This window comes from Thioclava litoralis (genome assembly GCF_045278885.1).
GTDB classification, from domain to species: Bacteria; Pseudomonadota; Alphaproteobacteria; order Rhodobacterales; family Rhodobacteraceae; genus Thioclava; species Thioclava litoralis.
The window spans coordinates 338,445-395,957 of record NZ_CP135443.1 but is presented as its reverse complement, the minus strand read 5'-3'; the positions used below and the strand labels follow the sequence as shown (position 1 = coordinate 395,957).

The following is a 57,513-nucleotide window of genomic DNA, read 5'->3' as shown; positions in this document are numbered from 1 at the left end:
CAAAGCGGCAGGTCAGGCGAAGTTGAACGGAATGCGGATGGCGGGAATGCGTAAATATGTGGCGGCTGTCTCGGTGCTGGCCATGCTGGGCGGTTGTATGACGGGCGATCGCCAGATCGCGCCGCGCGATGATTCCGAAATCCCGCTGACACTGGCCAATGAATGGCGCGACACCCCGCCCGATCCGGCGGCGGCAGGGTGTTATGCGCGTCAGACCAGTCCGGCGGTGGTCGAAACGGTAACCGAACAGCGGCTGGTCTCGCCCGAGATCCGCGACCCCGAGACCGGCAAAATCACGCAGGCTGCCGCCTATCACACCGAAACCCGCCACCAGATCGTGACAGCGCGGGGCACGCGCTGGTTTGCCGCGCCCTGTCCGCCGGTCTTTACGCAGGATTTCGTGGTGATGCTGCAACGCGCTCTGGCGGCGCGGGGCTATTATCATGGGGGGCTGTCAGGCAGTCTGGACCGGTCCACGGGGCAGGCGATCCATGCCTATCAGAAAGCGCGCGGGCTTTATAGCGCGACCCTTTCGACACGGGCAGCACAGGAGCTGGGGCTGACGCTCTGGTCGGACAAGACCGCCCCGACGGCTTCGGCCACGCCCGGTGTTGCCGCGCCCTATCCCGGCCAGATGGGACCAACCTGACCTCTGGAGCCATACCCATTGCCAAGATCGGTTGAAGGGCGCCCCGTGGGGCGCCCTTCTCTCTACAGGTGGGGATGTGCGGTGATTATTTCACCGGCAGCGCGACAAAGCGCGGCTCACCCCCACGACGGATCAGCAGAAGAAGCGATTTTCGCCCCTCATCCTTGGCCTCTTTAACGCGGTCTTGCAGGTCGGTGACGCTGGTCACATCCTGCTGACCGGCTTCGGCAATCACATCTCCGGCGCGCAGGCCCTTGTCATAGGCATCGCTTTCCTCGTCGAGATCGCTGATGACCAGACCTTTGGCATCCGAGGGCAGATCCAGCTGGCCGCGCAGGTCGTCGTTCAGCGGTTCGATGGACATGCCTAGAACGGTATCGCTGTCTTGCGACTGGCTTTTTGCCGCCGCCGGAATGGGCTGGTCTTCCGAGGTCTCGCGGCGGCCCAGCGTGACGGTCAGGGTTTTCTCTTTGCCATCGCGCTGGACGATCACCTGAACCTTCTCGCCAATCGGGGCCTTGGCCACGCGGCGCACCAGATCGCGGGTGTCGGCGACATCGCCCCCGTCGAATTTCACGATCACGTCGCCCGCCTGCATGCCCGCATCCTTGGCCGGACCGTCGGGCACTTCCGAAACCAACGCGCCTTTGCTCGAGCTCAGACCCAGCGCTTCGGTCATATCATCGGTGACATCCTGAATTTTCACACCCAGCCAGCCGCGACGGGTTTCGCCATATTGCTGTAGCTGCGACACCACGTTTTTCACGACATTCGACGCCATCGAGAAGCCGATCCCGATCGAGCCGCCATTGGGCGACAGAATCGCGGTGTTCACGCCGATCACCTCGCCGTTCATGTCAAATAGCGGCCCGCCCGAGTTACCACGGTTGATGGCGGCATCGGTCTGGATATAGTCATCATAGGTGCCCGAAAGCTCGCGGTTGCGCGCCGAGACGATCCCCGCCGAGGCCGAGAAGTTCTGGCCTAGCGGGTTGCCCATCGCCATGACCCAGTCACCTACCCGCATCTTGTCGCTGTCACCGAAGGGGACGAAGGGCAGCGGCTTGTCGGTTTCGACCTTCAGAAGCGCGATATCGGTTTTGGGATCGGTGCCGATCAGCTTGGCTTTCTTGGTGGTGCCATCGAAGAAGGCCACCGTGATGTCATCGGCATTTTCGATCACATGGTTATTGGTCACGATATAGCCGTCTTCCGAGATCACGAAGCCCGATCCCAGCGCATTCGAGTGATGCGGGCGCGAGGGGCTTTGCTGGCCCTGATCGGGGAAGCCGAAATCGCGGAACAGATCATCGAAGGGGCTGCCTTCGGGGAACATCGGGTTCGACTGGGTCGGGGTCGAGACGGTCATCGAGGTGGTGATCATCACCACCGAAGGCGAAACCTTCTGCGCCAGATCTGCAAAACTGTCAGGCGCGGCTTTGGCAAATACCGGCGTGGCATGAAGCGGGGTCAGGGCGATTGCAGCCGCCACGGCCGCGGCCCCGAAGGCACCACGGACATTTTTTGCGGACAGGAAGGCGGGGGTCTGGATTGTCATGCTCTCTCTTGCTCCGAAGATGCGGTTGGCCGGCACCTTTAGGCTTCCGACCTCGGTATGCCAGTTTAAGAACGTCGTGACGGAAATCACAAATGAAAGCCCCGTCTCATTGGGACAATTGGCTGTGAAACGCCGGTGACCACCTGTCTGGCCGGATCGTGATTTGACACGGGCTCTGCTGTGAGGGGGCGGTTCTGTGTCGCCACGGTCGGTATCGCGGGCGATGATCCCTCTGATCCGGTCCGGTAACCGGCGCGGTCGTCCATGAGAAAGGCCGCAGCCTTGCGGCTGCGGCCTTTCTGTGATGCGGGGCCTATTGCGCGGCTGGCGGCTTTGCCGTCTGTGCTTGGCTGGGGGCTTCCCCAAGCGATTGCAGGAAGCGGTCATAGTCGAAGTAAAGACTATCGGGCTGCGCGATGATCCGCGAGCTATCCGACTTCAGCGTATTGGCGTAGAAATCCAGCTGGCGGGTGAAGGCGAAGAAGTTCGGGTCCTTATTATAGGCCTCGGCATAGATCTTGTTGGCCTGTGCCTGTGCCTCACCACGAACGATCTCGGCCTGACGTTGCGCATCCGAGGTCAGTTCGGTGCGGGTCCGGTCGGCGCTGGCGCGGATCCGCTGGGCGGCCTCGTTCCCGCGTGCGATCTCGTCAGCCGCCTCCCGCTCGCGCTCGGCGCGCATACGGGCATAGGTGGCCTCAAGGTTCTGGTCGGGCAGGTCGGTGCGGGTCAGACGCACGTCGATCACCTCGACCCCAAGGGCCTGTGCCTCGGCGCGGGCGGAATCGCGGATCTTCACCATCAGGCTGATCCGGTCATCCGACAGAACCGCAGTCGAGGGCACACCCCCCAGCACTTCGCGGATCTGGGCGGTGATGATATTGTCCAGCTGCTGCTGTGCCCAGGGTTCGCCGCGGCCACGGGTGGCTGTATGGAATTTTACCGCATCGGTGATGCGCCAGCGGGCAAAGGCATCCACCACCAGACGGCGGTCATCCAGAGGGGTCACCTCCAGCGGGCGCGTCGTCAGCGACAGGATGCGGTCCTCATAGGTTTTGACCGTCTGGATCAAGGGAAGTTTGAAACCCAGACCGGGGGTGGTCTTGACCTCTTTCACCTGCCCGAATTGCAGCACAAGCGCCTGTTCGCGCTCGTCGACCACATAGACAGAGCTCAGGCCGACAGCGGCCACAAGGGCGATCACAGGAATGGCGATTGCGAGTTTTTGCATCAGTTCGATCCCTCGCTCGACGTGTCGGTTTTGGCTGCAGGTTTCATGTCGGGCAGCGGCAGATAGGGCACGACCCCCTGAGCGCCCTCGGGCTCGTCGATAATCACCTTATCGACCCCGCCCAGAACGCTTTCCATCGTCTGCAGGAACATCCGGCGCTTGGTCACATCGGGCGCGTTGACATATTCATTATAGACCGAGGTAAAGCGCGCGGCCTGACCCTCGGCCTCGTTCACGGTGCGGGCACGATAGGCTTCGGCCTCTTCTTTCAGCTGGGCGGCCTGACCACGGGCCTGCGCGGTGACGCGGTTGGCATAGGCGTCGGCCTCATTGGTCAGACGGTCCCGCTCTTGCTGGGCCGCCTGCACCTGACGGAAGCTGTCGATCACCTCCTGCGGCGGATCGGCCTTATTGAAGTTCACACGGATCACATGGATCCCCGAGTTATAGCTGTCGAGCGTGCCCTGGATGGCGCCTTCCAGCTCGGCACGGATCGCGCCGCGATCACGGTTGAGCACCGGTGCCAGTTCCGAGCGCGCGATGATGTCGCGCATGGCCGATTCGGCCACCGCGCGGATCGATTCCTGCGGATCGGAGAGGTTGAAGAGATATTTCGCCGGATCCTTGATGTTCCAGACGACCTGGAACTGGATATCAACGATATTCTGGTCGCCGGTCAGCATCAGGCCGGTATCGTTCGAGCCTGCGCGCCCCATCCCGATATCCACCGTCTGTTCCAGATCGACAGGCAGGATTTCATGGGTCACCACAGGCCAAGGGGCGAAGTTGAGGCCTGCGGTCTTGGTGGCCGAATATTTGCCGAAGGTCATCTCGACGGCTTCTTCGCCCTGCTGCACGGTATAGAACGACGACCATGCCCAAAGCACGGCAGCCCCGACCACGACAATCGCGCCGATGGTCTTGACGCCGGGACCATTGCTTGGGCCGCGCGGTCCGGCCCCGCGACCGGACCCCGAACGCCCGCCCATCAGCACGCGCAGCTGTTCGGAGCCCTTTTTCATGAACTCTTCGATCTCGGGGACCTGCTCTTTGCCGGGGCCACGTTGTCCGGGGCGCTTGTCGGACCCTTTCGGCTTGTCGCCGTCATCTCCGCCGCCCGTTCCCCAGGGACCTGAATTGCTCATGAGACTCCTCACCTTTTCTTGATCTCCGCAGTGATTTGGGGAGGGAACCCGCAGGTTTCAACCCGCCCCATAGCAGTTCTAAGTATATGATTGTCGATATTTCCGGATTCCCGCAGGGCCGGTTTGCCTGCGGGGGCCGTGGCTCAGACGCTGCGCGTCGGGCTGCGCATGGTTACCAGTTCTTCGGCCATTGTCGGATGCACGGCGCAGGTCGCATCGAATTGCGCCTTGGTTGCGCCCATCTTCATGGCAATGGCCACCATCTGGATCATCTCGCCCGCATCGGGGCCAACGATATGGCAGCCGGTCACGACCTGTGTCTTCTGATCCACCACCAGCTTCAGGAAGACCTTCTCGTCATTGCCCGCAAAGAGGCTCTTCATCGGGCGGAAGCTAGAGGTGTAAATATCGGCGCCGGTGCCCGCGGCCTCCTCCTCGGTCACGCCACAGGTGCCGAATTCGGGCTGGGTGAAGACCGCCGAGGCCACCAGATCATGGTCCATCTTGCGCGGATTGGCCCCGAAGACGGTATCGGCAAAGGCGTGGCCTTCGCGGATTGCCACAGGGGTCAGCTGGATGCGGTCGGTCACATCGCCCACCGCAAAGATCGAGGGCACGTTGGTCTGCGACCATTCATCCACCAGCACCTCGCCCCGCTGGCCCAGTTTGACGCCGGCCTCCTCCAGCCCCAGCCCTTCGGTCAACGGTACACGGCCCGTGGCGTAGAGTACGGCGTCATAGGTCTCTTCGGTTTGTCCCGCGATATGCACGCTGAAGGCCGTGCCCTTGCAGGTGACGCGGTCGATGACATGGCCGGTGCGGATGCGGACCCCCGCGCGTTCCATCTGCCCCACGATCACATCGCGCGATTCCGCATCGAAGCCGCGCAGAAGGGCCGAGCGGTTGAGCAACGAGACCTCGACACCCAGACCGTTCAGGATGCAGGCGAATTCGCAGGCGATATAGCCCCCGCCCACGATCAGCATGGTCTTCGGCAGGGTCTTGAACTTGAACATGTCATTGGAGGTCAGCACATGTTCGCACCCCTCGAACTCCGGCACGAAGGGTTTGCCGCCCACCGCCACCAGAATATGCTTGGCCGAGACGATGCGCCCGTCGGCCAGTCTCACCTCATGCGGGCCCGCCACGGTCGCGCGGCAGTCGTGGAGGGTGACGCCCGCGCCTTCCTGTCCCTTGCGATAAAGCCCTTCCAGACGGTCAAGCTCGGCCTCCAGCTTCCTGTGAAAGACCTCCCAGTCGAAGGCACCGATCGTGGCGTCCCACCCATAGGCCTGCGCCTCGCGCACGGCTTCGGGATAGCCCGAGGCATAGACCATCAGCTTTTTCGGCACGCAGCCGCGAATGACACAGGTTCCGCCCATGCGGTATTCTTCGGCCAGTGCCACTTTCGCCCCGTGGCCTGCCGCGATCCGTGCGGCCCGGACCCCGCCAGAGCCGCCACCGATGACAAAAAGATCAAAGTCGAAATTGCTCATGGGAGATGTCCTTACGTTCCGCTCCGCCAGACGCGGGGCTGTCATGGGCAGCACATGGCCCTTCTGTTGCGCGAAGATAGACCACACATCGGCGGGCTTGGCCAGAGTTGCCGTCGTCCGGTCGCGTCTGCCCCGAATGCGCGACCAATATGGTCAATGCGGCGGGTAGCCCAAAGCCGTGCCGTGGGACCATGAGCGCTTGAAGTCGGCATGTGTTGACACAGCTTGCACGGTGCTGGCGGCATTTCGGGTCTGAGCGGGGCAGGGCGGGGCCTTGGGCGGGGCACCTCAATATGCGGAACGCCTCCCGCAGGCCCTGGAAAAGAAACGGGCCCGCAGCGGCAGCGCCGCCCGGACCCGGTCTAGTTTATTGGCCGTCGCAGCACGCCCGCAAGGCGGGTGGCTTGGCGGAGTGGCGGTTATTTCAGATCGCCAAAGATGTTGTCGTTCTCGGCGAAGTCGATCTTTTCATGCGCCACGGTGCCAGCATTGATATCGCGCACTTCGACGCGGCCATCGGCATCACCGATGATGACCATATCACAGATGTCTATGAACAGCCCGCTTTCCACCACACCGGCGATCTGGTTCAGCGCCAGTGCAAGTTGGCGCGGATTGCCGATCTTGTTCAGATGGCAGTCGATGATATGGTTGCCCTCATCGGTGACCAGAGGCTGGTCGCCCTCCATACGCACGGTGGTCTCGCGGCCCAGCACATCCATCGACGACAGCACTTCCTCGATCAAGGTGCGGGTCACCGGCCAGCCGAAGGGCGTGACCTCGACGGGCAGCGGGAAGGCCCCCAGATGCGCGACTTCCTTGGAGGCATCCGAAATCACGATCATCCGGTCCGAAGCGGTCGCCACGATCTTCTCTTGCAGAAGGGCTGCACCGCCGCCCTTGATCAGGTTCAGCTCGGGGTCGAATTCATCGGCACCGTCAATGGTCAGATCCAGCCATTTCGCCTCTTCCAGCGAGACGACCTTGATGCCCATCTGACGCGCGAGTTCTGCGGTGCGGGTCGAGGTCGGCACGCCGATGATGTTCAGCCCTTCCTCGCGCACACGCTCACCCAGACAGCGCACCATCCATGCAGCGGTCGAGCCGGTGCCAAGGCCGACACGCATGCCGTCCTCGATGAAATCCACCGCGCGGCGGGCGGCAGCGAATTTGGCCTTGTCCATGGGGGAAAGCTCGGCGGGCATGGTTTTGCTCCTCAAAGATCCGTTCGCGCGGCTTATAGCAGACCTGCGCGACCATGCACGCGCTATTCCTCAGGGTTTCGTATAAAATCATATGGGCCGCGTGATCAGGCGCGCTGGGGCAGGCGCAACATCCGCTGCGCTTTGCCCGTGGGCACGATCGGGCGCGCAGGCAGCATGCCGAACGGGTCGGCCTCGCGCGTGGCTTGCAGATAGCGGGCCGTTTCGGGGCCGACGCAACTCAGTGCGGCGGGGCCGGGCAGCAGGCTTTCGGTACGGGCATCTTCGGCAAAGACGACCTCGTGGCGTTCGAACAGCAGATGGACCCACTGGATGCGGTCGCATTCGGCGCGGGTGATGCCGGGTTGTCCCACAAGGGCGCGGGCCGCCACAAGAATTTCCTCGCCCTGCAACGGGCCCCGCTCCGGTCGCATAAGCACCCTGTGCCGGCCCGACAGAAACAGCGGGCGCGTATTGCCGATAACTCCGGTTTCAAACCGCACCGGCGCATTGGCCCCGCGTCCGTTAACCAGCCAGCGCCCCGCCCATTCCAGCGGGCGATAGCCGTTATCGACGGTCTGGATACGCATCCCCTCGCGCAGCTTTTCCACCGGCACCGGCCCCTGTTTGGTGGCCACCAGACTGCCTGCCGCAAAGCAGATCGCCATCGCACTATAGGCAATAACCGGATCATTGCTGTCGATGCCCACAATATCGTAGCTCTGTCCGGCAAAGAGCCGTTCGGTGGAGGCGATCCCGTGCACTTGCCCCTGATATTCCAGCACATAGATCGTGATATTGTCGGCAGGATCGCTCGAACCGCTGGGGCGGATGATATAGCTGTATTCGGTCTCGACCCCGTCGCCCGCATCCCACGCGACCCCGTCGAATGTGGTGGCGGCGGCCAGCGCCTGCCCGCCATCGGCATCCTCGAAGCTGGCATCGTCATCGACCAGATCGACAAGCTGCAGATCTGCGCTGGGGGAGATGACAAAGCTGGTGGCACCGGGCGCATCTGTCTCGGCCGTCGCATTCGATGCAAACGGGTCAGGCCCCGTGATCACGAGGTCGGAAATTTGCCAGGCGCCAAAGGTTGGCATGTCACCATCACGTCAGTTACAGAACCGGCCCCTATCTGACCGATTTTCGGTAAATGTTCAGCTAATGTTCTTAATCTTGTGGGGCAATTCGCGCGTTTGATGCGCCGAATGTCGTTTTCGCGCAGGTCCGCCGGTCGGGCTGTGACATTGTGCAAAGGCAGCCATCCCCGCCCGCGCGGGACCATCCAGGGAGTGCGAGATGTTTCTGAGTGTGTTCGATATCTTCAAGATCGGGGTCGGGCCGTCCTCTTCGCATACGATGGGGCCAATGGTCGCCAGTGGCATGTTTCTGGCGCTTCTGCGGGGCTCGCATTTCAAGGCGCACGGGCTGCGTGCGCGGCTGTACGGGTCGCTGGCTTTCACCGGCAAGGGCCATGCCACCGACCGTGCCACGATCCTTGGTCTCGCGGGGCTTCTGCCCGAGAGCTATGACCACGAGGCCGCCGAAGCGGTTCTGGCGCAGAACACCAAGGATCATCTGCTGAACCCCGAGGGGCTGGGGCCACTGGTTTTCAACCCCGAAACGGATCTGATCTTCGACTATGGCCCCGCACTGGAAGGCCATGCCAACGGGATGGTGTTGGAGGCGCTGGATAAGCAGGGCGACGTGCTGGCGCAGGAGACCTATTATTCCATCGGTGGTGGCTTTGTGCGCAGTGCCCGCGAGATGGCGGCCGCCGATGATGCCGCGGCCAAGGATGCGCCATCGCCCGTGCCTTTCGGGTTCCGTTCCTCGGATGAGATGCTGTCGATGGCCCATGCCTCGGGGCTGGGGATCGCGCAGATGAAGCTGCAGAACGAGGCCCGTTTCCGCAGCCGCCCCGAGATCGAGGCAGGGTTGTCGCGCATCTGGGAGGTGATGAACGGCTGCCTTTCGCGCGGGCTCGAGACCGATGGCATTCTGCCCGGAGGTCTGAAGGTCAAGCGCCGCGCCAAGGCGATCCATGACGCGCTGCACTCCGAACGCGGCCAGAACCTGCAGGCACCGCATATCGTCAACGACTGGATCTCGACCTATGCGATGGCGGTGAATGAGGAAAATGCCGCAGGCGGACAGGTGGTCACCGCGCCCACCAATGGGGCGGCAGGCGTGCTGCCTGCGGTGATCCGCTACTGGCTCGATCATGTGCCGGGGGCAAGCCGTGCCCGTGTGGGGGAATTCCTGCTGACGGCGGCGGCGATAGGCGGGCTGATCAAGACCAATGCCTCGATCTCGGGGGCGGAATGCGGCTGTCAGGCCGAAGTGGGGTCGGCTGCGGCTATGGCTGCGGCGGGGCTATGCGCCGTGATGGGCGGCACGCCCGAGCAGATCGAGAATGCCGCCGAAATCGCCCTGGAACATCATCTGGGGATGACCTGCGATCCGGTGCGCGGGCTGGTGCAGGTGCCCTGCATCGAGCGCAACGGTCTGGGGGCAATCAAGGCGGTCTCGGCGGCGTCGCTGTCGCTGCGCGGGGATGGCACGCATTTCGTGCCGCTTGACGCCGCAATCGAGACCATGCGTCAGACGGGCCGCGACATGCATGAACATTACAAGGAAACCAGCCTTGGCGGGCTGGCGGTGAATGTGCCCAATTGCTGAGCCCTGATCTTTCCTGCCCCCCGTCGAGATACTTTATCGGGAAACTTTTGGGGGTTTTGCGGCTTTTGCTAGGGAGATTGGCGAAAGGACAGGGGATGGCGCGCGAAATCAGGATCGAGGAACAGGCGCAGGTGCCTCTGGACGGGGCGGTTTTTGGCTGGCTGGCGATGGTGCCGATCTGGCTCTTGGCGCTGACGGTCTGTCTTCAGGGCGAGATGCAGGGGCTGGCGCTGCGCGGTCTGGTTCTATGGAGCGCGGGGATCGTGATGTTTCTGGCAGGTGTCCGGCGGGGGCTGAGTTTCCGCACGCCGGGCGGGCCTCGGGTCGGGCAGCTGGCGGCGATGCTGGGGATGTTCGGCGCTGGGCTTTTGGCGCTGATCCTGCCCGAAACTGTTGGGCTGATGCTGCTGGCTTTGTGTTATGCGATTTATGCGGTCTTGGACCCGAGGGCCGCACGGCGCCAAGAGGTGCCTTTGTATTTCATCCGGCTGCGGCCTTGGCAGATGGGCAGCGCCTGTCTGGCGCTTGGGGCGGCGTGGTTGGCGCTGGTGCAGTAAGGGGCTGACTTGCGGGCGGGGCACGGGCTGGTTAGACCGAGCGGGATTTATTTTGCGATTTCCTGCAGAGGTTTTTATGACCGAATTCGAGCGCGCCCCGAAAGGGGTCGAGTATCACGATCTGACGCAGATCCCCCGTTATCAGAAATATATCGAACTGGCCTTGCCGCTGCCGTGGTTTGTCGGGTCTTTGGTACTTTATGCGGGGCCGTATTGGCCTTTGGGGTTTCCCTGTAGCTTTATGTTTTTCCTGTGCTGCCTGCGGCTGAACCATGAGGCGATCCATGGCAATCTTGGTGCTCCTCGGGCGGTGGATCACGCCATCATGCATGGGCTAAGCGGTTTGATGCTGGGGTCGAACCATGCGGATGCCTTCTGCCATCTGGAGCATCACCGCGACATGATGGGCGAGGGCGATCACGAGGGCCATTGCGCGCGCATGAGCTTTTGGGAGGTGCTGCGCTATGGGCCGAGGTTTCCGGTCAAGCTGAACACAACGACATGGGCGCGGGGCGGTGCGCGCTGGCGGCGCAGGCTGTTGGTGGATTGGGCTTTGGTGGCGGCGCTGGTGCTGCTGGGAGTGCTGCTGCCTGCGGCTTGGGGAGGGGGGACGCTGCGGTTCCATCTTCTGGCGATGGCTTTGGGGCAGTGTTTGACGGCGTTTTTTGCCGTGTGGATCACCCATCAAGGGACGGAAGAGACGGGGCTTGCAGGGCGCAGCCAGCGCGGGCCACTGGCTTGGGTCGCCTATCTGATGTTCTACCACCGCGAACATCATCTGTTTCCCAAAGTGCCGGTCAGCCGCCTGCCGGAACTGGCGCGGCGGCTGGATGCGACGGTGCCGGGCTATGCCGAGGGGCGCCAGCCTGTGGTGCCTGTCTGGGATGATGTCCGGCGCTAGGAATAGCCCAGCAGGGTGGCCCCTTCCTCGGGGAGGGAGGTCCTCCCGCTCGGGCGGGGCCTCGGGGGCGCGTTACGCCCCCGACACGCGGCTCAGAGCGCGCGCCAGCCGATGTCTTTGCGGCAGAAGCCCTCGGGCCAGTCGATCTGGTCGACCAGCGCATAGGCGCGGTCGCGGGCTTCTTGTAGCGTAGCGCCTCGGGCAGTGACATTGAGCACGCGCCCGCCGGTGGCAAGGATTGCGCCGTCTTTTGCCGTGGTGCCCGCGTGGAAGACCGTTTCGCTTGAGGTCGAGGGCAGGGCGTCGAGGCCACGGATCTCGGTGCCTTTGGTATAGCTGCCCGGATAACCATTTGCTGCCAGTACCACGGTCAGCGCATGGTCATCGGCCCATTGCGGTTGCACCTGATCCAGACGCCCTTCGGCACAGGCCAGCAGCAGGTCCAGCGCCTGCGCGCCCAAGCGCATCATCAGCACCTGACATTCGGGATCGCCGAAGCGGACGTTATATTCCACCAGACGCGGCTGGCCATCCTTGATCATCAGGCCCGCATAGAGCACGCCCTGAAACGGGGTGCCGCGACGCGCCATCTCGGCCACGGTCGGTTTGACGATCTGGGTGATGGCCAGATCCTCGACCGCCTGCGTCAGGACGGGGGCGGGGGAATAGGCGCCCATGCCGCCGGTATTGGGGCCGGTATCGCCATCGCCCACGCGCTTGTGGTCCTGAGCGCCGCCCACGACCGCGATATTTTCGCCATCCGACAGGATGAAGAGCGAGGCTTCCTCGCCCTCCATGAATTCCTCGATCACGACCTCTGCGCCGGCCTCGCCAAAGGCGCCGCCGAAGATCTCGGTGATGCCGTCGAGCGCTTCTTGCAGCGTCATCGCGACGATCACGCCTTTGCCTGCGGCCAGACCATCGGCCTTGATGACGATGGGGGCGCCCTGTGCTTCCACATAGGCGCGGGCCGCATCGGCATTGTCAAAGCGCGCATAGGCGGCGGTGGGGGCGTTGCAGGCATCGCAGACGGCTTTGGTGAAGGCCTTGGAGGCCTCGAGTTTCGCGGCCTCGGCCGAGGGGCCGAAGGTCAGAAGGCCCGCCGCACGCAGCGCATCGGCCACACCTGCGGCCAGAGGGGCCTCGGGGCCGATCACCACGAAATCGATCGCCTGTTCCTGACACAGGTCCAGCACGGCTTGCGCATCGCAGGGGTCAATCGCGGCGCATTCGGCAATCGCGGCAATCCCCGCATTGCCCGGCGCGACGATCAGACGGTCGCATTTGGGGTTTTGCTTGATGGCCCATGCCAGCGCATGTTCGCGCCCGCCGCTTCCAAGAACCAGAATGTTCATATGTCGTCCCTTTGCCGCACTCGTGTGATCGCGCCCCGTTTACGGCGAAGGGGGCTTTCGGGCAAGTGGCATTGACGCCTTGAAGCGGCAGGGAGGATGGGCGAAACAGGGGCATGGATCTTTTTGAAGATGAATCAGGCCCGAGCGGCAATAACAACGCCCATGATTACACGGTCTCCGAGATTTCGGGGGCGGTCAAACGCGTGATCGAGGGCGAATTCGGCCGCGTGCGGGTGCGCGGCGAGGTGGGGCGTGCGACACGCCCGCGCTCGGGGCATCTGTATTTCGACCTGAAGGACGACCGCTCGGTGATCGCTGCGATCAGCTGGAAGGGGCAGGTGGACCGGATGGCCGTGATCCCCGAAGAGGGGATGGAGGTGATTGCCACCGGCAAGATGACCACCTTTCCGGGCCAGTCGAAATACCAGCTGATTGTCGATACCGTCGAGCCTGCAGGCGCGGGCGCGCTGATGGCGATGCTGGAGGCGCGCAAGAAGGCCTTGGCCGCCGAGGGTCTGTTTGATGCGGGGCGCAAGCGGCCCCTGCCGTGGCTGCCGAAGGTGATCGGGGTGGTGACCTCGCCCTCGGGGGCGGTGATCCGTGATATTCTGCACCGGCTGCGTGACCGTTTTCCGCGTCATGTGTTGATCTGGCCGGTGGCGGTGCAGGGGCAAAATTGTGCGGGCGAGGTGGCACGGGCGATCCGTGGCTTCAACCGGCTGGCCCCTGACGGGCCGATCCCGCGGCCCGATCTGCTGATCGTTGCGCGGGGGGGTGGCTCGATCGAGGACCTCTGGGGGTTCAACGAAGAGATTGTCGTACGGGCGGCGGCGGAAAGCCGTATTCCGCTGATTTCGGCGGTGGGCCATGAGACCGATACCACGCTGATCGACTATGCTTCGGACAAGCGGGCGCCCACGCCGACGGCTGCGGCCGAGATGGCGGTGCCTGTACGTGGCGAGCTGGCTGTCTGGCTGCAGGATGCGGGGGCGCGGATGGCACGCGCGGTGCGGGCGCGGGTGGATATCCAGCGCCAGCGCCATAGCGATCTGTCGCGTGCTTTGGGGCGGCCCGAGGCGGTTCTGGACCCTGTGCGCCAGCGTTATGACTGGTGGGCCGACAGGCTGGATCCGGCGCTGCGCGGGGTGACTTTGCGCAAGCGCTCCGAGTTTGGCCGGATCGAGGCGCGGCTGTCTCCGACCCTGTTGACGCGGGGGCTTTCGGAACAGGGGCGCAGGCTTGAGGGGCTGTCCGCGCGGCTGGTTTCGGCACGGGCGCGCAACCTTGATCTGGCGCGCTCGCGCAATGCGCAGTCGCGCGAAAGGCTGGAGGCTTTGGGCGAGCGGATGGCGCAGGCGCAGCAGCGCCGGATCCGTCAGCTGGGTGAGCGGCTGGAGCAGATGGACCGCATGCGCCAGACTTTGGGCTATCGCGAGACGCTCAAGCGCGGCTATGCGGTGGTGCGCGCGGGCGAGAGCGTGGTGACGACGGCTGTTGAGGCGGCTGGTCACGCGGCGCTGCAGGTCGAATTTGCCGATGGCGTTCTGCCGGTGGTCACTGGTGGGGAGGGCGGGCCGTTGCCTGAGGCGACCAAGGCCCCCGAGCCGAAATCACCCGTGGCGGAGACTGCTGCGCCGAAATCCGCCAAAAAGGCGCCCAAGAAGGCGGTGAAGACTCCACCGCCAGAGCAGGGCAGTCTGTTCTGATCGCGCCGATCTCCGGCGGGGCCGCGTCCTGTCGGGGCATTGAACCCCGCCAGTCCGCGCGATGCGTGCCGCATCGGGGCGCTTTACCTATAGGTCTTCGAGACTTGTCAGACGCCGATATCGGGGCCGGGGCAATTCAGCGGGGTCTCGCTTTCGCTGAGCGAGATTAGCGGTTCGGACATACCGCCATCGCCCATGAACTGGGCTTTCAGCCCTTTGTCGGTATCGTAGAACTTCCAGCATTGCTGGCCGTTCTCGTCCTGATAGTCGAAGCAGATCTCTTCGCCCTGCTGCTGCCATGTGCCCACTTTGCACGCGCTTTCGGTGAAGGCCCAGAGCACCTTGTGACCGGGCAGATATTGCTCGATTCCATAGGCTTGGCCATTGGCGGAATAGGTGATTGTCTTTCCGGTGGTGCGGGCGTCGAACCCCGCGGCATCCAGCGGGGGCGTGGCATCTTCGGCCTGCGACACAGTGGCAAGGAGGGCAAGCGGGAAGGCGAGGACGAGGGCGCGCATCAGGGGCTCCGGCTGGGCAAGATCGGGGCCATCTTGGCAAAAACCGTGCCAATGTGAAACCCACAGCCCCGTGAAACGCCTGCTATGCGCGCATTCTATCCGGGGGGCTGGAAGCCAGGGGCTTTTGCGGGGGCTGGACGCGAAGTTCACGGCGGTTTTGGTGGGTGGAACCGCCGCTGCGTTGCGTGGCCTTTCCCTGCGCCAAGGCCGCGCCAAGCCGCTTCTGGCCGCGGGACCTTGCCGACGGCCGCCTGCTAGCGCCTGTCTGTGTGCGTAGCGGGTCCAGCGAGCCGGTCGAGCCGCCGATCCATGACGCGCCGCCACATCGGCGGGCAGAGCGCCAGCGTCGCCATGACCGGCAGCGAGCGCGGCAGGATCGGGCGGGTTGCCGTGATCTCGCCGATCCGCAGGGCGGGATAGGCGCGTGCGGGATGGGCATGGTGGTCGCTGTGACGCGGAGCGTTGAGCATCCAGAGCGAAGAGGCGGGTGGGCAGGCATCCCAGCTGTGATCCGGTCCTGCCGGTTCGACCCGCCCGTTCCGGATCTGCCGCCTTAACCCGTAATGCTGCACGTAATCGGCCAGCAGGAGCTGGATCTGCGCATGGGCGCATAGGCCCAGATAGGCGCATAGCCCCCAAGGCCCCCAAGCCAGTGTCACCATGCAGATCATCAGCACAGCCCCCAGACCATAGGCGAGATAGACCCTGTGCCGGACCGGACGTCCCGCCTTGCGACGCAGCGCTTCTTCGGCCTGCAAGCCCGCTTTCCAAGACCCGATCCAAGCGCGTGGCAGGAAGGTCCAGAACCCCATGCCGCGCGGCGCGGAATTGGGGTCTTGCGGGGTGGCGACATGGATATGGTGCACCAGCCTATGGGCCGAGGCGTGATGGCCGAAGAGCAGTGTGATATAGAGACATTGTCCCAGCCGGAAGAACAGCCGATTGCGGCGATGGATCAGCTCATGGGCGGCGGGCACGCTCACCTGCCCCAGAACGAAACCACATGCAAGAAACAGGGCAAGTTTGGACAGGGCAAGCGTGAACGGGTTCTTGTGCAGGGGAGTGATGGGCAGCGGAGTGGCGCCCCATCCTGTGACCAGTGCGTTCAGGCACAGGGCGAGGATAACCAGATGGCCTGCGAAAATTGCCAGCAGAAGCCCGTCTGCGGCCGGAAATTCCACCCCTTCCGGCGCATCCGGCAGGGGGGCGGGGAAGAGCCTGTCGAGCAGGTGCAGAACCGTCGAACTGGCGCAGAAAGCCAGCAGGCACCACCAGCCGCCAAGCTCTGCCGCCAGCCCGACCAAGATCATGGGCACCAGTGTCGCACAGGCGAAAAGCGATGTTCCGGGCGGGCGCTTCATGGGGGTCCTTCAGTGGATCTGGGCAGGTTGCGACGGTGATACGGGATTTTCGGGGTGGAATCGACGGAAAACGGCGCAATTTCCCTGCGCTTGCGTGGAGAATGCTTTGGCAAGCCCTTCCATCGCTCGGCAGGATTGATTAGGTGAAAACGAAACCAATCTGGTCGGGGCCGTCAGGGCAGGGCCATTAGGCGTATAGGGGCAAGCTATGTCGTTTTTCAAAAAGTTGAAATCCCGTCTGACACGGTCCTCCTCGCGTCTTGAGGAAGGGATCGAGGATCTTGTGGCCGAAAAGCCGGCGCTGCCCGAACCCGAAGCAGTGCCTGACGTCGCACCCGATGCACAGGGTGTGGCGGCGCCCGAAGATACGAAGCCCGAGGCGGTAACGCCGGAAAAGGACAAGCCCGAGGCGGTAACGCCGGAAAAGGATAAGCCCGAGGCGGCAGGGTCGGGGGATGCGGGGGCGGGTATGTCGCGGCCCGATGCACAGCCGTCCGCTCAGCCGCAAACGCAGGACGCGGCTTCTGTTGTGCCGCCTGCGGTTCCGGTCCAGAAAATGCCCGCCGCAGCGGAGCCGCTTCGCCCTGCCGCGCCAGCCAGCAAGCCCGGTTTCTTCGGTCGGCTTCTGGGCGGGGCGCGCGATGACAGCCCGCGCCGTGTGCTGGATGACGAATTTCTGGAAAGCCTCGAAGAGTTGCTGATTGCCTCGGATATGGGGGTCGATACGTCCCTGCGCGTGACGGCAAACCTTGCCGAAGGCCGTATGGGGCGCAAGCTTTCGGTCAACGAGATCAAGGGGCTGTTGGCGCAGGAAGTCGCCCGCATCATGGAGCCCGTTGCCAAGCCGATGCCGATCTTCCCCAAGCGTCCTCAGGTGGTGCTGGTGGTGGGGGTCAATGGTTCGGGCAAGACCACGACCATCGGCAAGCTGGCCAGCCAGTTCAAGGCCGCCGGAAAATCGGTGGTGATTGCGGCAGGCGATACCTTCCGCGCAGCCGCGGTGGAGCAGCTGAAGGTCTGGGGCGAGCGCGCCGATGTGCCGGTGCTGACCGCGCCCGAGGGCTCAGACCCTGCAAGCCTTGCCTTTGACGCGATGTCCCGTGCCGAGGCCGAGGGCGCAGACCTTCTGATGATCGACACGGCAGGCCGCCTGCAGAACCGCGCCGATCTGATGGAAGAACTGGCCAAGATCGTCCGTGTGATCCGCAAGAAAGACCCGAGCGCGCCGCATAACACGCTTCTGGTGCTGGATGCGACGACGGGGCAGAACGCGCTGAACCAGGTGGAAACCTTCCGCAAGCTGGCCGATGTGTCGGGGCTGGTGATGACCAAGCTTGACGGCACCGCAAAGGGCGGGGTTCTGGTGGCGCTGGCAGACCGCTTCGGCCTGCCGATCCATGCGATCGGCGTAGGCGAGCAGATCGACGATCTGGCCCCCTTCGACCCGCAGGAATTCGCGCAGGCGCTGGTGGGGATCGAGGCGAAATGAGTATTAGAAGGACGTGAGTATTAGAAGATTTATTACACAGGGGCTTTCGCTAGGCGTCAGGGTGATGCCCCTTCTGGCGCTTCCGCTTATGGCGGGACCTGCATCCGCCGATGATGCCAAAAAGACAGCCTGTGCGCCGGTGGCAGAGCTGCTTGCGTTGGCAAAGGTCGATTATGGCACGCAGGAGCAGAACGGCGATCGCTGCATTTTCCGCGATCTGGTCGTTCCGCTTCCGCTTGATTTGGCGGCCCTTTATGCTGACGAGCTGGATGTCTCACTGCGCGGGATGGATGCGGGGCTGCGGCCCGATGCGCTGCCCTCGCATGTGGATCTGCGTGTATCCAACCTGTTCTATGGCATCCGCGGGATAGAAGGCTATCCGCCCAAGATGGCCTATCTACAGAATGAAATCGCGCGGATGGCGGCATATCAGGTTGCGCTGGATCTCGACTGGAACGAGGAAGATGCCGAGTTGCGGTTGAACCGGATGGAGGTGACCGATCCGCTGGGGCAGGTCTCGCAGCTGTCCTTCACGCTGGGGTCGGTCACTCCTGCGTTCTTCGCGGCCCCCGTCGAACAGGCGAGCTTCCCTTCGGTCGAAGCTTTCTCGCTGGATCTGGCCTTGCCGTGGCTGTTCGAGGCGGTTGCCCTGATGCCGATGGGTATGGCGCTTTTGCCTGAAGAGGGTGATCCTGCGGCAGCTCTTGCCGCATTGCAAACCCAATATGCGGCTTTGGCCGAGGCGCTGCCGGACGCCTATATCGATGCGCCGTCACGCGCGGCGCTTGTGCGGTTGATCGGGGACCTGCCGCATCCACAGCATGCGCTATCGGTGGATCTGCGGGGCAGGGTGCCATCGCTGTCGCTGACGCAGGAAGAACTGCAGGCGCAGGATAGGGCGATGGCCTATGGCACGAAGCTGCTGGCGCAGGGCGGTTTTGGTCTGCAGATCGGCTATGGCCCCAACCCGTGAAACAGGCCTGACGGCACCGTGAGCCGTGCGGGGCGTGACTTTGCGCCCCGAACGCGGCATATCGGAATAAAGGCCCAGCTAGGACAGGACGGAATATGTCGGAACGCAAGATCAGCCCCGTGGTGAAAGGCGCGCTTGAATGGGGTCCCATTCTGGCCTTTTTCGTGGTCTATATGAAACTCAAGGACCAGACGGTGATGTTCCACGGCACGGAATATCACGGCTTTATCGTCGCGACGGCGATGTTCATTCCGCTCTTGACCATCTGCACCCTGATCTTGTGGAAACTGACGGGCAAGCTGGCGCCGATGCAGATTGCGACGCTTGTCTTGGTGATTGTCTTCGGCGGGCTGTCGGTCTGGCTCAATGATCCGAAATTCTTCAAGATGAAAGTGACGCTGATCTACCTGCTCTTTGCGGGGATCCTTGGCGCGGGGCTGCTGCTGGGCAAACCGTGGTTGCAGCTTGTGCTCTCTGACAATCTGCCGATGAAACCCGAGGGCTGGACCATCCTGACCAAGCGGCTGGCGCTGTTCTTTCTGGGGCTTGCGGTGCTCAACGAAGTGATCTGGCGCACCCAGTCGGAAGAGATGTGGGTCAATTTCAAGACCTTCGGCCTGATGATCCTGATGTTCGTCTTCCTGATGGCGCAGGGGGGGCTGCTGAAACGCTATGCCCTTGAGGAGAGCGCCGAGGACAAGACCGACGACTGAGGCGTTCCGGGGCAGCCAATCCTTGACCGGCCCAGCCTATAGGCGTATCGCATCGGCAAGAAGCGCCGGGTGACGGTCCGGCCATTTAGGATGAGGACGACGATGACCAAGGATTGGAACACCCGCACGAAACTGGTTCATGAAGGCATCCGCCGCAGCCAGTATGGCGAGATGGCCGAGGCTCTGTTTCTGACCCAAGGCTTTGTCTACCCTTCGGCAGAAGTGGCCGAGGAACGTTTCCTGCATGCCGGTCCGGACGAATTCATCTATGCCCGCTACGGCAACCCCACCACCCGCATGTTCGAAGACCGGATCGCCGCGATCGAGGGCACCGAAGACGCCTTTGCCTGCGCGTCGGGCATGGCCGCCGTCAATGCCGCGCTGACCTCTCAGGTGAAAGCGGGCGACCATATCGTGGCCGCGCGCCAGATGTTCGGGTCGTGCCTTTATGTGCTGAAGGTGCTGCAGGGCTTTGGCGTCGAGGTCACGCTGGTCGATGGCACCCAGCTTGCCGAATGGGACGCCGCGATCAAGCCCAACACCAAGCTCTGCTTCTTCGAGTCGGTCTCGAACCCCGGGCTGGAAGTGATCGATATCACGGGCGTGGCGAAAATCGCCCATGCGCATGGCGCGAAACTGGTGGTCGATAACGTCTTCGCCTCGCCGGTTTTCTCGAATGCGGTGGCGCAGGGCGCGGATATCATCGTCTATTCGACGACCAAACATATCGACGGCGGCGGGCGCGCGCTTGGCGGCGTGGTCTGTGGCGACCGCGAGTTCATCCGTGGGCCGCTCGAAACCTATGCCAAACATACCGGCGGCGCGATGAGCCCCTATCACGCATGGCTGCACCTGTCGGGCATGCAGACGCTGGATCTGCGGGTGCGGGCTCAGGCCGAAAGCGCGGCCAAGGTCGCCAAGGCTGCCGAAGGCCATCCGGCGCTGAACCGCTCGATCTATCCGGGCCTGCCGAGCCATCCGCAGCATGATCTGGCGATGGCCCAGATGGGGTCGGGTGGCACGATGGTGGCGCTGGATCTGAAGGGGGGCAAGGAGGCCGCGTTCAAATTCCTCAATGCGCTGGAGATCGTGAAGATTTCCAACAATCTGGGGGATGCGAAATCCATCGCGACCCACCCCGCGACCACCACCCACAAGAACCTGACCGAAGACGAACGCGCCGAAATCAAGATCACCCCCGGCATGGTGCGCATCTCGATCGGGATCGAGGATGGCGATGATCTGGTGAAAGATATCGTCGGGGCACTTGACGCAGTTTGATAAGCTTTTGTCGTTAAAAGGGTGGCACGATCACATCTGCCACCCTATCTGTGCGATCTACGGAAAGGACAAATCCCATGAACGTCGATCGCCGTATTGATGCCCGTCAGGAACGTGCCCGCGCAGCTTTGAACGAGTTGCGGGATTGGGCGGCTTCCGTCACACCGGAAGAAGTAGCCGCACTGGATCCGGCGATTGCGCGGCTCCTGCCCGGGCGGGAAGTGGCCAACTATCCGGATCTCACGCGCCGCTACGATCACGATTTTACCGTGGATGAGGCCTATAAGGCCACAATGCCCGATCTGCAGAACGGGCCGTCCTCGTTGATTGTAGGGGCCAAGGCGCGCATCGGCCACGTGGGGATCTCGAACTTCCGGCTCCCGATCCGTTACCGCCGCCGCGACGGCGGCGAACGCGAGCTGGAAACCTCGGTCACCGGTACGGTCAGCCTTGAAGCCGAGAAAAAAGGCATCAATATGAGCCGCATCATGCGGTCCTTCTATGCCCATTCCGAGACGGATTTCTCGCTGGATGTGATGGCGGGAGTGCTGGACGATTATAAGGCCGACCTCGAAAGCTTCGATGCACGTCTGGCAATGGCGTTCTCTTACCCGATGCGGCGCGACAGCCTGCGCTCGGGGCTGTCGGGCTGGCAATATTACGATATCGCTCTGGAGTTGATCGAACATAGCGGCCAGCGTCGCAAGATCATGCATCTGGACTATGTCTATAGCTCGACCTGCCCCTGCTCGCTGGAACTGTCAGAGCACGCGCGTTCGCAACGCGGGCAACTGGCGACACCACACTCCCAGCGTTCTGTGGCGCGAATCTCGGTGGAGACGCTGCCGGGTGAGCGCCTGTGGTTCGAGGACCTGATCGCGATTGCCCGCCGCCAGATACCCACTGAAACGCAAGTCATGGTGAAGCGGGAAGACGAACAGGCCTTCGCCGAGTTGAATGCCGCTCATCCGATCTTCGTTGAAGATGCCGTAAGAGTCCTGGCCGAAGGTCTGAAAGCAGATCCGCGTATCGGCGACTTCCGTGTTGTTGCCAGCCATCAGGAAAGCCTGCACAGCCATGATGCAGTTGCGGTGCTGACAGAAGGGTCGGTCTTTGCATCCGAAAGCCTTGACCCTCGATTGTTTGCGAGCCTGATTCACGGGGGGTAAGAGGCTCTGCCTCTCTTGAGCCTGCGGCTCAATTCACTCCGGGATATTTTTAGCAGCTGGAATGTAGCGTTTGCGCTCTAGTTCCACCTGCCTGAAATATCCCGGGGGAGGCGCTCGGAACGAGCGACGGGGGCAGAGCCCCCTTTTGGTCGACGGGCATCTTTGCTATGACGGGAACAATGGTAGAACGCTTGGGGCCGGAACATGGCGCGATTTGACGAAGATGACGCATTTGAAGGCGCGGTCAGCCTGTCTGCGCGTGCAATGGCTGGGGCTGTGCCGCGTGCGCTGCCCTATCTTGACGGTTTGAACTCTGCGCAGCGCGAAGCGGTGGAGACACTGGACGGGCCTGTTTTGATGCTGGCAGGGGCGGGCACGGGGAAGACCAAGGCTTTGACCTGCCGGATTGCGCATCTGATGACCACCGGGCGGGCGCGTCCCAATGAGGTTCTGGCCGTGACCTTCACCAATAAGGCCGCGCGCGAGATGAAGGACCGGATCGGGGCGCTTCTGGGTGGCTCGATTGAGGGCATGCCGTGGCTTGGGACGTTCCACTCGGTTTGTGTGAAGCTCTTGCGGCGCCATGCAGAGCTTGTGGGGCTGAAGACAAATTTCACCATTCTGGACACTGACGACCAGATCCGTTTGCTCAAGCAGTTGATCATCGCGGCCAATATGGATGAGAAGCGCTGGCCTGCGCGGATGCTGGCGGGGCTGATTGACGGCTGGAAGAACAAGGCGCTTACGCCCGAGCGTGTGACAGGGGGCGAGACAGCGGCCTTTGATCACCGCGGGTCCGAGCTTTATGCGCAGTATCAGGAACGTCTGCGCACGCTGAATGCCGTGGATTTCGGTGATCTTCTTTTGCATATGGTCACGATTTTCCAGAAGTTTCCTGATGTGCTTGAACGCTATCAGCGCTGGTTCAAATATATTCTGGTGGATGAGTATCAGGATACCAACGTCGCTCAATATCTCTGGCTGAGGCTTCTGGCGCAGGGGCATAAGAATATCTGCTGTGTGGGCGATGATGACCAGTCGATCTATGGTTGGCGCGGGGCCGAGGTGGGTAATATCCTGCGGTTTGAACGCGATTTCGCGGGCGCCAAAGTGATCCGTCTGGAGCAGAATTACCGCTCGACCGAGCATATTCTGGCGGCGGCCTCGCAGTTGATTTCCGGCAATGAGGGACGTCTGGGGAAGACGCTCTGGACCGAGGAGCAGGGCGGCGAGAAAGTCCGGCTGATCGGTCATTGGGATGGCGAGGAAGAGGCGCGCTGGATCGGTGAGGAAATCGAGGCGCTCTCGCGGGGGACGCGGGGTATGGCGCCCTATAGCCTGGAGGATCAGGCGATTCTGGTTCGGGCCTCGCATCAGATGCGCGCCTTCGAGGACCGTTTTCTGACCATCGGCATGCCTTACCGCGTGATCGGCGGCCCGCGATTCTATGAGCGCATGGAGATTCGCGATGCGATGGCCTATTTCCGCCTCGCGATCAGCCCCGAGGATGATCTGGCCTTCGAGCGGGTGATCAATACGCCCAAACGGGGCTTGGGCGATAAGGCGCAGCAGAAGATCCAGATCGAGGCGCGGCAGAATGGTGTCAGCCTGCTGGAAGGGGCGCGGCTCTTGCTGGCTCAGGGCGGGATCAGCGGCAAGGGGGCAGGGCAGCTGCGGGCCTTTGTGGCCAATGTCGACCGCTGGAACGAGGTCGTGAGGGCGGCCTCGCCTGCCTCGGCGCGCAGCCCTGCCGATGACGATGATGACCTGTTCGAGGTGCTGGATGATGCGGTGCCGCCGGCCAATGATCATTCGCACTTGCGTCTGGCCGAGGAAATTCTGGAGGATTCGGGCTATGTCGCCATGTGGCAGAACGACAAGACCCCCGAGGCTCCGGGTCGTCTGGAAAACCTCAAGGAACTGATCAAGGCGCTGGAGCAATTCGAGAACCTTCAGGGGTTCTTGGAGCATGTCGCGCTGATCATGGATAACGAATCGAAAGATACCGAGGCCAAGGTCACCCTGATGACGCTGCATGGTGCCAAGGGTCTGGAGTTTCCGGTGGTCTTCCTGCCCGGTTGGGAGGATGGTCTTTTTCCCAGCCAGCGCAGTATGGACGAATCGGGGATGAAGGGGCTCGAGGAAGAGCGCCGTCTGGGCTATGTGGGCATCACCCGCGCCGAGGAGGTCTGTTACATTTCTTTTGCAGGCAACCGTCGGGTCTATGGCCAGTGGCAATCGCAGATGCCCTCGCGCTTTATCGACGAGCTGCCCTCGGATCATGTGGATGTCATGACGCCGCCCGGTCTGGGCGGGGGCGCGCCCTCGACGCTGGGCAGCCAGATCGATGCGCGCGCAGCCAGTGCCGATGTCTATAACTCCCCCGGTTGGAAGCGGCTGCAAAGCCGTGGGGTGCACAGCCAGACGCCTTCGCGCCCGCGTGCCGTCACCGTCGAGAATGATTTCGATATCGGCGACCGCGTGTTCCACAAGAAATTCGGCTATGGCGAGGTTATGGGCACCGAGGCCGACAAGCTGGTGGTCGAATTCGACATGGCGGGCACGAAGAAGCTGATCGCCTCTTTCGTGGTGCCCGCCGAGAGCGCCGATGATGTGACGTTTTAAAGCGTGTTGAACAGTTTGGTGAGGCGTTTTGCCTCGCCATCCAGCCCGAAGGGCGGGTTGATAATGAACATCCCCGAGCCGATCATCCCATGCCCCTCGCGGGCGGGCGGGAAGCGGACCTCATGGGACAGCGCCTCGGGGTATTGACCCACAAGCCGCGCCACCATTCCCGCCTGCGCGCGGTTTTCCAGAACCGGATACCACAGCGCGATAATGCCGACATTCCAGCGCGTCACCAGCTTGTCGATCAGCTTGGGGATGGCGGTATAGTCGGTTTTCACCTCCCATGAGGGGTCAATCATGATCAGCCCGCGCCGCGGCGTGGGGGGCGTCATGGCCACAGCCATCTCCAGCCCGTCCTTGTTATGCAGCCGCGCATGGCGCTTCATCACCGGAAACAGCGCCTGATATTCCTGCGGATGCAGCTCGCAGACCTGAAGGCTGTCGATCTCGCGCAGGAGCGTCGCTGCGATCAGCGGTGATCCGGGATAGGCATCGGGGCCGTGGGCTTCGCGGGTCTTAGTAATCGCGCGGGCATAGGGATGATCGGGTTTGAACCAGCCCGCGACCTCGGGGCGCTGGATGCCTTGGGCGGCCTCGCCTGTCTTTACCGCTGAGGCATCCGACAGGTCATACAGCCCGCGCCCGCCATGGGTTTCCAGATAGCTCAGCGGCTTATCCTTGCGGGTCAGATAGTCCAGCATCACCGACAGCAGCGCATGTTTATGCAGGTCTGCCAGATTTCCGGCGTGATAGGCGTGTTGATAGGACAGCATGGCAAAGGCTCCCGGTCGTTTGGGCGGTGATGCCGCGATACGGGCCGTGGCGCAAGGGGGCGCGTGAACAAGGGGCGGATTCGGGGGAATTAAAGAAAAACGGCGACGCCCGGGAGGAGAGGGGCATCGCCGTTCTTGTAGACCAGGGCACTCGGGAGGAGGAGTGAGGGCCCTTGGAAACGGAACGGTTCTCAGGGAGGAGGAGGAGAACCGGTCCTAACGCGCGCCTCGGGAGGAGGAGTGAGGCGCGGTATCTGATGCGGTGTCCTCAGGGAGGAGGAGGAGAACACCGCGAAACGATCAGCCCTAGGGAGGAGGAGCGGGCTGTCCGTATGCAAATGGGAAGAGGCTTCCCGTGTTTCAAGACCATCGGCGGCGTCTCTAGCCGAAAGAGAAGTCTGGCGGCTCCCCAAGGGAGGAGAAGAGGAACCGCCGACTTCACAAACGCGATCTTCAGGGAGGAGGAAGATCGGCGTATCCGGCTGTGGCGCAACAGGGCCTGTAAAGGGTGGCGGCGGTCTCAGGGAGGAGGAGGAGACAGCCGCCCATTCCTAAGGCTCAGGGAGGAGGAGAGAGCCTATGGAAGCTTATGTTCAGTGACGACCGTAGGCGGCTTCTGCAGCAACGCGGGTCAGCATTGCGCGGCTCATGCCCAGATCATCCAGTTCGCGGGTCGAGAGCGAGCGCAGCTCTGCCAGCGTTTCGTTATAGAGTTTGCGACGAGCGATCGCGTCCTTGAGGGCTTCGATCAGTCCAAAGCCACGGCGGTCTTGGCGGATTTCAGTTGCTACTGCCATTTGCGTATTCCTTTGGGTTCGTGCTTGCGTTCGTGGCGTTTTCGCCTTCTGTTGTCGCTAACATGGCGAAAATGCCGCGTTCGCACAATGGTGACGGCGGCAAGCCCGTCATGCGGAAAGTGCATAACACATTCTGACCTATTTCCCCCTGGATTCGGATATTTCATTGCGTGTGCCCCGTCATGGTTGCGGGAAAACGGCGGGCAGGGCGTTTCGGGGGCTTGAACAGCGCGTCCAAATGGCCACAGTCGGCGAAATTCGAGTTCTGGAGGCCCCGATGACACTCACCAAAGACACCGTTCTGGCAACCCTCGCGCAGGTCAGGCTGCCGCAAGGCGGCACCGTAACAGAGCGCAACCTGATTCACGCGCTGGCAGTCGAGGCGGGTGTGGTGCGATTCGTGCTGGAGGGGGCACCGCAGGCCGAGCTGGAGGCGATCCGGTCGCGGCTCGAGGTCGAGCTGAAGGCTCTGCCGGATCTCAAGAGCCTGTCGATTGTGATCCCCGCCGCCGGACCTGCAGGGGCGAAGGGGCCGACCATTGGCGGGCATCCCAAGAAGCAGTCCGGTCCGCTGCCGGTGGAGGGGGTGAAACATGTGATCGCCGTAGGGTCGGGGAAGGGAGGGGTCGGGAAATCGACCGTTTCCGCCAATCTTGCGGTTGCGCTGGCGCGTCAGGGGGTGAAGGTCGGGCTGCTGGATGCCGATATCTACGGCCCCTCCCAGCCGCGTATGATGGGGGTGTCCAAACGTCCGGCCTCGCCCGATGGCCATACGATCCTGCCGTTGCAGGCGCATGGGGTCACTCTGATGTCGATCGGGTTCATGTTGAAAGAGGACGAGGCGGTGATCTGGCGTGGTCCGATGCTGATGGGGGCGCTGCAGCAGCTTCTTGGGCAGGTGAAATGGGATCATTACGGGCCGCTGGATGTGCTGATCATCGATCTGCCGCCCGGAACGGGAGATATCCAGCTGTCCCTGTGTCAGAAGACCAAGCTTGACGGCGCGGTGATCGTGTCCACCCCGCAGGATATCGCGCTGTTGGATGCGCGCAAGGCGCTGGATATGTTCAAGCGTCTTGGCACGCCGGTGCTGGGCTTGGTCGAGAATATGTCCACCTATATCTGCCCGGAATGCGGCCATGAGGCGCATCTCTTCGGTCATGGCGGGGTGGCCGAGGAGGCCGCGCGGCTTGGTCTGCCGCTTTTGGGGTCTTTGCCGTTGAATATCGAGGTGCGTCTGGCCGCAGATGCGGGGACCCCTGTTGCGGCGGGCGAAACCGCTGTGGCGGCGCCTTATGCGGGGCTGGCCGCGACGCTTGCGCGGGTCGCGGATCTGGCGGGCTGAAGGGCCGGTCCGGCGCCCGAGAACGCCGATCCGTGTCGCCCGATCCGGCAAAGCCGTGGCGGGGGCAGGACGGGACCCCGCTGGGAATTCACGGGAACGGGCCACGGGAATTCGCGGGACGGGAAATGACGGGAAACGGTCGGCTTCTGGCGAGGCCGACCGATTCTGATTCTGACTGAGGAGATAATGGCCCTGCTTCCGATTCGGGGTACGGTTGGCCGGTTAATCTCCCGTGACGCAGCGGAACCGCTTCGCGCATATTCCCCTTCTCCCGCAGTTGCATCATAAAAAATGGCGCATTTTGTCTAATTTTTGGCGAATTCCGAGGGTGAGTTGGGCTTGACTCTGGTGGCCGATCACGAGAGATCACGCTCCGGTGATAGTGGTTAATAAATAGTTAATAAGTTCTGGACCCGTGGTTTTTGGGTGACATTGCGCTCCGCCATTTGGGATTTGGCGGGATTAAGCAAAAGTTTTTTTATCACTAGATTTGGTGTCTGAATCTCGCAAAACCACGATTTATTACTATGCCGTTCCCCTCATGTTCTCAGAAGGTTAACTTATCCACAGAGTTGTCCAAGGTCATTAACCAACTGTTAGCTAAAAACCTATTGCCTCCCGTAAATTCCCGTGGCATCCCTAACTCATCGCAAAGGCGGGAACATAGAGGCACAAAGACCTCACGGCGAAAAGAGCAGTTTCATACAGGCACCCCCTGACGCGAAAAAGAGAGATCCGGCGCGCGAGCGAGCAGACATCCCCCCAGGTGGCGCGCGCAGTCGGACAGCCCAGAGATGGGAACGAGGGCGGCGGATTGGGCAGTGGCAGCAGCTCAATCCGCCGTTTTCATTCTGACCCTTCGGGGTCGCCAATACACCCGACGGCCAGAGGCAGAAGGTGCGTCGAGAGGGGCAGGAGAGGGTTCGCAATTGGCGGGCATGTTCATAGGCGAATACACCTTCAAGGTGGACAGCAAGGGTCGCATGTCGATCCCGGCTGCGTATCGCCAAGAACTGGCCGACGGTGACCCGAGCCGCCCCAATCAGGACCGCCCCCGCATGGTGATCGTCTACGGGGCGGACAATCAGAAAATGCTTACGGTTTACACGCAAAGCGCCTTCGAGGCGCTTGCGGCCGATATCGCGGCCCTGCCGCGCGGCTCGAAAAACCGTACCATCCTGCAACGTATGGTATTGTCCAAATCGCAGCCGCTGGAGATCGATCCGGATGGCCGTATGGTCCTTCCGGCATTCCTGCGCGAAAAGATCGGTCTTGAGAACGAGGCCTATTTCGCCGGCGTCGGCGAGACCTTCGAGATATGGAAGCCCGAGACCTTCGAGGATGCCGATCAGGCCAATGTGGATCAATGGATCGACGAGATGGGCGATGATTTCGACCCGCTCTCGCTTTTGGGGGCCTAGACTATGAGCGCGCCTGGCCGTCCGCATATTCCGGTTCTTCTGCGTCCCTTGCTGAAGGCGGTGGCCCCTGTCGAGGGTATCTGGATTGATGGCACCTTCGGCGCGGGCGGCTATTCCCGCGGGCTTTTGGCGGAAGGTGCAGCAACGGTGATCGGTGTGGATCGTGACCCGATGGTCTTTGACATGGCCGAAAGCTGGCGCGGCGACTATGGCGACCGGCTGCAGCTGGTGCATGGCACCTTCTCCGAAATGGATGACTATGCCGCCGAGATCGCGCCCGAGGGGCGTGTGGATGGCGTGGTGCTGGATCTGGGCATCAGCTCGATGCAGATCGATCAGGCCGAGCGCGGCTTCTCCTTCATGCAGGACGGCCCTCTGGATATGCGTATGTCGCAGAGCGGGCCGTCGGCGGCCGATCTGGTCAATACGCTGGATGAGGAGGAGCTGGCCGATATCCTCTATCATTATGGCGAAGAACGCGCCTCGCGCCGGATTGCCCGCAATATTGTGAAAGCCCGCGAGATCGCGCCATTTGCTACGACCAAACAGCTGGTCGAGGTGATCGAGCGCTCGCTTCCGCGCCCCAAGCCCGGTCAGTCGCATCCGGCGACCCGCAGCTTTCAGGCGCTGCGCATTGCGGTGAATGATGAATTCGGTCAACTGATCGAGGGGCTTGAAGCCGCCGAGCGCGCGCTGAAACCGGGCGGGCTTCTGGCTGTGGTCAGTTTCCATTCGCTGGAAGACCGTGTTGTGAAGCGCTTCTTGCAGGCGCGCTCTGGCGGGGGCGGGCAGGGCTCGCGCTATGCACCAGTGCAGAAATCCGCCGTGCCGGGCTTTGATAAGCCCTCAAAGGCTATTCCTCCGGACGAAGAAGAGCTTATAGACAACCCGCGCGCCCGTTCGGCCAAATTGCGAGTCGCGCGTCGTCTTGATACCCCCGCCGCACCGGCGGACCGTAGCACGCTGGGGCTTCCTGCCCCTGTTCTGGAACCCGCTGGCAAAGCCACGCCGCATAAACGGAGAACTCGATGAGATCGTTGATCTATCTTGCAACGGCTCTGTGTGTGATGGGGCTGGCCTTCTGGGCGTATCGCGTCAATTACGATACTCAGGACAAGCGGGACGAGCTGCGCGCACTGGATCGCGAGATCGCGTCGCTGAACGAGGGTCTGGGCGTTCTGCATGCCGAATGGGCCTATCTCAACCGGCCCGATCGTCTGCGGGAACTGGTGAACCTGAATTTCACCGATCTCGAGCTTTTGCCGCTACAGGCCGACCAATTCGCCACCGTATCGGAAATTCCCTATCCGAATCCGGTCGAGATGGCGGATCCGGATGCCCCGCAGGAGCCGGATGTCTTGGCGCAGAACGGTCAGGCGGCGAAAAACGGGCAGGCACCAAAAGAGGGGTTGTAAGATGATCCGCATTCCGCTCCGGCCTTTGGCAAAGATCATTTCGGCCCGCAATCGCGGCGAGAACCCCGACGATATCGAACGCGAGAATACCCGCATCCGTGGCGAGGCCACCCGCGACCGTGCGCGGGTGCGTGCCGAGGGGCGGCTTCTGGTGATGGGGCTCGCCTTTGTGGCGGGCTTTACCGTTGTGGGCGTGCGTATGGGCTCGCTTGCGGCCTCCGAGCCGGTCGAGCCGCGCGCGGCCGCCCCTTCGGGCATCCATGCGCAGCGGGCCGATATCGTCGATCGCGAGGGCCGCGTGCTGGCCACCAATCTTGTGACCCACGCGCTTTATGCACAGCCGCCGATGATGGTGGACCCTGTGGGCACGGTTGACAAGCTGATCAAGATTTTCCCCGATCTTGACCATGACCGGCTGATGAAGGATTTCACCGGCAACCGCAAATTCGTCTGGATCAAAAAGAAGATCTCGCCCGAGCAGATGCAGGCCGTGCATGATATCGGCGAGCCGGGGCTGTTGTTCGGCCCGCGCGAGATGCGGCTTTATCCCAATGGTGCCGTGGCGGCCCATATTCTGGGCGGGTCGCGCTTCGGGGCCGAGGGGGTGAATTCTGCCGAGATCGTGGGGACGGCAGGTGTCGAGAAAGAATTCGATAGCTGGCTGCGCGATCCGGCCAATAAGGGCGCGCCGCTGAGGCTGTCGATCGACCTGACCGTGCAGGCGGCGCTGGAAGAAATTCTGGACGGCGGCATGAAGCTGATGAATGCCAAGGGCGCCACCGCGATCCTGATGCAGGTGCAGACCGGCCAGATCGTGGCGATGGCCAGCCTGCCCGATTTCGACCCCAACAAACGCCCGCGTCCGCTGACCACGGGCGATGCCTCCGACAGCCCGCTGTTCAACCGCGCGGTTCAGGGGCTTTACGAGCTGGGCTCGACCTTCAAGATTTTTGCGGTCTCGCAGGCGATGCAGATGGGGCTGGTGACCCCAACCACCGTCGTCGATAGCCAGTCGCCGATGAAAGTCGGGCGGTTCCGTATCCGCGATTTCCACAATTACGGTGCCCATCTGACGGTGACCGATGTTATCAAACACAGTTCGAACGTCGGCACGGCGCATATTGTCGAGATGTTCGGCCCCGATGCGCAGAAGAAGTTTCTTGCCAAGCTGGGCTTTCTCAAGCCGACCTCGGTCGAGCTGATCGAGGCCGAGACGGGCCAGCCGCAACTGCCGCCGAAATGGGGAGATGTTTCGGCGATGACCATCGGCTATGGGCATGGTCTGGCGGCCAGCCCGCTGCATCTGGCGGCGGCCTATGCCACCATTGCCAATCACGGTATCCGCGTCGAACCCACACTTCTGGCGGGGGTGGATAAAGGTCATGGCGAGCGGGTGATCAGCGATGATGTGTCGCGCAAGGCACTGGCGATGATGCGGATCGTTGTGACGCAGGGGACGGCCTCGTTCGGCAATGTGCCGGGCTATGAGGTGGGCGGCAAAACCGGCACCGCCGATAAGGTGAAGCCGACGGGCGGCTATTATGACGACAAGGTCATCGCCACCTTTGCCGGCGCGTTCCCGATTTCGGATCCGAAATATGTGCTGGTGCTGACGCTGGACGAGCCTTCGGACAATTCCGGCCCGATCCCGCGCCGCACCGCAGGCTGGACCGCTGTGCCCGTGGCCGCCGAGGTGATCCGCCGTTGTGCCCCGCTTCTGGGCCTGCGCCCGATGCCCGCGCATGACCAGATTGCCGGTATTCAGGTCACCAAGAAGCCGGGCGAGAAGACGGTCGCCGACGAGTGATCGGGGCAGGTCGCGGGGCCTGTCCGCACCGGTCGGAATTTGCCGATACGGTCGGGCGGCAGGCAGGCGATGCGTTGACCTTGTCCACTTGCCCGCGATAAATGAAGCCTATGGGGCAGGGGCCGCTTTTGACGGAAGGCGCGTCATCTCCGGCGCCCTTTTCGCCGCGCGCCGAAATTGAAACAGAGAGCCATAATCATGCCGACAGATGTGCCGCAATCGAGCCTGATCGCATTGGGGCTGACCCCGCATTCGGGGGGGGACCGCCAGATTACAGGGCTTTCGGTCGACAGTCGTCAGGTCCGGCCCGGTCATCTTTTTGCAGCCCTTCCGGGCACGAAGGTGCATGGGGCCGATTTCGTGCCTGCCGCGCTGGCCAAAGGTGCGGTGGCCGTTCTGACCGACCGCGCGGGGGCGGCGCTGGTGCAGGCGGCTCTCTCCGAGGCGGGGGCGACGCTGGTTGTGGCGGAAGATCCGCGGCAGGCGCTGGCCTATGCGGCGGCGCTGTTTTTCGGGCAGCAGCCTGCCACGATGATCGCGGTGACCGGCACCAACGGGAAAACAAGCGTGGCCACGTTCACCCGCCAGATCTGGCAGGTTCTTGGCTATGAGGCGGTCAATATCGGCACCACCGGCGTAGAGGGGGCCTATTCCGCCCCGTCCAATCACACGACCCCCGAGCCGATCACCCTGCACCGCCTTCTGGCCGAGATGGCCAAGACCGGCATCACCCATGCCGCGATGGAGGCTTCGTCGCATGGTCTGGCCCAGAAGCGGCTGGATGGTGTGACCCTGCGCGCGGCGGCGTTTACCAACTTCACGCAAGACCATCTCGATTATCACGCCACCTTCGAGGACTATTTCGCGGCCAAGGCGGGGCTGTTCGGCCGTGTCCTGCCGGAAGACGGGGTGGCCGTGATCAATATGGATGACCCCAAAGGCGAGGCAATGGCCGAGATCGCCCATGCCCGCGGGCAGCGGGTGATCCGTGTGGGGCATGGTGAAGAATGCGAGATGCGGCTTCTGGGCAAGCGTCCCGATGCCACAGGGCAGGATGTGCGCTTTGCATGGGAGGGCAAGCCGCAGATGGTGCGCCTGTCGCTGATCGGCGAGTTCCAGGCGATGAATGTGCTGACGGCTGCGGCGCTGGTGATCGGCTGCGGGGCCGACCCTCTGTCTGTGGTGCAGGCGCTGGGGCATCTGACGACCGTCAGGGGGCGGATGCAGCAAGTCGCGGTGCGCGAGAACGGTGCGACGGTGTTTGTCGATTATGCCCATACGCCCGATGCGGTGGCCACGGCGCTGAGCGCGCTGCGTCCGCATGTGCTGGGCAAGATCGTGGTGATCGTCGGGGCGGGCGGGGACCGTGACCGGACCAAGCGCCCGCTGATGGGCAGGGCCGCGACCGATCATGCCGATATGGTCTTTGTCACCGATGATAATCCGCGCACCGAAGATCCCGCCCTGATCCGCGCGGCGGTGATGGAGGGCGCGGGCCCGACCGCAATCGAGGTGGGCGACCGTGCCGAGGCCATCCTGCTGGCGGTCGACAAGCTGGAACCGGGCGATGCGCTGCTGATTGCGGGCAAGGGCCATGAGACGGGGCAGGTGATCGGTACGGATGTCTATCCGTTCGATGATGCCGAACAGGCATCGGTTGCGGTGGCTGCACTGGATGGGAAAATCTGATGACACTCTGGACCACAGCCGAGATTGCCCGTGCCACGCGGGGACGGGCCACCCTTGACGCACAGATCGGCGGGATCTCCATTGACACCCGCACGATTGCGCGGGGGGATCTTTTCGTGGCGCTGACCGCGGCGCGCGACGGCCATGATTTCGTGCGGCAGGCGCTGGATAAGGGGGCGGGGGCGGCGCTTGTGTCGCGTATTCCCGAAGGCTGTAGCGAGGCCGATCCGCTGGTGCTTGTGGCGGATGTTCTGGAGGGGCTGCAGGATCTGGGCCGTGCGGGGCGCGCGCGCTCTGGCGCGAAGGTCATCGCGGTGACGGGGTCGGTGGGGAAGACCTCGACCAAGGAGATGCTGCGCGAGGTGCTCAAGGGGCAGGGCAAGACCCATGCGGCCGAGGCCTCTTTCAACAATCACTGGGGGGTGCCGATCACGCTGGCGCGCCTGCCGGCCGATGCCGATTTCGCGGTGATCGAGATCGGGATGAACCATCCGGGCGAGATCGCGCCGCTGGCGCGGATGGCGCGTCCGCATGTGGCGATGATCACCACGGTGGCTGCGGCCCATCTGGCGGCATTCGACGACCTCTTCGGCATTGCCCGCGAAAAGGCGGCGATCTTCGAGGGGCTGGAGCCCGGGGGCACCTGTGTCGTGCCCTTGGGGCTTGAGGTGTCGGACGTGCTGGTGCAGGCGGCGAAAGCGGCGGGCGAGGTGGTGACGTTCGGGGCGGATGAGGCGGCAGATTACCGGCTGGTCAGGGTGGATATTCATGGCGATACCACCGTGGTGCAGGCCGATGCGCGCGGGCAGGATCTGCTTTTCAAGGTGCAAAGCCCGGGGCGGCATTTTGCTTCCAACGCTTTGGGCGCGATTGCCGCCTGCGCGGCGCTTGGCTGCGAGCAGGCGGTGGCGGCCATCGATCTGGGGCATTGGGTGCCACCGGCGGGGCGCGGCACGCGCGAGAGGGTGCTGTTTGACCCGATCAACCCCGAACAGGGGATCGATCTGTTTGATGATGCCTTCAACGCCAATCCGACCTCGATGGCGGTGGCGCTTGAAATGCTGGCCGCCCAGATGCCGCAAGATGGTGTGGGGCGGGTCAAGCATGGCCGCCGTGTGGCCATTCTGGGCGAGATGCTGGAGCTGGGGCCGAGCGAGGCGGAGATGCATGCGGGGTTGGCGCGTCTGGCGCCGATGGCGTCGATCGATGTGGTGCATATGGTCGGTCCGCGCATGGCGGCCTTGCGCGATGCGCTGCCTGCGGCCAAGCGCGGCGAGTGGTATGAAACGGCGCAGGACATGGTCAGCCGCGTGCGCCATCTGGTCGATGCGGGCGATGTGATTTTGGTGAAAGGCTCCAAGGGGTCGAAGGTGAGCCTTGTTGTCGAGGCGCTGCGTAAGCTTGGTCAGCCGGTTTCGACCGAGGTATAAAGGATAAGACGGAATGCTCTATTGGTTGACAAATCTTTCGGACGGGGGCGACCTCTTCAACCTGTTCCGTTACCTGACCTTCCGTGCGGGAGCGTCGTTTTTTACCGCGTTGATCTTCGGGTTCCTGTTCGGTCCGGCACTGATCAATTTCCTGCGTCGCACGCAAGGCAAAGGGCAGCCGATCCGCAGCGACGGGCCGGAAAGCCATCTGGCCAAAGCCGGTACGCCGACCATGGGGGGCTTGCTTATTCTGGCCTCCATTCTGGTGTCCACGCTGCTTTGGGCGCGGCTGGATAACGGCTATGTCTGGCTGGTTCTGATGGTGACGGTGGGCTATGCGCTGATCGGGTTCGCCGATGATTACGCAAAGGTCTCCAAGCAGAATACCAAAGGCGTCAGCGGGCGCGTGCGGATGGGGTTGGGGCTTTTGCTTGCGGCGGTTGCAGGGGTGTGGGCGGCATGGCTGCATCCGGCAGATCTGTCGGGGCAACTGGCGGTGCCGGTGTTCAAGAATGTGCTGATCAATCTGGGTGTGCTCTTCGTGCCTTTTGCGATGCTGGTGATTGTGGGGGCGGCCAATGCGGTCAACCTGACCGACGGTCTGGACGGTCTGGCGATCATGCCCGCCATGATCGCGGCAGGCACTTTGGGGGCGATTGCCTATATCGTGGGCCGGAGCGATTTCACCTCCTATCTGGATGTGCATTACGTGCCCGGCACCGGCGAGATTCTGGTGTTTACGGCGGCACTGATCGGCGCGGGGCTTGGGTTCTTGTGGTATAACGCGCCGCCTGCGGCGGTGTTCATGGGCGATACGGGGTCTTTGGCGCTTGGCGGCGCGATCGGGGCGATTGCGGTGTGCACCAAGCACGAGATCGTTCTGGCGATTGTCGGCGGGCTGTTTGTTGTGGAGGCCATGTCGGTGATCATTCAGGTGGCCTATTTCAAACGGACCGGCAAGCGGGTGTTCCTGATGGCGCCGATCCACCACCATTTCGAGAAGAAGGGGTGGGCGGAGAGCCAGATCGTGATCCGGTTCTGGATTATTTCGCTGATCCTTGCGCTGATCGGTCTTGCGACGTTGAAGCTGCGCTAAGAGAGGGGGCTGTCTGCCCCCTTTTGGGCCTTGCGGCCCAATTCACCCCCGAGGATATTTCGGGCAGCTGGAAACAGGCGACATGGGAAGGGTTTTGTCATGATTGCAGTACGCGGTGTCGAGGGGCAGAAGATTGCCGTTCTGGGCTTGGGCCGTTCTGGGCTGGCGACAGCGGCAGCGTTGCAGGCGGGCGGGGCCGAGGTGCTGGCGTGGGATGACAGTCCGGAGGGCCGCGCGCGGGCGGAGACGGCGGGGTTTGTCTGCCGCGATCTGTCGAAGGCGGGGGCTTTCGAGGATGTCGCCTTGCTGGTGGTCTCGCCGGGGATTCCGCATCTTTATCCGCATCCCAACCCGATTATCGCGCAGGCGATGCAGATGGGTGTGCCGGTGGATAACGATATCGGGCTGTTCTTCCGCTCTTGGGCGGGGCCGGACTGGGACAGCTTCGACGTGGCCCCGAAGACGATCTGTGTGACCGGATCGAATGGCAAATCCACCACCACCGCGCTGATCCATCATGTTCTGACCCATTGCGGGCGTCGGTCGCAGATGGCGGGCAATATCGGGCGCGGTGTGCTGGATCTGGAGCCTGCCGAGGATGGCGATGTGGTGGTGCTGGAATTGTCGAGCTATCAGACCGATCTGGCGCGGGCCTTGACGCCGGATGTGGCGGTGTTCACCAATCTGTCGCCGGACCATCTGGACCGCCATGCGGGAATGGGGGGCTATTTTGCGGCCAAGCGGCGGCTCTTTGCCGAGGGCGGGCCGGATCGGGCGGTGATTGGTGTGGACGAGCCCGAAGGGGTCTATCTGGCCAATCAGATCGCCACCAACCGCGAGGATGACCGGCTGATCCGTATTGCCGTGTCGCGCAAGCTGGGCGATTGGGGCTGGTCGGTTTTCGCGCGCAAGGGGTTTCTGGCCGAATGGCGCAAGGGGCGGCAGGTGGCCTCTATCGACCTGCGCGCGATCAAGGGGCTGCCGGGGGCGCATAACCACCAGAATGCCTGTGCGGCCTTTGCGGCACTGCGCGCCATCGGGCTTGCTCCGCGCGAGATCGAGGCCGCTTTCCACAGCTTTGCCGGTCTGCCCCATCGCAGCCAGACCGTGGCCGAGAAAGGCGGGGTGGCGTGGGTCAACGACTCCAAGGCGACCAATGTCGATAGTGCGTCCAAGGCGCTTCAGGCTTTCAAGAATATCCGCTGGATTGCGGGCGGGCTTGGGAAAGAGGGCGGGGTTGCCTCGCTGGCCAAGGATCTCGAACATGTGAAAAAGGCCTATTTCATCGGCCACTCGGCGCGGGATTTCGCCTTGCAGCTGACGGGGCTGGACCATGAGATCTGCGAAACGATGGACGCCGCTGTGGCGGCCTGTGCGCGTGATGCGGTGGCCGGAGATACCGTGCTGCTGGCACCGGCGGCGGCCAGCTTCGACCAGTATGGCAGCTTCGAAAAGCGCGGCGAGCATTTTGTCGCGCTGGTTGAGGCGCTGGCCGACTGAGAATCGCAGAGGTTTTCCGTTGTATAAATCAGGCTTTCCCTTTTATGGGATGGCCATGTATTTTCCTGAGTAGGAGCGGCGCGCGTTCTGGCGCACAGATCGCGGCAATCTCGTGGCGAAATCCTGCGAAATGCGCCGTAAATCGGACATAGTTTATCTGGCCATAAGGCATAAATTGCGCTAGCATCGAAGGCAGACCCGGAAAACGGGCATTTTTTCGAGGCAGTACGGCAGTAACAGCCCATGACAGATATGGTTTTCGGCACCGCGCCTTCGCGCGTCGGTGAACCTGTACTTCCACGCTGGTGGCGGACCCTTGACAAATGGGCGCTGTCTTGCGTGTTGATCCTGTTCGGGATCGGGATGCTTCTCGGGCTTGCGGCCTCGGTGCCGCTGGCCGAGAAGAACGGTCTTGAGGCGTTTTACTATGTGAAGCGTCAGGCCTTCTTTGGCGGTGCGGGCATCGTTGCCATGCTGCTGACCTCGATGATGAGCCCGCGTCAGGTGCGACGTGTGGGCGTGCTGGCCTTCTTTGCCTGCTTTGCCGCCATTCTGGCCTTGCCCTTCGTCGGCACGGATTTCGGCAAGGGGGCGATCCGCTGGTTCTCGTTCGGTTTTGCATCCGTGCAGCCTTCGGAATTTCTCAAGCCCGCCTTTATCGTGACCGCAGCATGGTTCATGGCGGCGGCCCATGAGATCGCAGGCCCGCCCGGTCGGCTATATTCCTTCATCCTGATGGTCATCATCGTGCTGATCCTTGCGATGCAGCCCGATTTCGGTCAGGCCTCGCTGATCCTCTTTTCGTGGATGGTGATGTATTTCGTCGGGGGCGCGCCGATCATGCTGCTTGTCTCGATCGGGGGGCTGACAGCCATCGGGGGCTTTACCGCCTATAACCTTTCCGACCACTTTGCCCGCCGTATCAATGGCTTCCTGTCCTCGGAGGTCGATCCGCGTACCCAGATCGGCTATGCCACCAACGCCATTCAGGAGGGCGGCTTCTTTGGCGTGGGCGTGGGCGAGGGCACAGTGAAATGGTCGCTGCCCGATGCGCATACCGATTTTATCATCGCGGTCGCGGCGGAAGAATACGGCCTGATCCTCGTGCTGATCATCATCGCGCTCTATGCCACGGTCGTCATGCGCTCGATGCTGCGTCTGATGCGCGAGCGTGATCCCTTCACCCGTCTGGCAGGCTGTGGTCTGGCCGCGGCGTTCGGGGTGCAGGCCTTTATCAATATGGGCGTGGCTGTGCGTCTTCTGCCTGCAAAGGGCATGACGCTTCCCTTTGTCAGTTATGGCGGTTCGTCGATGATCGCCTCGGGGATTGCCGTGGGCATGTTGCTCGCGCTGACCCGCTCGCGCCCGCAGGGGCAGATTTCGGATATTCTGGCGCGCAACAAACGCGGTTGAGAGGGGCTGGCATGACACAGGAGGCGGCACCTCTATTGCTGATCGCGGCAGGCGGCACGGGGGGGCATATGTTCCCCGCGCAGGCTCTGGCCGAAGAAATGGTGCGCCGTGGATGGCGTGTGAAGCTTTCCACCGACGATCGCGGCGCGCGCTATGCGGGCGGCTTTCCGCATGTGGTTCAGGTGGAACAGGTCAGCTCGGCGACGTTTTCGCGCGGGGGCCTGCTGGCGCGTCTGCTGGTGCCGCTGAAAATTCTGGGCGGTATCGCCTCGGCGGTGGGGCGCAACCTGCGGGACAAACCTGCCGCTGTGGTGGGCTTTGGCGGCTATCCGACGATTCCGGCATTGGCTTCGGCACAGTTGCTGGGGCTGCCGCGTGCGATCCATGAACAGAATGGCGTGATGGGCAAGGTCAACCGCAAATTCGCCCCCAAGGTGAATGCGGTGGCCTGCGGCACCTGGCCGACCGACCTACCTGCCGGTGTGCGGGCAATCCATACCGGAAATCCGGTGCGCGGGGCCGTGCTGGAGCGGGCAGGGGCCCCCTATATCGTGCCGGGAGACTATCCTATGTCGCTGCTGGTGATGGGCGGGTCACAGGGCGCGCGCATCCTGTCGGATGTGGTGCCTGCCGCACTGGCCCTGCTGCCGCCCGAGATCCGGCGCAATCTGCGGGTGGCACATCAGGCGCGGCCCGAAGATCTGGAGCGGGTGATTGCCGCCTATGAAGAGGCAGGGATCACCGCCGAGGTCCAGTCGTTTTTCAATGATGTGCCGCGCCGTCTGACCGAGGCGCAGCTTGTGATCTCGCGCTCGGGGGCGTCTTCGGTGGCCGATATCTCGGTGGTCGGGCGTCCGGCTATCCTGGTGCCTTTCGCCGCCGCTGCGGGCGACCATCAGAGCGCCAATGCCAAAGGGTTGACCGAGGCCGGTGGTGCGATTGTGATCCCCGAAAGCCGTATGACCCCGGAGACCTTGGCCGAACAGGTGGCCCTGGTGCTTGCAAACCCCGAGGGCGCCTTGCAGATGGCGCGCGCAAGCCAGAGCTATGGCATCACCGATGCCACGGCACGGCTTGTGGATATGGTGGAACAACTGACAGGAGACGCGCGATGAACGCGACGAAACTACCCGGTGAACTTGGCCCGATTCATTTCATCGGCATGGGTGGGATCGGCATGTCTGGCATCGCCGAAGTGCTTTTGACCCAAGGCTTTACGGTGCAGGGATCGGATGCGAAAGCCTCCAAGATCACCGACCGGCTGCAAGAGCTGGGCGCCACTTTCTATGAGGGCCAGCGCGCCGAGAATATCGGCAATGCGGGGGTCGTGGTGATTTCTTCCGCGATCAAGCGCGGCAATCCCGAGCTGGAAGAGGCGCGCAAGCGTGGCCTGCCGGTTGTGCGTCGCGCCGAGATGCTGGCCGAGCTGATGCGCTTGCGTTCGAATATCGCGATTGCGGGGACGCATGGCAAAACCACCACCACGACGATGGTGGCCACCCTGCTGGATAAGGGCAATTTCGACCCGACCGTGATCAATGGCGGGGTGATCCATGCCTATGGCTCGAATGCGCGGGCGGGCGAGGGCGAATGGATGGTGGTCGAGGCCGATGAATCCGACGGCTCGTTCAACCGGCTTCCGGCGACGATTGCGATTGTCACCAATATCGACCCCGAGCATATGGAGCATTGGGGCAATTTCGATGCCCTGCGCAAAGGGTTCTACGATTTCGTCTCGAATATCCCCTTCTACGGGCTGGCGGTCTGCTGCACCGACCACCCCGAGGTGCAGACGCTTGTGGGCAAGCTGACCGACCGTCGTGTGACGACCTTCGGATTTAACGCTCAGGCCGATGTGCGCGCGCTGAACCTGCGCTATGAACGCGGGATCGCGCATTTCGACATAGCCCTTCAGGGCGAGGAACATGACGAGGCCGGCCGCGCCAAGCTGATCGAGGGCTGCACCCTGCCGATGCCCGGCGACCATAACGTGTCCAATGCGCTGGCGGCTGTGGCCGTGGCCCGCCATCTGGGCATGAAGCGCGACGAGATCCGCGAGGCGCTGGCCAATTTCAAGGGCGTGAACCGCCGCTTCACCAAGGTGGGCGAGGTTCTGGGCGGCGTGGCGATCATTGATGATTACGGCCACCACCCCGTTGAAATCGCAGCCGTTCTGAAGGCGGCCCGTCAGGCTGTTTCGGGCACGCCCGGCGCGCGGGTGATTGCTGTGCATCAACCGCACCGCTATTCGCGCCTGCATTCGCTGTTTGATGATTTCTGCACCTGCTTCAACGAGGCCGATGTGGTGGCCATCGCCGAGGTCTATTCGGCGGGCGAGGACCCGATCGAGGGCGCGACCCGCGAGGGCCTTGTGGCGGGGTTGATCCAGCATGGTCACCGCCATGCCCGCGCGATCCTGTCCGAGGACGATCTGGCGCGGCTGGTGCGTGAACAGGCGCGCCCCGGCGATATCGTGGTCTGCCTCGGGGCAGGGACAATTTCGACTTGGGCCAACGGGCTTCCGGCAAAGCTGGGCGCCTGATCTGTTTCGTCGACCTTTGAAGGGGGTGGGCGTTTGACAAGTGTGGCGCATGCCGTCGGAAACCGGCGTATTGCGCGTTGAAAAACAGAGACATGATTTGTCTCTGGACGATGTCCGGGCTGTCCGCCGGTCAGGATGTCGCACTGGGCCGGTCTGTCATGGGCCGGCCATTTCTTGCCAGCAACCCGATTGCAGGGGGGCAGCATCTGTTTTCCGGCAGCCGGACCCGACGCGGGGTCCCGTCACCAGAGACCCGAAGTCCAAGGCCGATATCAGAGGAATGGAGCCGTCATAATGTCACTCTCGCTCACCCTTGCCTGCCTATGGGGCGTCTTTGCCTCGGTTCTGGCGATGGGGCCGCAACGTTGGCACTGGGTCGCGGCTTGGGTGCTGATTGTGACGGGGGTGCCGATCCTCGGGGCGGTGACCTATCAGCAGGGGCCGCTTTGGGGCTTGGTGGTGCTGGCGGCGGGGATGTCGGTCCTGCGTTGGCCGCTGCACCGGCTGATTGCCCGCCTGCATGCCGAGCCGCGTCCGGCGGACAACCGTCAGGACGCCTGATCGCGATCCGCCTTTCGCGATAAATCGGGATAAATAGCGCGAGGGCTTGCCGTGCTGACAGGGCTTCGCTAGGAACGCCTGTATGACCGATATGCTTTCTCCCTCTTCCTATCAGCCGCGCGGTGCCCTGACGCCGCAGCGCGCATTGTCCGAGCTGACATGGCTGCGTGTGGGTGGTCCGGCCGATTGGCTGTTCCAGCCTGCCGATACGGACGATCTTTGCGCGTTTCTGGCGGGGCTGCCGGAGACGGTTGCGGTGTTTCCGATGGGCGTCGGCTCGAACCTGATCGTGCGGGATGGCGGGCTGCGCGCCGTGGTGATCCGTCTGGGCCGTGGCTTCAACGGGATCGAGATCGAAGGCACGCGCATTCGGGCGGGCGCTGCGGCGCTGGATGCGCATGTGGCCCGTAAGGCGGCAGCAGGCGGCGTGGATCTGACCTTTTTGCGCACCATTCCTGGCTCTGTCGGCGGCGCGGTGCGGATGAATGCCGGGTGCTATGGCACCTATGTGGCCGACCATCTGGTGGAAATCGGTGTGGTCACGCGAGCGGGGGAGGCACGTCGCCTTCATGCGGCCGATCTGCATCTGGCCTATCGCCAGAGCGCGCTGCCGGAAGGCTGGGTGATCACCGATGCCGTGTTCGAGGGGCTCCCCGCCGAGCCCGCCGATCTCGAAGCCCGCATGGCCGAACAGATCGCCAAGCGTGACGCCTCCCAGCCCAGCAAGGAGCGCAGCGCAGGCTCGACCTTCCGCAATCCGTCGGGGTCCAGCTCTACGGGGCGGGCCGATGATGTGCATGATCTCAAAGCGTGGAAAGTCATCGACGATGCCGGAATGCGTGGGGCCCGTCTTGGCGGGGCGCAAATGTCTGAAATGCATTCCAACTTCCTGATCAACGTGGGCGGTGCCAGTGCCGCCGATCTGGAAGGTTTGGGGGAAGAGGTCCGCAAAAAGGTTTTGCTCAACAGCGGAATTGAGCTACAGTGGGAAATCATGCGCGTCGGAGAAAGATAAGGCCATAGAAGAAGGGCCGTCTTTTGGCAGTAACCGATGGGCTTAACCAAAAGCGCAAAACGGGGAAAACCCCGACGAGGCAAAGTATGGCGGGTAAGTCGAGCAGGACGACCCAGCTTGTGGCGGTATTGATGGGTGGCGCGTCCGCAGAGCGGGATGTGTCTCTTTCTTCTGGGCGCGAATGCGCCATCGCCTTGCGGGCTGCGGGATATGAGGTGATCGAGGTCGATGCTGGCCCCGATCTGGCGCAGCGTCTCACCGAAATCGAACCGGATGTCGTCTTCAACGCGCTGCATGGCCGCTGGGGCGAGGATGGCTGTGTGCAGGGGCTGCTGGAATGGCTGCGTCTTCCCTATACGCATTCGGGGGTGCTTGCCTCGGCCATCGCGATGGACAAGGACCGCTCGAAGCAGGTCTATGCACAGGCCGGTCTACCGGTGGTCGACAGTGTGATTGCCGCGCGCGACGAGGTGCGTAAGCGCCATGTCCTGCCGCCGCCTTATGTGGTCAAACCCAATAATGAAGGCTCCTCCGTCGGCGTCTATATCGTGCAGGAGGCGGCCAATAGCCCGCCGCAGCTTTCCGATGACATGCCCGAAAGCGTCATGGTGGAAACCTATGTGCCGGGGCGCGAACTGACCTGTGCCGTGATGGAAGACCGCGCCTTTTGCGTGACCGAGATCGTGACCACCGGCTGGTATGACTATCAGGCCAAATATTCGGCAGGTGGCTCGCGTCATGTCTGCCCCGCCGATATTCCCGAAGAGATCGCGACGGCCTGTCAGGATTTTGCGCTGCGGGCGCATAAGGCGCTTGGCTGCCGCGGTGTCTCGCGCACCGATTTCCGTTGGGATGACACGCGCGGATTGGCGGGGTTGTTCCTGCTGGAAACCAATAACCAGCCCGGTATGACGCCGACATCGCTGGTGCCGGAACAGGCGATGCAGGCGGGGATCGACTTTCCTGCGCTGTGCCGCTGGATGGTGGAGGATGCCTCATGCGGAAGGTAGGGGCGTCGCATGATCCGTCCAAGGCGGATGCGGGCAAATGGGCGGGCACACGCGCGGTTGGCGGTGCCTCGCGCAGCCAGCAGGGCCAGCTTTACGTGCGCCGCTCGTCGCGCCGCAAGGACCCTGCCCCCTCGCGTCTGGCCTTCCGGCTGAACCGGCTCTGGCTGACGCCCATCGTGCGGTCGCTGACCCGTATCGGGGTGCCTACTTTCGCCGTGGTGCTGGGGCTGGGGATCTATTTCGGGGATTCCGGTCGGCGCGCGGATATGCTGCAGACCTACGAGGATATCAAGGCCTCGATCCAGAACCGTCCCGAATTCATGGTTAATGAACTCAAGGTCGAGGGGGCAAGCCCCGAGGTCGAGCGGGCGGTCTATACGATGCTGCCGACCGGTTTGCCGGTCTCTTCCTTCAATATCGATCTGGACCAGTATCGCGAGACGATCATGCGGCTGGATGCGGTGGCGGATGCCTCGATCAGCATCAAATCCGGCGGGGTGCTGGATGTGGTGGTGACCGAACGCACGCCGGTGATTTTGTGGCGCACGGCGACGGGGCTGGAGATGCTGGACCACGGGGGGCATCGCGTTGCGACGCTGATCGACCGTGCCGCGCGCTCCGATCTGCCGTTGATTGCCGGTGTCGGTGCCAATCAGGCGGTGCCCGAGGCGTTGGCGATCCTGAAGGCAATGGGGCCGCTTCTGCCCAAAGCGCGCGGTCTGATCCGTGTGGGCCAGCGGCGTTGGGACATTGTTCTGGAGGGAGATCGCCGCGTGATGCTGCCGCAGGATACGCCGGTACAGGCGGTCGAGCGGCTTCTGGCGATGAATACCGCCGAAGATGTGCTTGCCCGTGATTTTACGCGGATCGATTTGCGTGACAAGGATCGCCCCACGATCCGGCTGACACCCCATGCGATGGAAAGTTATCGCGCCATCGCCCATAATTACTGAGCCATAGCTACCGAGATTGCATCCTATGCCCGATTTTTACCAAGCCCAGAGAGCGATGCGCAATATGCGCAAGGCCGCGATGCAGCGCGGTGTTGTTGCGCTTCTGGATATAGGCACATCGAAGATTGTGTGCTTGGTGCTGAAAATCGAAGGGCCGAGCGGTCTGGCAGAGATGGAGGGCGGCGGGCCTCTGGCGGGGCAGGCGGGCTTCAAGGTGATCGGTGCGGCCACCACACAATCGCGCGGGGTCCGCTTTGGCGAGATCGACACGATGGCGCAGACCGAGCGGGCGATCCGCACCGTGGTGCAGGCCGCGCAGAAGAAGGCCGCAATCCGTGTGGATCATGTGATTGCCTGCTTTGCGGGCGGCGAACCGCGCAGCTACGGGCTGACCGGCCAGATCGATATTGCCGGAGATCAGGTCACGGGGCAGGATGTGGGCCGCGTGCTGGCCGCCTGTGATGTGCCTGATTTCGGGGCAGGGCGCGAGGTTCTGCATGCCCAGCCCGTCAATTTCGCGCTTGATCACCGGTCGGGCCTGTCGGACCCGCGTGGCCATGCGGGGCGCAAGCTGGCAACCGATATGCACCTGCTGACGGTGGACGGGTTCGCGCTGCAGAACCTTGTGAATGCGATCCGACGCTGCGATCTGGAGCTGGCCGGTGTGGCAAGCTCTGCCTATGTGTCGGGCGTGGCCAGCCTTGTCGAGGATGAACAGGAACTGGGGGCCGCCTGCATCGATTTGGGCGGTGGCGCGTCGGGCCTGTCTATCTTTATGAAAAAACACATGATCTACTCCGATGCCGTGCGCATGGGCGGTGATCATATCACCTCCGATATTTCGGCGGGGCTTCAGGTTTCGGGCCAGTTGGCCGAGCGGCTGAAGACAATTCATGGCGGGGTCCATGCGACCTCGATGGATGACCGCGAGCTGATCGAGCTTTCCGCCAATTCCGGCGATTGGGAAAAGGACAGCCGCACCGCCACCCGCGCCGAGCTGATCGGCATCATCCGGCCCCGCGTCGAGGAGATCTTCGAGGAGATCAAGGCGCGGCTGGATGTGGCGGGCTTCTCGCATATGCCCAGCCAGCAGATTGTGCTGACGGGCGGCACCAGCCAGTTGCCCGGTATTGACGGTATGGCGGCGCGAATCCTCGGCCATAACGTGCGCTTGGGGCGGCCGCTTCGCGTGCAGGGGTTGCCGCAGCAGGCGACATCTGCCGGTTTTAGCGCCATTGTCGGTCTGGCGCTGCATGCGACCAACCCGCAGGACGAGTGGTGGGATTTCGAGATCCCCGTCGACCGGCTGGGCGGGCGCAGCTTCCGCAGGGCGTTCCGCTGGTTCAAGGATAACTGGTAAAGCCCAGAGGCTTGCGCGCCAATCTTAATGTTGACGTAACTGTATCTGCCGCGAAAGCTAGGTCTTCCGGGGTGTTTTTTGTCATTCTACCATATCCGGAGAACTGCGCGAAATACCGCTGAGTCGCGCTTCGATCTGCCCAGATTTTGTGTCTTAACCGTGTTTTTCGCGTGACGACGCGTCGTTTTCTGGTAAAATAAGGGTAATTTTTCAAACGGCCGGGACAGGGCCAATCACCAAAAAAACAGGCGGACCTCTATGACCTTGAACCTCATGATGACCGATCAACAGGATCTGAAGCCGCGGATTACCGTCTTCGGCGTTGGTGGCGCTGGGGGCAACGCCGTCAATAACATGATCGAACAGGCGCTGGAAGGCGTGGAGTTCGTTGTTGCCAATACCGACGCGCAGGCGCTCCAGCAATCCAAGAGCCAGGCGCGCATCCAGATGGGGATCAAGGCGACCGAAGGTCTGGGCGCGGGCGCGCGCCCGTCTGTGGGTGCGGCTGCGGCCGAGGAGACGATCGAAGAGATCGTCGACCACCTTGCAGGCGCGCATATGTGCTTCATCACCGCCGGTATGGGCGGCGGCACCGGCACCGGTGCGGCACCGATCATCGCGCAGGCCGCGCGTGAGCTGGGCGTGCTGACCGTTGGCGTCGTGACCAAGCCCTTCCAGTTCGAAGGCACCAAGCGCATGCGTCAGGCCGAAGAAGGTCTGGAAGCGCTGCAAAAGGTTGTGGATACGCTGATCATCATCCCCAACCAGAACCTGTTCCGCCTTGCCAACGAAAAGACCACCTTCACCGAAGCCTTCGAGATGGCCGATGATGTGCTCTATCAGGGCGTGAAGGGTGTGACCGACCTCATGGTCCGTCCGGGCCTGATCAACCTCGACTTCGCGGATGTTCGCGCCGTGATGGACGAGATGGGCAAGGCGATGATGGGCACCGGCGAGGCCTCGGGCGAAGATCGTGCGATCCAGGCGGCAGAGAAGGCGATTGCCAACCCGCTCTTGGACGAGATCTCGCTGAAAGGCGCGAAGGGTGTGCTGATCAACATCACCGGCGGTTACGACCTGACCCTGTTCGAACTGGACGAAGCGGCCAACCGTATCCGCGAGGAAGTCGATCCGGATGCGAATATCATCGTCGGTTCGACCCTCGACCCCGATATGGATGGCATGATGCGCGTGTCGGTTGTGGCAACCGGTATCGACGCTCTGGCCGCTCCGGCAGAAGTTCCGGTGCCGCGTCGCACTTTGGCAGAGCCGCTGCGCAATCCGCAGGAAGCGGCCGAAGAAGCCCGCGCGGCTGCTCCGCATGTGCAGGAACCGGCTCCGGCCCCGCGTCAGCCGCAAGTTGCCGTGACCTCGGCCCAGCCCGTTCAGCAATCGCGCGGCTATCAGGCCCCGCAGCACCGTGCCGCACAGGAATACCGTCCGGCACAGGCGGAGATGCGCCAGTCGGCCCCGCAACAGGCCGAGCGTCATTACGAGCAGCCGCGTCAGGCCGCAGCCCAGCCGCAATACGAGGCACCCGCTGCCCAGCCGCAATATCGCCAGCAGCAGCCGCGCGCCCAATATGCCGCGCCGCAGGAAGAGCCGCAGCAGGCCCCGACCTACCAGTCGCGTCAGCCGCATTATAACGAAGCTGCCGAAGAGGCCGCCGAATATGTGGCCCCGCGTCCGCGTCAGCCCGGTCAGCCCTCGCCCGAGGCGCTTGCCCGTCTGCAGGCCGCTGTGAACCGTCAGCCGGCACAGGGTGTGGCTCCGCAGCAACCGCGTCAGGGCATGGCCGCAGAGCGCGCGCCGCAGCCGCAGGCCGAGAAGCCGCGTTTCGGGATCAACTCGCTGATCAACCGCATGACCGGCCACGCACATGATGCGCAGCAGCCCGCGCAGCAACCGGCCCGTCAGCAGCCGCGTGCTCAGGCGCCCGCACCACAGCAGCCGCAGGCCCGCGCGGAAGACTATGATGACGAGCAGACCAATGATCAGGATCGCATCGAGATTCCGGCCTTCCTGCGCCGTCAGGCAAACTGATCGGTTTGAAATGTCTCGGTGAGAAACGCCAATCGCGCCGATCTTGCTGAAAAATTTCGATCACAAAATGCATAAAATAGGCCGGGTTTTCCCGGCCTATTTTCTTTTTTATTCAGGGGGTTGTAGGGTGCTTGGCGGGGTTCCGCTACGGCGTGTGGTTAATGTTTCATTCTGTTGCAAAGAGTGAGTTGAGAAAGTCGCAGGTTTTTCTTAACTGATGTTGCGATGGAACGAGGGACAACTTTCAACCGTTCGTCGCTAAGAATCGAAAGGAATTGATCGTGCAGACCAGCCTTGCAAAACCCGTGAGCTTCGATGGTGTCGGCCTCCACAAAGGCCAGCCCGTGCGCATGCGTCTTTTGCCTGCGCCCGCCGATCATGGCATCGTGTTCAACCGCGTGGATGTGACGGACCGTAACGGTCTGATCGCGGCCCGTTGGGATAATGTGACCAATGCCCGCCTTTGCACCCTGATCGAAAACGAAGACGGGATCACCGTCTCGACGATCGAACATATCATGGCCGCTCTGGCCGGTTGCGGCGTGCATAATGCGCTGATCGAAATCGACGGGCCGGAAGTGCCGATCCTTGACGGATCGTCGGCCCCCTTCGTCAAAGGCATCCGCGCTGCCGGTCTGGTGGAAGTGGGCGGCCAGTTGCGCGCCTTGCGTATCCTGCGCCCCGTCGAGGTGACGGAGGGCGAGGCATGGGCGCGGCTGGAACCCAACCGCACGCTCGAGATCGATTTCTCGATTGATTTCACCGACAAGGCGATCGGTCATCAGCACAAACGTCTGGGCATGTCCAACGGCGCTTTCGTGCGCGAGTTGATGGATAGCCGCACCTTCTGCCGCCGTGCCGATGTGGAGATGATGCAGAAGAACGGTCTGGCCCTTGGCGGCACCTATGACAATGCGGTCGTGATCGATGGCGACAAGGTGCTTAGCCCCGGTGGCCTGCGCCACAAGGACGAGGCGGTGCGCCATAAGATGCTGGACGCGCTTGGCGACCTTCTGCTGGCAGGCGGGCCGATTCTCGGGCGCTATGTGGGCAACCGCTCGGGGCATGCGATGACCAACAAGCTGCTGCGCGCGGTCTTCGCCACGCCTGGCGCCTACGAGTGGGTCGTGCTTGATTCCGAAGCGGCAGACGCCACCCCCGGCGCGGGCGTCTGTATGCCGCATCTTTTCGCCGCCCAGTAACGGATCCTGTGGGTTCGCGCCGCTTTGCGGCATGGCGCTCTTGCGATTGTGAAGCCTTCATGCGCTTGTGTGCATGGAGGCTTTTTCATTTGTCACAGTGATGCTTGGCTTCTCAATGCGTTGACGCTAGGAAGGTGCAGTGAAAGGCGTTTTGCGCAGCCGATTGTTCTGTGTTAAGCGGTGTTGAACGTTACTGCCCTCGGGCAGATCAGGAAGAGATCCCGCCCATCGGGGCAGGGCAAGAATGGGATAGGGCAGGGCATGATGCACGGCAAATCAGCGGCTACAAGGGTCGGGTGTCTCTTGCTGGTGGCGACCCTCGCTGCCTGTTCGGGCAAAGGCGACAGCCCCAAGGATGTGCCTCTGGACAACTTCACCGCGCAGCAGATCTACGAGCGCGGCGAATACGAGCTGGAAGTGGGGAACCCGCGCCGTCCGACGGATGCGCTGCATTACTTCCAAGAGGTCGAGCGCCTTTATCCCTATTCGGAATGGGCGCAGCGCTCTGTGATCATGCAGGCCTATGCCCAGCACCGCGCGAAGAATTACGAAGAGGCGCGCTCGACCGCGCAGCGTTATCTTGACACCTATCCGGGGTCGGAAGATGCGCCCTATGCGAAATATCTTCTGGCGCTGAGCTATTACGACCAGATCGATGAGGTCGGTCGCGATCAGGGCCTGACCTATCAGGCGCTGCAGGCGCTGCGCGAAGTGATCGAGCAATATCCCGACAGCGATTATGCGCGCTCGGCAATGCTGAAATTCGACCTTGCCTTCGACCATCTGGCGGGCAAGGAAATGGAGATCGGTCGCTATTACCTCAAGCACGGCAATTACACGGCGGCCATCAACCGCTTCCGTGTCGTGGTCGAGCAGTTCCAGACCACGACCCACACGCCCGAGGCGCTGGAACGTCTGGTCGAGGCCTATCTGGCTCTTGGTCTGACCGACGAGGCCCAGACGGCGGCGGCGATCCTTGGCCATAACTTCCAGTCTTCGCCCTTCTACGAAGACGCCTACAAGCTTTTGCGTGCCAAAGGGCTTGAACCGGAAAACAAGGGCGATAGCTGGCTTTCAACGATTTACCGCCAGGTTATCAAGGGGCAGTGGCTGTAAGCCCGCGCCCCGACTGGCCCTATAGCGGGACCACCCATGCTGCGCAGCCTTGAGATTCGCGATATCCTCATCGTGGAACGCACCGAGTTGGACTTCGGTGCGGGGCTCAATGTTTTGACGGGCGAGACAGGGGCGGGGAAGTCGATCCTGCTGGACTGTCTGGGCTTTGTGCTGGGCTGGCGGGGGCGTGCCGAACTGGTGCGCAAAGGGGCCGAACAGGGCGAAGTCACCGCCGAGTTCGACCTGCCCGAGGGCCATCCGGTGCGCGATATCCTGCGCGAGGCCGATCTGCCCGAAGATGACGCGCTGATCCTGCGCCGTGTGAACCGCGCTGATGGCCGCAAGACCGCCTATGTCAACGACCGCCGTGTGACGGGCGAGGTGCTGCGCCGGATCTCGGCGTCGCTGGTGGAGCTGCATGGGCAGCAGGATGATGGCGGTTTGCTGAATGAAAAAGGCCACCGCGCGATGCTGGATGCCTTCGCCGAAAACGCCCCGCTTCTGGCGCAGGTTACGGCGGCGTGGAAAGATCGTTCTGCGGCGCGCAAGGCCCTGTCGGCGGCGCAGGCCGCATTGGCCGAGGTGCAGGCCGAGGAAGAATTCCTGCGTCATTCGGTGGCCGAGCTGGACAAGCTGGACCCTCAGCCGGGCGAGGAAGCGACCCTTGATACCGAGCGCCGCGTGATGCAGCAGGCCGAGAAGATCCGCTCGGATGTGGCGCGCGCCTTGCAGGCCTTAGGGCCGGAAGGGGCCGAAGGGCTGATGCGCGAGGCCGACCGCTGGCTTCAGGGTGCTGCCGATCGTGCCGAGGGGCGGCTCGATCAACCTCTCAGCGTGCTGGAACGCGCGCTGATCGAATTGGGCGATGCCACGCAAGGCGTGGAAGAGGCGCTGGATGCGCTCAGCTTCGACCCCTACGCGCTGGAAGCCACCGAAGAGCGTCTTTTTGCCATTCGTGCTTTGGCCCGCAAACATGGGGTGCAACCCGATGATCTGGGTGATTTCGCCACCGGACTGCGCGCGCGGCTTGAGGCGCTGGATGCAGGCGAGGGCCGGATCCGCGATCTCGAATCGGCCGTGACCAAGGCCGATCTGGCCTATCGCGAGGTGGCCGACAGGCTTGGTCTGGCGCGGCGCAAGGCGGCCACCCGTCTCGATCAGGCGATGGCGGCGGAACTGGCACCGCTGAAGATGGAACGCGCGGTGTTCGAGACCCGCGTGTCGGCGGGAGAACCCTCAGTGGAAGGGTCGGATAATGTGGCCTTCACCGTGGCCACCAACCCCGGTGCGCCTGCGGGGCCGTTGAACAAGATCGCCTCGGGGGGTGAGCTTTCGCGCTTCTTGCTGGCGCTGAAGGTGGTGCTGTCGAAAGGCGCTGATGCGCTGGTGCTGATCTTTGACGAGATCGACCGCGGGGTGGGCGGGGCCACTGCCGATGCTGTGGGCCGTCGTCTGGCGCGGGTGGCCGAAGAGGCGCAGGTGCTGGTGGTGACCCATTCGCCGCAGGTGGCCGCAAGGGGCGCACAGCATTTCCGCGTGCAGAAACGGGTGGAAGGTGGGATGACGCTGTCCGAGGTCGTGCCGCTGGATGAGACCGAACGCCGCGACGAGATCGCCCGTATGATCGCCGGTGCCGAGGTAACAGATGCCGCCCGTGCCGCCGCAGCCGAGCTTCTGGGGGCGGGCTGATCCCCGCCGAAAGGCCGGTTTGCACAGCCGCTCTGCATGCGGAATCTGGTCCGTGGGGCTTTTCTCTTGCCGGTTCCGGGCCTAGAACCGTGGGCAAAGATCCGGAGACAGATTATGGCATATGATGCAGCCCTCGACGCCCTAAAATCCCTGCTGGGGGACCGGTTGAGCCTGACGCAGGCCGATCGCGACCTGCATGGCCAGAATGAAACCTGGTTCGCCCCCGCGCCGCCCGATGCGGTGGCCTATCCCGCCACGACCGAAGAGGTGTCGCAGATCATGAAAATCTGCACCGCCCATAAGATGCCGGTGGTGGCTTGGGGCACGGGCACTTCGCTGGAAGGGCACGCACTGGCAATTCATGGCGGGCTCTGTCTGGATATGAGCCGGATGGATAAGCTGGTCGAGCTCTATCAGGACGACATGCAGGTCCGCGTCCAGCCCGGCATGACGCGCGAGGTGCTGAACACCGAACTGCGCGCCACGGGGCTGTTCTTCCCTGTCGATCCGGGGGCGAATGCGTCCTTGGGCGGCATGGCCTCGACGCGGGCCTCGGGCACCACCACGGTGGGCTATGGCACGATGAAGGATAACGTGATGGGGCTGGAGGTCGTGCTGGCCGATGGCACTATCATCCGCACCGGCTCGCGCGCGCGGAAGTCTTCGGCGGGCTATGATTTGACCGCGCTGATGCTGGGCTCGGAAGGCACGCTGGGGATTATCACGGAACTCACGCTGAAACTGCATGGCCAGCCCGAGGCAGTCTCTTCGGCGGTCTGTGCTTTCGACACCCTGCATGCGGCGGTGGAAACCGTGCAGATGGTGATCCAGATGGGCATCCGCATGGCGCGGATCGAGTTTGTCGATGCGATGACCGCGCAGATCTTCAACAAGATGAATGGCACCGACCTGCCGGAAAAACCGCATCTGATGATCGAGTTCCACGGGTCCGAGGCGATGGTGGCCGAGCAATCCGAACGCTTTGGCGAGGTGGTCACCGAGATGGGCGGCGCCAATTTCGACTGGGCCACCACCGCCGAAGACCGCACGCGGCTGTGGCGGATGCGTCATGGCGCCTATCCGGCCTGTATCGCCTATCGTCCGGGCTGTATGGGGCTGGTGACCGATATCGTGGTGCCGATCTCGCGTCTGGCCGAAGCGGTCGAGGACACCCGCCGCGACATTGATGCGGCAGGGCTGGTCGGCCCGATCCTTGGCCATGTGGGCGATGGGAATTTCCACTCGGTTCTGATGCTGGATCGCAACGACAAGGATGAATTCAAACGCGCCAAAGAGGTCGCCGCCAAAATGTCCGAGCGCGCGCTGTCGATGGGCGGGACGGTGACCGGCGAACATGGTATCGGCATGGGCAAGCTGGCCTATATGGAGGCCGAACATGGTGCGGCATGGCAGGTCATGGGCGCGATCAAACAGGCGCTCGACCCGTTGAATATTCTTAATCCCGGCAAGATGGTGCCGGACCAGACCAAGGCCGTCAGGGAGGCTGCTGAATGATCTCTTCCATCGAGGTTCCGTTTCCGAGCCCCGAAGATTTGCCGCGCGCGTTCACCCGCGCGTGGAGCTCGAAGGACGCGCGGCTTATGGCGTCTTTCTTTACCGACGATGCCGATTTCCTCGGGCTGACGGGGGAAGCCGCCGACGGGCGCGCACAGATTGCCGAATTGCTGGCGGGCGAGCTGGCAGGGGCGTTCTCCCGCGCGAGGCTGGTCACCGGCAAGGTGCGTTTCCGGCCTGTGGGGCGCGATGTGGTGATTGTGCAGCAACGTTTCGTGCTGTCAGGCATCATCAATGCCGATGGCTCGGATGCCGGACGGGTCGGGGCGGTGTTCATTTCGGTCATGACACGCGCGGGCACCGGCTGGTTGATCGTTTCGGGCCAGTTCGTGGTTGAAAGCTAAGGCGGGGGCCCTGCGGGGCCTCCGAATCCCCCTGATCCCGCGCGATGGATCCGGCTTGTAAGACGCTGTGGCAATGCGCGTCTGGGGCGAAATGATCCGACAGATTTTCCGCTTAATATTATAGACGTTTTTAAACTGCACTTTCGATGGGCGATGAATAGGTGCCAAAATGGTCGCTTCACGCATCAAAATGGCCGTATTTTGACCAGACACTTTCCGCATTGACCGGCCGTTCACCGGATTTTGCCTTCTTTCCAAGCGAAGGGTTGAAATAAAGGCAGAGCCTTGGTTAGGTTGGCTCACGGGAATGTAAAAACAATAAACCGAGATAAATCCGACGGGGAGCCCGATTTGGCTATGAACAGTGACAACGGCGGATTCGTCGTTTTCGACCGCGTGCAAAAAAGCTACGACGGTGAGAATCTGGTCGTAAAAGACCTCAACCTGTCCATCGGAAAAGGCGAGTTTCTGACGATGCTCGGGCCGTCAGGCTCGGGCAAGACGACCTGCCTGATGATGCTTGCAGGCTTCGAGACCGCGACCAATGGCGAGATTCGTCTTGGGGGAACTAATATCAACAACGTGCCGCCGCACAAGCGCGGAATTGGCATGGTGTTCCAGAATTATGCGCTTTTCCCGCATATGACGGTGGCCGAAAATCTGGCCTTCCCGCTGGAAGTGCGCAAAATGGGCAAGGCCGAACGCGAGGCCAAGATCAAGCGCGCGCTGGATATGGTGCAGATGGGGGCGTTTGCCAACCGTCGTCCGGGCCAGATGTCGGGCGGTCAATGCCAGCGGATCGCGCTGGCGCGGGCGCTGGTCTTCGATCCCGAGCTGGTCTTGATGGACGAACCGCTCGGAGCGCTCGACAAGCAGCTGCGCGAGCATATGCAGTTCGAGATCAAGGCGCTGCACGAGAACCTTGGCATCACCGTCGTCTATGTGACCCATGATCAGGGCGAGGCGCTGACCATGTCGGACCGCGTGGCGGTATTCAATGATGGCCGCATCCAGCAGCTCGCGCCGCCCGACGAGCTGTATGAACGCCCCAAAAACAGCTTCGTGGCGCAGTTCATCGGTGAAAACAACCGCCTGCCGGGCAAGGTCGAAACCCTCGACAAGGCGGCGGGGCTGTGCACCATCCGGCTGCAGAATGGCGAGCTGATCGCGGCGACGGCGGTCAATATCCGCCATGAGGGGCAGGACACGCTGGTGTCGATCCGCCCCGAACGTATCGAATTCGACCCCGCTCGTATGGCGCCCGACTGGCACCTGATCGAGGCCGAAGTCCTTGATGTCGTTTATATGGGCGATATCTACCGCACCGTCCTGCGCGTCGCGGGCACGGAAGATTTCGTGATGAAGACCCGTAATACACTGGGCGCCTCGATGCTTCCGAAAGGCCAGAAGATCAAAATCGGCTGGCACCCTGATGATGCACGGGCACTCGACCCTCTGTGATCGAATTCTTAACCGCGGGCGGCGCAATCTGCCTGTGGACCGTCTAGGGACGACGGGAACACCTGACCTTTTTCAACGGGAGAGACTACATGACTTTCAAGAAAGCCCTTCTGGCGAGTACCGCCGCGGCTCTGTTTGCCGCGCCGCTCTCTGCAGAGGAGATGGCCAATTCCATGACGATCGTGTCTTGGGGCGGGGCCTACCAGAACAGCCAGAACAAAGCCTATGTTGAGCCCTATCTCGCCGAAAATCCCGGTTTGACCGCCCATTGGGATGAATCCTCCAATGAGGCCGTGGCCAAGCTGCGCGCAATGAACGAAGCCGGTAACGTGACCTGGGATCTGGTCGATGTCGTGGCCTCCGACGCGATCCGGCTGTGCGATGAAGGGCTGGCCGCCGAGATCGACCCCGAGACCGATCTTGTCAAAGGGGCCGACGGCTCCAGCGCCGAGGATGATTTCGGGGATCTGATGGTGTCGGACTGCTTCATTCCGCAGATCGTCTATTCGACCACCGTCGGGTACCGGACCGATATGGTGCCCGAAGGCACCGATCCGCCGACCGATATCTGCGCCCTGTTCGATACCAAAACCTATCCGGGCAAGCGCGCGCTCGAGAAGCGTCCGATCAACAATATGGAATGGGCGCTGTATTGTGACGGCGTCGCCAAAGACGATATCTACGATGTTCTGGAGACCGATGAAGGTCAGGAACGCGCCTTCAAGAAGCTCGACACCATCAAGAAGGATGTTGTCTGGTGGTCCGCCGGTGCCGATACGCCGCAGCTTCTGGCCGATGGCGAGGTCTTCATGGGCTCCACCTATAATGGCCGTCTCTTCTCGGTCATCGAAGAGCAGCATCAGCCGGTGGCCATGCTCTGGGATATGCAGGTCTTCGATATCGATGGCTGGATCATTCCGGCAGGGCTGCCCGCCGACCGTCTGGCGCGCGTGAAGGACTTCATCAAGAAGGAAACCACCACCGAGGCTCTGGCCCGCGAGGCCAGCTATATCTCCTACGGTCCGGCGCGGGCCTCTTCGGCACCGCTGGTTGGCAAACACGCGACGCTGGGCATCGATATGGCCCCGCATATGCCGACCGATCCGGCCAATGCGAAAAACACCCTTCTGTATAACTACGAATGGTGGGCCGATTACCGCGACGATCTGGATGCCAAGTTCCAGGCATGGCTCGCGCAGTAAGCGCCTGACATCATGACCATTCCGGGGGCCGCACGCCCGGCCCCCGATTGCCTTCCGACCCGCCCAGTTCAAGAGGCAGGCGGTTGAACCGACAGGGACCAATGACATGAGCGACACCGTCGAAAGCGCCGACCAGATTT

General features: G+C 62.6%; 48 protein-coding genes (2 of these 48 running past the window's edge). 37 read left to right on the top strand and 11 right to left on the bottom strand.

Annotated features, from left to right (window positions below; translation table 11 throughout):
- A protein-coding gene (locus tag RPE78_RS01830; protein WP_339107821.1) for a peptidoglycan-binding domain-containing protein crosses the window boundary here: on the top strand, nucleotides 1-649 show its 3' portion. It extends 44 nt beyond the left edge of the window; the window shows 649 of its 693 coding nt (coding positions 45-693); its start codon lies beyond the left edge, outside the window; its stop codon occupies nucleotides 647-649.
- Between the two features lie 85 nt (nucleotides 650-734).
- On the opposite strand, the gene RPE78_RS01825 is transcribed toward RPE78_RS01830, so the two are convergent.
- The 6 genes from RPE78_RS01825 to RPE78_RS01800 all read right to left on the bottom strand — a co-directional run bounded on the left by RPE78_RS01825 (nucleotide 735) and on the right by RPE78_RS01800 (nucleotide 8,381).
- Nucleotides 735-2,207, bottom strand: a complete 1,473-nt coding sequence (locus RPE78_RS01825; protein WP_339107820.1) for a DegQ family serine endoprotease — start codon at nucleotides 2,205-2,207, stop codon at nucleotides 735-737.
- A gap of 313 nt (nucleotides 2,208-2,520) precedes the next feature.
- A complete protein-coding gene (gene hflC, locus RPE78_RS01820) occupies nucleotides 2,521-3,438 on the bottom strand; it encodes a protease modulator HflC (RefSeq protein ID WP_406721072.1) in 918 nt (305 codons plus the stop codon).
- Nucleotides 3,438-4,583, bottom strand: coding sequence for an FtsH protease activity modulator HflK (gene hflK / locus RPE78_RS01815; protein WP_339107818.1), 1,146 nt, complete (start codon nucleotides 4,581-4,583; stop codon nucleotides 3,438-3,440). Before hflK ends, hflC begins: the two co-directional genes overlap by 1 nt.
- Nucleotides 4,584-4,726: 143 nt before the next feature.
- Nucleotides 4,727-6,079 carry a glutathione-disulfide reductase gene (gene gorA, locus RPE78_RS01810; RefSeq protein WP_339107817.1) on the bottom strand — a complete coding sequence of 451 codons (1,353 nt, stop codon included), beginning with the start codon at nucleotides 6,077-6,079 and terminating at the stop codon, nucleotides 4,727-4,729.
- A 419-nt stretch (nucleotides 6,080-6,498) separates the two neighbouring features.
- Entirely contained in the window at nucleotides 6,499-7,284 is a 786-nt protein-coding gene (gene rpiA / locus RPE78_RS01805) for a ribose-5-phosphate isomerase RpiA (protein WP_406721071.1), read from the bottom strand.
- A 104-nt stretch (nucleotides 7,285-7,388) separates the two neighbouring features.
- Nucleotides 7,389-8,381, bottom strand: a complete 993-nt coding sequence (locus RPE78_RS01800; protein ID WP_406721070.1) for a Hint domain-containing protein — start codon at nucleotides 8,379-8,381, stop codon at nucleotides 7,389-7,391.
- Between the two features lie 199 nt (nucleotides 8,382-8,580).
- Here RPE78_RS01800 and RPE78_RS01795 point away from each other — a divergent pair, with 199 nt between their 5' ends.
- The 3 genes from RPE78_RS01795 (at nucleotide 8,581) to RPE78_RS01785 (ending at nucleotide 11,421) form a co-directional block, all read left to right on the top strand.
- Nucleotides 8,581-9,963 carry an L-serine ammonia-lyase gene (locus tag RPE78_RS01795; protein ID WP_406721069.1) on the top strand — a complete coding sequence of 461 codons (1,383 nt, stop codon included), beginning with the start codon at nucleotides 8,581-8,583 and terminating at the stop codon, nucleotides 9,961-9,963.
- Nucleotides 9,964-10,058: 95 nt separating this feature from the next.
- Nucleotides 10,059-10,520: a DUF3429 domain-containing protein gene (locus RPE78_RS01790; RefSeq protein ID WP_406721068.1), complete on the top strand. Its 462-nt coding sequence runs from the start codon at nucleotides 10,059-10,061 to the stop codon at nucleotides 10,518-10,520.
- A 76-nt stretch (nucleotides 10,521-10,596) separates the two neighbouring features.
- A complete protein-coding gene (locus RPE78_RS01785) occupies nucleotides 10,597-11,421 on the top strand; it encodes a fatty acid desaturase (protein WP_406721067.1) in 825 nt (274 codons plus the stop codon).
- Nucleotides 11,422-11,513: 92 nt separating this feature from the next.
- On the opposite strand, the gene purD is transcribed toward RPE78_RS01785, so the two are convergent.
- Nucleotides 11,514-12,776 (bottom strand): phosphoribosylamine--glycine ligase, encoded by a 1,263-nt coding sequence (gene purD, locus RPE78_RS01780; protein ID WP_406721066.1) that lies wholly within the window; start codon nucleotides 12,774-12,776, stop codon nucleotides 11,514-11,516.
- A gap of 113 nt (nucleotides 12,777-12,889) precedes the next feature.
- Here purD and xseA point away from each other — a divergent pair, with 113 nt between their 5' ends.
- Complete coding sequence (gene xseA, locus RPE78_RS01775; RefSeq protein WP_406721065.1) at nucleotides 12,890-14,482, top strand: exodeoxyribonuclease VII large subunit; 1,593 nt, start codon at nucleotides 12,890-12,892, stop codon at nucleotides 14,480-14,482.
- A gap of 107 nt (nucleotides 14,483-14,589) precedes the next feature.
- Here the strand turns inward: xseA and RPE78_RS01770 are convergent, their stop codons facing one another.
- Together RPE78_RS01770 and RPE78_RS01765 are read right to left on the bottom strand one after the other, a co-directional pair.
- A complete protein-coding gene (locus RPE78_RS01770) occupies nucleotides 14,590-15,000 on the bottom strand; it encodes a hypothetical protein (protein WP_406721064.1) in 411 nt (136 codons plus the stop codon).
- 254 nt (nucleotides 15,001-15,254) lie between these two features.
- The gene (locus tag RPE78_RS01765) at nucleotides 15,255-16,361 is read right to left on the bottom strand and encodes an alkane 1-monooxygenase (protein WP_406721063.1); all 1,107 of its coding nucleotides are present in this window, start codon (nucleotides 16,359-16,361) and stop codon (nucleotides 15,255-15,257) included.
- A gap of 208 nt (nucleotides 16,362-16,569) precedes the next feature.
- On the opposite strand from RPE78_RS01765, the gene ftsY reads away from it, so the two are divergent.
- From ftsY to RPE78_RS01735, 6 genes are all read left to right on the top strand, one after another.
- Complete coding sequence (gene ftsY, locus RPE78_RS01760) at nucleotides 16,570-17,850, top strand: signal recognition particle-docking protein FtsY (protein ID WP_406721062.1); 1,281 nt, start codon at nucleotides 16,570-16,572, stop codon at nucleotides 17,848-17,850.
- A gap of 64 nt (nucleotides 17,851-17,914) precedes the next feature.
- On the top strand, nucleotides 17,915-18,823 hold the full coding sequence (locus RPE78_RS01755; protein ID WP_406721061.1) for a hypothetical protein: 909 nt from the start codon (nucleotides 17,915-17,917) through the stop codon (nucleotides 18,821-18,823).
- A 95-nt stretch (nucleotides 18,824-18,918) separates the two neighbouring features.
- Nucleotides 18,919-19,536, top strand: a complete 618-nt coding sequence (locus tag RPE78_RS01750) for an inner membrane-spanning protein YciB (protein WP_406721060.1) — start codon at nucleotides 18,919-18,921, stop codon at nucleotides 19,534-19,536.
- 102 nt (nucleotides 19,537-19,638) lie between these two features.
- The gene (gene metZ / locus RPE78_RS01745; protein ID WP_339107804.1) at nucleotides 19,639-20,817 is read left to right on the top strand and encodes an O-succinylhomoserine sulfhydrylase; all 1,179 of its coding nucleotides are present in this window, start codon (nucleotides 19,639-19,641) and stop codon (nucleotides 20,815-20,817) included.
- 77 nt (nucleotides 20,818-20,894) lie between these two features.
- Nucleotides 20,895-21,986, top strand: a complete 1,092-nt coding sequence (gene folE2 / locus RPE78_RS01740) for a GTP cyclohydrolase FolE2 (RefSeq protein WP_339107803.1) — start codon at nucleotides 20,895-20,897, stop codon at nucleotides 21,984-21,986.
- A 204-nt stretch (nucleotides 21,987-22,190) separates the two neighbouring features.
- Entirely contained in the window at nucleotides 22,191-24,611 is a 2,421-nt protein-coding gene (locus RPE78_RS01735; protein ID WP_406721059.1) for an ATP-dependent helicase, read from the top strand.
- Here RPE78_RS01735 and rlmJ read toward each other — a convergent pair.
- Nucleotides 24,608-25,387, bottom strand: a complete 780-nt coding sequence (rlmJ, locus tag RPE78_RS01730) for a 23S rRNA (adenine(2030)-N(6))-methyltransferase RlmJ (RefSeq protein ID WP_406721058.1) — start codon at nucleotides 25,385-25,387, stop codon at nucleotides 24,608-24,610. The two genes, RPE78_RS01735 and rlmJ, sit on opposite strands and share 4 nt — an antisense overlap.
- Before the next feature lie 593 nt (nucleotides 25,388-25,980).
- A complete protein-coding gene (locus RPE78_RS01725; RefSeq protein WP_339107800.1) occupies nucleotides 25,981-26,184 on the bottom strand; it encodes a DUF1127 domain-containing protein in 204 nt (67 codons plus the stop codon).
- A 277-nt stretch (nucleotides 26,185-26,461) separates the two neighbouring features.
- Between RPE78_RS01725 and RPE78_RS01720 the strand changes: the two genes are divergently transcribed.
- The 26 genes from RPE78_RS01720 to RPE78_RS01595 form a co-directional block, all read left to right on the top strand.
- Nucleotides 26,462-27,529, top strand: a complete 1,068-nt coding sequence (locus tag RPE78_RS01720; protein WP_339107799.1) for an Mrp/NBP35 family ATP-binding protein — start codon at nucleotides 26,462-26,464, stop codon at nucleotides 27,527-27,529.
- 938 nt (nucleotides 27,530-28,467) lie between these two features.
- Nucleotides 28,468-28,950: a division/cell wall cluster transcriptional repressor MraZ gene (mraZ, locus tag RPE78_RS01715; protein WP_406721678.1), complete on the top strand. Its 483-nt coding sequence runs from the start codon at nucleotides 28,468-28,470 to the stop codon at nucleotides 28,948-28,950.
- A gap of 3 nt (nucleotides 28,951-28,953) precedes the next feature.
- On the top strand, nucleotides 28,954-29,982 hold the full coding sequence (gene rsmH / locus RPE78_RS01710) for a 16S rRNA (cytosine(1402)-N(4))-methyltransferase RsmH (RefSeq protein WP_406721057.1): 1,029 nt from the start codon (nucleotides 28,954-28,956) through the stop codon (nucleotides 29,980-29,982).
- Nucleotides 29,979-30,365 carry a cell division protein FtsL gene (locus RPE78_RS01705; protein WP_339107796.1) on the top strand — a complete coding sequence of 129 codons (387 nt, stop codon included), beginning with the start codon at nucleotides 29,979-29,981 and terminating at the stop codon, nucleotides 30,363-30,365. The genes rsmH and RPE78_RS01705 overlap by 4 nt, the downstream gene beginning before the upstream one ends.
- A 1-nt stretch (nucleotide 30,366) precedes the next feature.
- Nucleotides 30,367-32,172, top strand: a complete 1,806-nt coding sequence (locus RPE78_RS01700) for a penicillin-binding protein 2 (RefSeq protein ID WP_339107795.1) — start codon at nucleotides 30,367-30,369, stop codon at nucleotides 32,170-32,172.
- Nucleotides 32,173-32,370: 198 nt separating this feature from the next.
- Nucleotides 32,371-33,861 carry a UDP-N-acetylmuramoyl-L-alanyl-D-glutamate--2,6-diaminopimelate ligase gene (locus tag RPE78_RS01695; protein WP_339107794.1) on the top strand — a complete coding sequence of 497 codons (1,491 nt, stop codon included), beginning with the start codon at nucleotides 32,371-32,373 and terminating at the stop codon, nucleotides 33,859-33,861.
- Nucleotides 33,861-35,291 (top strand): UDP-N-acetylmuramoyl-tripeptide--D-alanyl-D-alanine ligase, encoded by a 1,431-nt coding sequence (gene murF / locus RPE78_RS01690; protein ID WP_406721056.1) that lies wholly within the window; start codon nucleotides 33,861-33,863, stop codon nucleotides 35,289-35,291. Before RPE78_RS01695 ends, murF begins: the two co-directional genes overlap by 1 nt.
- Nucleotides 35,292-35,304: 13 nt before the next feature.
- The gene (mraY, locus tag RPE78_RS01685) at nucleotides 35,305-36,387 is read left to right on the top strand and encodes a phospho-N-acetylmuramoyl-pentapeptide-transferase (protein ID WP_339107793.1); all 1,083 of its coding nucleotides are present in this window, start codon (nucleotides 35,305-35,307) and stop codon (nucleotides 36,385-36,387) included.
- Nucleotides 36,388-36,486: 99 nt separating this feature from the next.
- Entirely contained in the window at nucleotides 36,487-37,887 is a 1,401-nt protein-coding gene (gene murD, locus RPE78_RS01680) for a UDP-N-acetylmuramoyl-L-alanine--D-glutamate ligase (RefSeq protein WP_339107792.1), read from the top strand.
- 243 nt (nucleotides 37,888-38,130) lie between these two features.
- Nucleotides 38,131-39,300 (top strand): putative lipid II flippase FtsW, encoded by a 1,170-nt coding sequence (gene ftsW / locus RPE78_RS01675; protein ID WP_339107791.1) that lies wholly within the window; start codon nucleotides 38,131-38,133, stop codon nucleotides 39,298-39,300.
- A gap of 11 nt (nucleotides 39,301-39,311) precedes the next feature.
- Nucleotides 39,312-40,415: a UDP-N-acetylglucosamine--N-acetylmuramyl-(pentapeptide) pyrophosphoryl-undecaprenol N-acetylglucosamine transferase gene (locus RPE78_RS01670; protein WP_339107790.1), complete on the top strand. Its 1,104-nt coding sequence runs from the start codon at nucleotides 39,312-39,314 to the stop codon at nucleotides 40,413-40,415.
- Entirely contained in the window at nucleotides 40,412-41,842 is a 1,431-nt protein-coding gene (gene murC / locus RPE78_RS01665; RefSeq protein ID WP_339107789.1) for a UDP-N-acetylmuramate--L-alanine ligase, read from the top strand. Before RPE78_RS01670 ends, murC begins: the two co-directional genes overlap by 4 nt.
- 294 nt (nucleotides 41,843-42,136) lie before the next feature.
- Nucleotides 42,137-42,403 (top strand): DUF2484 family protein, encoded by a 267-nt coding sequence (locus RPE78_RS01660; protein WP_339107788.1) that lies wholly within the window; start codon nucleotides 42,137-42,139, stop codon nucleotides 42,401-42,403.
- A 91-nt stretch (nucleotides 42,404-42,494) separates the two neighbouring features.
- Complete coding sequence (gene murB / locus RPE78_RS01655) at nucleotides 42,495-43,418, top strand: UDP-N-acetylmuramate dehydrogenase (RefSeq protein WP_406721677.1); 924 nt, start codon at nucleotides 42,495-42,497, stop codon at nucleotides 43,416-43,418.
- A gap of 86 nt (nucleotides 43,419-43,504) precedes the next feature.
- Nucleotides 43,505-44,428, top strand: coding sequence for a D-alanine--D-alanine ligase (locus RPE78_RS01650; protein WP_406721055.1), 924 nt, complete (start codon nucleotides 43,505-43,507; stop codon nucleotides 44,426-44,428).
- A complete protein-coding gene (locus RPE78_RS01645) occupies nucleotides 44,416-45,381 on the top strand; it encodes a cell division protein FtsQ/DivIB (protein WP_406721054.1) in 966 nt (321 codons plus the stop codon). Before RPE78_RS01650 ends, RPE78_RS01645 begins: the two co-directional genes overlap by 13 nt.
- Before the next feature lie 25 nt (nucleotides 45,382-45,406).
- On the top strand, nucleotides 45,407-46,741 hold the full coding sequence (ftsA, locus tag RPE78_RS01640; protein WP_339107784.1) for a cell division protein FtsA: 1,335 nt from the start codon (nucleotides 45,407-45,409) through the stop codon (nucleotides 46,739-46,741).
- A gap of 258 nt (nucleotides 46,742-46,999) precedes the next feature.
- On the top strand, nucleotides 47,000-48,784 hold the full coding sequence (gene ftsZ / locus RPE78_RS01635) for a cell division protein FtsZ (protein ID WP_339107783.1): 1,785 nt from the start codon (nucleotides 47,000-47,002) through the stop codon (nucleotides 48,782-48,784).
- Between the two features lie 281 nt (nucleotides 48,785-49,065).
- Entirely contained in the window at nucleotides 49,066-49,986 is a 921-nt protein-coding gene (gene lpxC / locus RPE78_RS01630) for a UDP-3-O-acyl-N-acetylglucosamine deacetylase (protein WP_406721053.1), read from the top strand.
- Between the two features lie 261 nt (nucleotides 49,987-50,247).
- Entirely contained in the window at nucleotides 50,248-51,102 is an 855-nt protein-coding gene (locus RPE78_RS01625) for an outer membrane protein assembly factor BamD (protein ID WP_339107781.1), read from the top strand.
- Nucleotides 51,103-51,138: 36 nt separating this feature from the next.
- Nucleotides 51,139-52,791 carry a DNA repair protein RecN gene (gene recN, locus RPE78_RS01620; protein WP_406721052.1) on the top strand — a complete coding sequence of 551 codons (1,653 nt, stop codon included), beginning with the start codon at nucleotides 51,139-51,141 and terminating at the stop codon, nucleotides 52,789-52,791.
- A 114-nt stretch (nucleotides 52,792-52,905) separates the two neighbouring features.
- Nucleotides 52,906-54,306, top strand: coding sequence for an FAD-binding oxidoreductase (locus RPE78_RS01615; protein ID WP_406721051.1), 1,401 nt, complete (start codon nucleotides 52,906-52,908; stop codon nucleotides 54,304-54,306).
- Complete coding sequence (locus tag RPE78_RS01610; RefSeq protein ID WP_406721050.1) at nucleotides 54,303-54,710, top strand: YybH family protein; 408 nt, start codon at nucleotides 54,303-54,305, stop codon at nucleotides 54,708-54,710. Before RPE78_RS01615 ends, RPE78_RS01610 begins: the two co-directional genes overlap by 4 nt.
- Nucleotides 54,711-55,067: 357 nt before the next feature.
- Nucleotides 55,068-56,171, top strand: coding sequence for an ABC transporter ATP-binding protein (locus tag RPE78_RS01605; RefSeq protein ID WP_406721049.1), 1,104 nt, complete (start codon nucleotides 55,068-55,070; stop codon nucleotides 56,169-56,171).
- Between the two features lie 89 nt (nucleotides 56,172-56,260).
- Complete coding sequence (locus RPE78_RS01600) at nucleotides 56,261-57,373, top strand: extracellular solute-binding protein (RefSeq protein WP_339107776.1); 1,113 nt, start codon at nucleotides 56,261-56,263, stop codon at nucleotides 57,371-57,373.
- Between the two features lie 106 nt (nucleotides 57,374-57,479).
- Nucleotides 57,480-57,513 carry the start of an ABC transporter permease gene (locus tag RPE78_RS01595; protein ID WP_406721048.1) on the top strand. The gene runs 1,529 nt beyond the window's last position, so 34 of the gene's 1,563 nt are visible here — the first part of the coding sequence; its start codon is at nucleotides 57,480-57,482; its stop codon lies beyond the right edge, outside the window.

Bases quoted from the DNA above. Each gene is read 5' to 3' on its own strand.
- RPE78_RS01725 (WP_339107800.1), bottom strand. From the start codon at position 26,184: ATGGCAGTAGCAACTGAAATCCGCCAAGACCGCCGTGGCTTTGGACTG.
- RPE78_RS01755 (WP_406721061.1), top strand. From the start codon at position 17,915: ATGCCCCTTCTGGCGCTTCCGCTTATGGCGGGACCTGCATCCGCCGAT.
- murB (WP_406721677.1), top strand. From the start codon at position 42,495: ATGCTTTCTCCCTCTTCCTATCAGCCGCGCGGTGCCCTGACGCCGCAG.
- gorA (WP_339107817.1), bottom strand. From the start codon at position 6,079: ATGAGCAATTTCGACTTTGATCTTTTTGTCATCGGTGGCGGCTCTGGC.
- RPE78_RS01720 (WP_339107799.1), top strand. From the start codon at position 26,462: ATGACACTCACCAAAGACACCGTTCTGGCAACCCTCGCGCAGGTCAGG.
- RPE78_RS01770 (WP_406721064.1), bottom strand. From the start codon at position 15,000: ATGCGCGCCCTCGTCCTCGCCTTCCCGCTTGCCCTCCTTGCCACTGTG.
- RPE78_RS01645 (WP_406721054.1), top strand. From the start codon at position 44,416: ATGCGGAAGGTAGGGGCGTCGCATGATCCGTCCAAGGCGGATGCGGGC.
- RPE78_RS01615 (WP_406721051.1), top strand. From the start codon at position 52,906: ATGGCATATGATGCAGCCCTCGACGCCCTAAAATCCCTGCTGGGGGAC.
- metZ (WP_339107804.1), top strand. From the start codon at position 19,639: ATGACCAAGGATTGGAACACCCGCACGAAACTGGTTCATGAAGGCATC.
- RPE78_RS01785 (WP_406721067.1), top strand. From the start codon at position 10,597: ATGACCGAATTCGAGCGCGCCCCGAAAGGGGTCGAGTATCACGATCTG.
- RPE78_RS01800 (WP_406721070.1), bottom strand. From the start codon at position 8,381: ATGCCAACCTTTGGCGCCTGGCAAATTTCCGACCTCGTGATCACGGGG.
- RPE78_RS01825 (WP_339107820.1), bottom strand. From the start codon at position 2,207: ATGACAATCCAGACCCCCGCCTTCCTGTCCGCAAAAAATGTCCGTGGT.
- hflC (WP_406721072.1), bottom strand. From the start codon at position 3,438: ATGCAAAAACTCGCAATCGCCATTCCTGTGATCGCCCTTGTGGCCGCT.
- xseA (WP_406721065.1), top strand. From the start codon at position 12,890: ATGGATCTTTTTGAAGATGAATCAGGCCCGAGCGGCAATAACAACGCC.
- ftsZ (WP_339107783.1), top strand. From the start codon at position 47,000: ATGACCTTGAACCTCATGATGACCGATCAACAGGATCTGAAGCCGCGG.
- hflK (WP_339107818.1), bottom strand. From the start codon at position 4,583: ATGAGCAATTCAGGTCCCTGGGGAACGGGCGGCGGAGATGACGGCGAC.
- RPE78_RS01705 (WP_339107796.1), top strand. From the start codon at position 29,979: ATGAGATCGTTGATCTATCTTGCAACGGCTCTGTGTGTGATGGGGCTG.
- RPE78_RS01650 (WP_406721055.1), top strand. From the start codon at position 43,505: ATGGCGGGTAAGTCGAGCAGGACGACCCAGCTTGTGGCGGTATTGATG.
- RPE78_RS01790 (WP_406721068.1), top strand. From the start codon at position 10,059: ATGGCGCGCGAAATCAGGATCGAGGAACAGGCGCAGGTGCCTCTGGAC.
- ftsA (WP_339107784.1), top strand. From the start codon at position 45,407: ATGCCCGATTTTTACCAAGCCCAGAGAGCGATGCGCAATATGCGCAAG.
- RPE78_RS01695 (WP_339107794.1), top strand. From the start codon at position 32,371: ATGCCGACAGATGTGCCGCAATCGAGCCTGATCGCATTGGGGCTGACC.
- recN (WP_406721052.1), top strand. From the start codon at position 51,139: ATGCTGCGCAGCCTTGAGATTCGCGATATCCTCATCGTGGAACGCACC.
- RPE78_RS01765 (WP_406721063.1), bottom strand. From the start codon at position 16,361: ATGAAGCGCCCGCCCGGAACATCGCTTTTCGCCTGTGCGACACTGGTG.
- RPE78_RS01605 (WP_406721049.1), top strand. From the start codon at position 55,068: ATGAACAGTGACAACGGCGGATTCGTCGTTTTCGACCGCGTGCAAAAA.
- rpiA (WP_406721071.1), bottom strand. From the start codon at position 7,284: ATGCCCGCCGAGCTTTCCCCCATGGACAAGGCCAAATTCGCTGCCGCC.
- RPE78_RS01610 (WP_406721050.1), top strand. From the start codon at position 54,303: ATGATCTCTTCCATCGAGGTTCCGTTTCCGAGCCCCGAAGATTTGCCG.
- mraZ (WP_406721678.1), top strand. From the start codon at position 28,468: ATGTTCATAGGCGAATACACCTTCAAGGTGGACAGCAAGGGTCGCATG.
- murF (WP_406721056.1), top strand. From the start codon at position 33,861: ATGACACTCTGGACCACAGCCGAGATTGCCCGTGCCACGCGGGGACGG.
- ftsW (WP_339107791.1), top strand. From the start codon at position 38,131: ATGACAGATATGGTTTTCGGCACCGCGCCTTCGCGCGTCGGTGAACCT.
- RPE78_RS01795 (WP_406721069.1), top strand. From the start codon at position 8,581: ATGTTTCTGAGTGTGTTCGATATCTTCAAGATCGGGGTCGGGCCGTCC.
- ftsY (WP_406721062.1), top strand. From the start codon at position 16,570: ATGTCGTTTTTCAAAAAGTTGAAATCCCGTCTGACACGGTCCTCCTCG.
- murD (WP_339107792.1), top strand. From the start codon at position 36,487: ATGATTGCAGTACGCGGTGTCGAGGGGCAGAAGATTGCCGTTCTGGGC.
- mraY (WP_339107793.1), top strand. From the start codon at position 35,305: ATGCTCTATTGGTTGACAAATCTTTCGGACGGGGGCGACCTCTTCAAC.
- rsmH (WP_406721057.1), top strand. From the start codon at position 28,954: ATGAGCGCGCCTGGCCGTCCGCATATTCCGGTTCTTCTGCGTCCCTTG.
- RPE78_RS01625 (WP_339107781.1), top strand. From the start codon at position 50,248: ATGATGCACGGCAAATCAGCGGCTACAAGGGTCGGGTGTCTCTTGCTG.
- RPE78_RS01660 (WP_339107788.1), top strand. From the start codon at position 42,137: ATGTCACTCTCGCTCACCCTTGCCTGCCTATGGGGCGTCTTTGCCTCG.
- purD (WP_406721066.1), bottom strand. From the start codon at position 12,776: ATGAACATTCTGGTTCTTGGAAGCGGCGGGCGCGAACATGCGCTGGCA.
- rlmJ (WP_406721058.1), bottom strand. From the start codon at position 25,387: ATGCTGTCCTATCAACACGCCTATCACGCCGGAAATCTGGCAGACCTG.
- RPE78_RS01670 (WP_339107790.1), top strand. From the start codon at position 39,312: ATGACACAGGAGGCGGCACCTCTATTGCTGATCGCGGCAGGCGGCACG.
- murC (WP_339107789.1), top strand. From the start codon at position 40,412: ATGAACGCGACGAAACTACCCGGTGAACTTGGCCCGATTCATTTCATC.
- folE2 (WP_339107803.1), top strand. From the start codon at position 20,895: ATGAACGTCGATCGCCGTATTGATGCCCGTCAGGAACGTGCCCGCGCA.
- RPE78_RS01735 (WP_406721059.1), top strand. From the start codon at position 22,191: ATGGCGCGATTTGACGAAGATGACGCATTTGAAGGCGCGGTCAGCCTG.
- RPE78_RS01700 (WP_339107795.1), top strand. From the start codon at position 30,367: ATGATCCGCATTCCGCTCCGGCCTTTGGCAAAGATCATTTCGGCCCGC.
- RPE78_RS01600 (WP_339107776.1), top strand. From the start codon at position 56,261: ATGACTTTCAAGAAAGCCCTTCTGGCGAGTACCGCCGCGGCTCTGTTT.
- RPE78_RS01750 (WP_406721060.1), top strand. From the start codon at position 18,919: ATGTCGGAACGCAAGATCAGCCCCGTGGTGAAAGGCGCGCTTGAATGG.